Raw genomic sequence first — 55,448 nt, 5'->3', positions numbered from 1 at the left:
TGACCACCCACCTGCCGCTGCTACCCGGCCTCGAACTGCGCGCCACGGCGGTGGCTGTCAGCGAGCCGGGAGTTCGGTCATGAGCGAGGTATCGCCCGCCCGACTTCGGGCCGATGCGGGCTCGGCCACGGTCACCGCCGCCTGGGCATTGGCTGCGCTGCTGACCGTGACGCTGCTGCTCGCGCAGCTCGGTGTGGCCGTGGTGGCGCGACATCAGGCCCAATCGGCGGCGGACCTGGCCGCACTGGCCGCGGCGGGCGGGCTGGACCGTGGCACGGACGCGGGCTGTGCCGAGGCGAACCGAGTCGGGCAGCGCATGGGGGTACGGATTCGGGGGTGTGTGGTCGCGGGCTGGGATGTGACGGTCACCGTGGAGTCGGGGATAACCCTCGGCCCGCTGGGTACGCGGGTGGTGCGGGCCTCGGCTCGTGCGGGTCCGGTCGTGGACCCGGGTTAGCTCGGCGACCGCCCGGCGGTCGCAATACCGGGAGGTTGGTCTACAAATACCGAACGGTTGGTGATGGAAAATTGATGATCACCATCACATCCGGCGCTGTTGTGCGCGACACAAGCTCATGATCAATCTCTAATTCCGGTCCGGCCGTGCCGTTCATTAATGCTGGAAATGATCAGAACGCATTACATGCGCAAACCGCGATTCGAATAAATGCACAGGTGAATACCCGTCTACATTCGAGACCGAGAGCAACGGGTCAGTTAACAGGATCGCATCCCTTTTTATTCACATGTGGGCTGCGCTGTGCATGACTCGCGGCGAACCGTCCGGATCGTCCGCCCCGGCCCCGACTCGCCGCCACGACACGCCGAGGCGCGCAGGTGGCGAAACGATCTCACCCCGACGACGGCCGTGTCACGATTCGGCGTGACCGTCGTCACCATCGCGCAGCTGTGCCAGCACCGCCGCCAACAGCCGCTCGGCCCCCGCCTTGTCCAGCGGGTTGTTGCCGTTTCCGCACTTCGGAGACTGAACGCAAGACGGGCATCCGCTCGCGCATCCGCAGGACCGGATGACCTCCAGCGTCGCCGTCAGCCAGTACCGCAGCCGCGCGAACCCGCGCTCGGCGAAGCCCGCCCCACCCGGGTGACCGTCGTAGACGAAGACCGTCGGCAGTCCGGTATCGGGATGCTCCGCGGTCGACACGCCGCCGATATCCCACCTGTCGCACGTCGCGACCAGCGGCAGCATGCCGATCGCCGCATGTTCGGCGGCATGCAGCGCCCCCGCGACACGCCCGGCGTCGATCCCAGCGCGTTCCAGTAGTTCCGGGGTGACCGTGTAGAGCACCGCCCGTGTCGGCAGCGGCTGCGCGGGCATGTCCAGCGGCACCATGTCGAGCACCTCGCCGCTGGGCAGCCGCCGCAGATAGCCCACCACCTGCCGGGTGACCAGCACGCGTGCCAGCGCGGCCGTCACCGAACCGTGAATCCGCTGGTCGTCGACCGCTTCGACCTCGACGGTCGTGACCGCGCGGGCACTGGTGGTCCAACTCGGCGTCTCGGCGTGCACCAGTGCCACCCCGCCGTCGAGATCCAGTTCGTCCACCACGTAGCTCTCGCCCTGGTGCAGGTGAACGGCCCCTTCGTGCAGGGTGGCGGGGGCGCGCCCGGCATCGGTGGTGCCGAGCAGCCGCCCGCTCTCCCCGTCCACGACCGCCACCGTGGTGCCGATACCGCCCCGGACGTCGACCGCGTCGTGCGGATGCGCGTCGGCGGTCACGAACCAGCGTGCGCCGCCGTCGCGCGCCGCCCGGGCGCGCCGCCGGATCAGCCCCTGTTCGGCCAGGTCGGACAGCAGTTCCCAGGCGTCGAAGGCGTGGACTTCCGCATCGCTGAGCGGCTGTTCCATGGCCGCGCACAGCAGATGCGGCCCGAGTACGTAGGGATTGTGCGGGTCGGTGATGGTGGCCTCGATGGGCTTGCCCAGCAGCGCCTCGGGATTGTGGACCAGATACGTGTCGAGGGGGTCGTCCCGGGCGATGAGCAGCACCAATGCCCCCTGTGTGCGTCGTCCCGCCCGCCCGGCCTGCTGCCAGAAGGAGGCCACCGTGCCCGGATAGCCGGTGACCACCACGGCGTCCAGCCCGGCGATGTCGACGCCCAGTTCCAGGGCATTGGTGGTCGCCACGCCGAGTAGCGAGCCGTCGGAGAGGGCGGCCTCCAGTGCCCGCCGGTCCTCGGCCAGGTATCCGGCCCGATAGGCGGCGACACGCGAGGTGAGCTGGGGATCGACCTCCGAGAGCAGGTGCCGGGCGTCCATGGCGACCAGTTCCGCGGACCGCCGCGACCGCACGAAGGCGAGCGTGCTCGCCCCCTCGGCCACGAGTTCGGCCATCACCCGCGCCGCCTCCGCACCCGCCGAGCGGCGCACCGCGGCCCCGTTCTCCCCGGTCACGCCCTCGAGCAGCGGTGGCTCCCACAGCGCCACGGTGCGGGCGCCCTGCGGCGAGCCGTCCGCGGTGACCGCCGTGCACGGTGCGCCGATCAGCCGCTCCGCCGTCGCGGCCGGCTCCGCGGCGGTGGCCGAGCACAGGATGAAGACCGGATCGGACCCGTACCGCTGGGCGAGTCGCCGCAGCCGCCGCAGCACCAGCGCCACGTGGGAACCGAATACGCCCCGGTAGGTGTGGCATTCATCGATCACCACGTACCGCAGATTGCGCAGCAGCCGGGCCCAGCGCTGATGTCCGCGCAGGATGCCGACGTGCAGCATGTCGGGATTGGTGAAGACCCAGCGGCTGTGCGCCCGCACCCACTGTCGGATCTCGCTCGGCGTGTCGCCGTCGTAGGAGGCGGGGTGGATGTGACGGAGCGGACCGTCGGTCAACTCGGTGGCACAGCGCAGTTGATCGGCTCCGAGAGCCTTGGTGGGGGACAGGTACAGGGCCGTCGCCTTGGGGTCCGCGTGCAGCGCGGTCAGGACGGGCAGCTGGTATCCGACCGACTTGCCGGAGGCGGTGCCGGTGCTGACGACCACGTTTCGACCGGAAAAGGCCAGCTCGGCGGTATCGGCCTGATGGGTCCACGGCGTGTCGACACCGGACGCCTGTAGCGCTTCGACCACGTCCGGCGATGACCATTGCGGCCATTCCGTGACCTGTGCCGCACGGGACGGTAGCTCGCTGATATGGGTGAGTCTGTCGTCACCGTTTTCGAAGCCGATCAGGACACGATTCAGCAACGATCTACCGTAGCTCGTACTGTCGATGTGCACTGCTCGAGCTGCCGGTTTCATCGGACATGCCCCGCGACACGCGGGCGGGGTGCGAACGGTGTGTACGTCTGTGGGTCTACCTGCCATTTCACTACAGAGTAGCGACCCGCGTCACAGCCCGTTTGCCGGATGCTCGCTCGGTTATCACGAAGCAAACCTACTTCAAGTACGGATTTGGGCATTATGCCCCTCACCTGCGCATTCGCAAGATCAACTTTTTTGCAAATTGTGGGTAACTCCGCTGTCGAATTCACCGAAGACATGGTTCACTGGTTCCTGGTCGCAAGCTTCTGTGTTCGAGGGACGGATCCAAAGTCCAAACCATCAGCAGGATCGATGTTGCGAACGGTGTGCTTGGTGCTTTCCTGCAGGGGGAACAAGAGTACAGCGCTCGGAACGGACCCGGTGGACGAACCTCGTTGTCCGCCGTTCCGGTATGGAAAGAGAAGGAACAGAATGGCACAGGGAACTGTGAAGTGGTTCAACGCGGAGAAGGGGTTCGGCTTCATCGCGCCCGAGGACGGGTCCGCTGACGTCTTCGTCCACTACTCCGAGATCCAGGGTTCGGGCTTCCGCACCCTCGAGGAGAACCAGAAGGTCGAGTTCGAGGTCGGCCAGGGCACCAAGGGCCCGCAGGCCACTGGTGTTCGCGCGCTCTGATCTGAGCGGGCCTACCCAACAGGTATCCGTCCCCCACCGCCACCCGGCGGTGGGGGACGACCCATATCCGGACCCATTACACTCGATCACAACCCGGGGCCACATCGCCGCTGCGCCCGAGACGCAGCGCTTCAACACGGTATAAACGTTGCTGGCAGCGATATATGTAGTCGCAGCCGCTTGCCCCAGCCGCGTATCGCGCGCACCAGCGCCACGCGGATCGACAGGAAAGGTGTGTTCGCCGGTGGCAACACGAGACCGCGGTGCAGCGCCGAACTCCAACGCAGCGCCCGACCGGGGGCGCCCCCTGCGTCGTCTCGTGATCGTCGAGTCGCCGACGAAGGCCCGCAAGATCGCCCCCTACCTCGGCCGCAACTATGTCGTGGAGGCGTCGGTCGGTCACATTCGAGACCTGCCGCGCGGCGCGGCGGATGTGCCCGCCAAATACAAAGGACAGGACTGGGCGCGCCTGGGCGTCGACGTCAACAACGACTTCGAGCCCATCTATGTGATCAGCCCGGATAAGAAGGCCAAGGTCAGCGAGCTCAAGAGCCTGCTCGCCGACGCCGACGAGCTCTACCTCGCCACCGACCCCGACCGCGAGGGCGAGGCCATCGCGTGGCATCTGCTGGAAACCCTCAAGCCGAAGGTTCCGGTCCGGCGCATGGTGTTCCACGAGATCACCGAGCCCGCCATCCGCGCGGCCGCCGCCGACACCCGGGATCTGGACCAGGATCTGGTCGACGCGCAGGAGACGCGGCGCATCCTGGACCGCCTCTACGGCTACGAGGTCAGCCCCGTGCTGTGGAAGAAGGTCATGCCGAAGCTGTCGGCGGGCCGGGTGCAGTCGGTGGCGACCCGCGTGATCGTGCAGCGCGAGCGGGAGCGCATGGCGTTCCGCTCCGCGGAGTACTGGGATATCGCGGCCAAACTGGACGCCGGCGGCGAGAGCGAGACCGGGAATCCCCGGGTATTCGGTGCGCGGTTGGTGAATGTGGACGGAGCGCGGGTGGCGTCCGGCCGCGACTTCGGCCCGGACGGTCTGCTCAAGACCGCCTCCGGGGTAATCGTGCTCGATGCCGATCACGCGCGTCGCCTGGCGGAGGGGTTGCAGGGGGTGGACCTGGCGGTCACCTCCGTCGAGTCCAAGCCCTACACGCGCAAGCCCTACGCGCCGTTCATGACCTCGACCCTGCAGCAGGAGGCGGCGCGCAAGCTGCGCTTCGGCTCCGAGCGCACCATGCGGGTGGCGCAGCGGCTGTACGAGAACGGTTACATCACCTATATGCGTACCGACTCGACGACCTTGTCGGAGTCGGCGATCACCGCGGCGCGGGCGCAGGCCACGCAGTTGTACGGCGCGGAATTCGTGAGTCCTACTCCGCGCCAGTACAACCGGAAGGTCAAGAACGCGCAGGAGGCGCACGAGGCCATCCGCCCGTCGGGCGACACCTTCGCCACGCCGGGGCAGCTGCATTCGCGGCTCGACAATGACGAATTCCGTTTGTACGAACTGATTTGGCAGCGGACCGTGGCCTCTCAGATGGCGGACGCACGCGGTACCACGCTGACGGTCCGCATCACCGGTGTCGCGAATACCGGTGAGGAATGCGTGTTTTCGGCGTCGGGCCGCACCATCACCTTCCCGGGCTTCCTGAAGGCGTATGTCGAGAGCGTCGACGAGGAGGCGGGCGGTCAGTCCGACGACGCCGAGTCGCGGTTGCCCGCGCTGTCCGAGGGGCAGGGCGTCACGGCCGTGGAGCTCAACCCCGACGGGCACACCACCAATCCGCCACCGCGATTCACCGAAGCCTCGCTGATCAAGGCACTCGAAGAGCTCGGCATCGGTCGCCCGTCGACCTATTCGTCGATCATCAAGACCATTCTCGATCGCGGGTACGTGTACAAGCGCGGCAGTGCTCTGGTGCCGTCCTGGGTGGCGTTCGCGGTGGTCGGCCTGTTGGAGGCGTACTTCGGCCGACTGGTCGACTTCGACTTCACCGCGGCCATGGAGGACGATCTCGACGCCATCGCAGGTGGACGGGAGCAGCGCGGAAACTGGTTGTCCAGCTTCTATTTCGGCGGTGATCACGGCGTCGAGGGTTCGGTCGCGCGCAGCGGCGGGCTCAAGAAGATGGTGGGCGAGCAGCTCGACGACATCGACGCGCGACTCATCAACTCCATCAAGCTGTTCAGCGATGCCGAGGGCCGCGACGTGGTGGTCCGGGTCGGCCGGTACGGGCCGTACCTCGAGCGCATGGTCGTCAATCCCGATGACCCGCAAGGGGATCCGGTCTCGCAGCGGGCCAACCTGCCCGACGAACTGCCGCCGGACGAGCTGACCCCCGAGGTCGCGGAGAAGCTGTTCGCCACTCCGCAGGAGGGTCGCCGCCTCGGCAAGGATCCGGAGACCGGGCACGAAATCGTCGCCAAGGAAGGACGTTTCGGACCGTACGTCACCGAGATCCTTCCTGAACCCGAAGCGGATATCGACACCGGCGGCAAGAAGCCCGCCAAAAAGGCGGCCGCGCCGAAGCCGCGCACCGGGTCGCTGTTCAAGTCGATGGATCTGAGCACGATCACGCTCGACGACGCGCTCAAGCTGCTGTCGCTGCCCCGGGTGGTGGGCGTCGATCCGGCCTCCGGCGAGGAGATCACCGCGCAGAACGGGCGCTACGGGCCATACCTGAAGAAGGGCACGGATTCACGGTCGCTGGCGGGTGAGGAGCAGATCTTCACCGTGACGCTGGAGGAGGCGCTGAAGATCTACGCCGAGCCCAAGCGGCGCGGCGGGCAGGCGGCGAGCGCGGCGCCGCTGCGTGAGCTCGGTGTCGATCCGGCGTCGCAGAAGCCCATGGTGATCAAGGACGGTCGGTTCGGACCGTATGTCACCGACGGCGAGACCAATGCCAGCCTGCGCAAGGGCGACGAGGTCGAGTCCATCACCGATGAGCGCGCCTCCGAACTGCTCGCGGATCGGCGGGCGCGCGGGCCGGTGAAGAAGGCCGCGAAGAAGACGGCCAAGAAGGCCGCGGCGAAGAAGACCACCGCCAAGAAGACCACCGCGAAGAAGGCCGCGGCCACGACGGGCGAGGGTGCGGCGGCCAAGAAGACGGCCGCGAAGAAGACCGCCGCCAAGAAGGCTCCGGCGAAGAAGGCGGCGGCTGCCACGAAGTCGTGACCGGTCCGTCCCGACCCCTCGTTTCGGGGGTTCTCGCTGTCGGTTCGTTCCCGTAGCGTGTGAGCACGCCGAAGCGCACCACCGGAAGGACTCTCGATGACCGTCGACCGCGAGCGTGAAGACCTCATCGCCAATCTCGCCGAGCAGCGGCGGCTGTTCGGCATCACCCTGCGCGGTATCGACGACGACCAGGCGCGGCAGCGCACCACGGTCAGCGAGCTCACCCTGGGCGGCCTGCTACATCACCTCGTCGACACCGAACGACATTGGGTCACGGTCGCCGTCGAGCGCGACGAGAACGCGAAATTCGATCTGTCCGACATGGATTCGCGGTACCGGCTGGGGCCGGACGAGACGGTGGCCGGGCTGCTCGCCGAATGGGATGTGGTCGCCCAGCGCACCGAGAAGCTGATTCGCGAGGTGGACAGCTTCGACACCCCGATCCCGATTCCGACCGCGCCCTGGGCGCCGGAGCGGGAGTACTGGCCGGTGCGCAATATCCTGTTCAACATCTTCCGCGAGATCGCCCAGCACAGCGGGCACGCCGACATCATCCGTGAGGCGCTGGACGGGGCGAATACGACGTATCAGCGGGTCTGACCGCCGTCTGCCGCGATGACGGCGAAGGCTGTCGGCACCAGCCGCTAGGGTGTACGACGTGGCGGGTGTCTTCGATCGACTGGTGGGCCAGGATGCGGTCGAGTCCGAGCTGACGGCCGCGGCCGTGGCAGCACGGAACGGGACCGGATCGTCCTCGGCCATGACGCACTCCTGGTTGTTCACCGGGCCCCCCGGTTCGGGCCGGTCGGTGGCGGCCCTGGCGTTCGCGGCCGCCCTGCAATGCACCGATCCGGAGCGTCCCGGCTGCGGGAGGTGCCATGCCTGCACCACGACCATGGCCGGAACCCACGGTGACGTGCGGCGCGTGGTGCCGGAGGGTTTGAGTATCGGCACCAAGGAGATGCGCGCGATCGTGCAGGTCGCCTCGCGGCGGCCGAGTACCGGGCGCTGGCAGGTCGTGGTGGTGGAGGACGCCGACCGCCTGACCGAGGCCGCCGGAAACGTCCTGCTCAAGGTGGTGGAAGAGCCGCCGGAGCGGACCGTCTTCCTGCTCTGCGCGCCCTCGGTGGATCCGGAGGACATCTCGGTGACGCTGCGTTCGCGCTGCCGCCACGTGCATCTGGTCACCCCGTCGGTGGACGCCATCGCCCGGGTCCTGGTGGAACGCGACGGGCTCGATGCCAAGACGGCCGGCTGGGCGGCGTCCATCAGCGGCGGTCACGTGGGCCGGGCACGTCGGCTGGCGACCGACGACGACGCGCGCAGCCGACGCAAACGGGCACTGGCGCTGGTCGGCGCGACCGCGCGACCCGGTGCCGCCTACGCGGCGGCCGATGCCCTGGTGAAGTCCGCCGACGAGGAAGCCAAGCAGGTCAGCGCCGAACGCGACGGCAAGGAACGCGAGGAACTGGCCACCGCCATGGGCGCGGGCGGCACCGGCAAGGGCACCGCCTCGGCCACCCGGGGTTCCGCCGGAGCCCTCAAAGACCTCGAACGCCGCCAGAAGTCCCGCGCCACCCGCACCGGCCGCGACGCCCTCGACCGCGCCCTCATCGACGTCGCCGGTCTCTACCGCGACGCCCTCGCCGTCCGCCTGCGCGCCACCACCCCCGACGCCCAAGGCGTCGCCCTCACCCACCCCGACATGTCCGACCAGATCCGCGAACTGGCCTCCGACGTCCGCCCCGAGGGCCTACTCCGCTCCATCCAAGCCGTCCTCGAATGCCGCGAAGCCCTCGACACCAACGTCAAACCCCGCTTCGCCGTCGCCGCCATGGTCGCCACCCTCATAGCCGCCCGCACCACCTAGCCCCCGACCACCGGTTTTCGCGATCCAGCCGCGAGACGATAGACTCGCACCGCCGAAAGGCACGCCGCCTTAGCTCAGTCGGTAGAGCGCTTCACTCGTAATGAAAAGGTCGGGGGTTCGATTCCCCCAGGCGGCTCCAGAACAGCAGGTGGCGAGTAGGTTTCTCTCGCCACCTGCTGGCGTTTCGGGGTTCGAATCCCACCTATATCCCAACAAAGTCACTCGACGTGCACCGCCTTGTGCAGTGCTTCGGCTGCTGCGGGGTGCACTCGGCCGCGGGCCATGTATCGGCGCTGAGTCATCGACGGGTCGGCATGACCGAGGACATCGGCGGTGACTCGCGCGGACAGGCCGGCGTCATCGAGGATGGTGGCGACCGCACCGCGGAAGCTGTGCGCGGTGATGTCGTCCGGGATCCCGAGCGCGTCGCGTACCCGCTGCCATTGGTGCTGGACATTGTTCGGGTCGCGCAGCGTCCAGTTCTCCGAGGGGAACACCAGGTCGTACTCGGGGGGGTTTGGCGGGCGGATGCGCCTTCTTCCGCAGCCACAAGGGCTGAACGTATCGAACCGCCGTCCTACAGTAATGACAAAGGTCGGCGGTTCGTGTCGAAGCCCGGTCAGGCGGCGGTGTCGAAGCGTTCGATGTCCTCGCCGGTGACGGCTTCGACTAGGGCACAGCCCAGGACTTCGGAGACCGGTGGGGTGACAGCGTTGCCGTAACCGCGGGCTTGGGTGCGTTTGTCGCCGAGGGCTTGGAACTCGTCGGGGAAGGCCATGCCGGCCCGGATTTCGCAGCATTCGAGCATCCGGAAGGTGCACTCGTCGACCAGGGCGTTGACTTCGTCGATGCCGAGCAGGCCGAAGCGGTCGCGGGTGGTGAGAGTGCCCATCGGTTCGGTAATCGGGTGGGCGCGGCCGGTGCGGTAGTAGGGCACCAACAGATGCCGCACGGCTTGAGCGGCGTCGGTATCGGGGTGTTGCACCAGGCCGTGGTGGAAGCCGGACGCGGCGAAGGTCGCCAACGGCTGGGCGACACCGCGCGCGGACTTCTTGGAGCCTCCACCGCGCAGTTCGGCGATGAACGGGGGTACTGCGACGGCAAGTTCGCGGCGGGTGGTCTGGGTCGGTAGCGGTGCCGAGGCGGGGCGGGCTTGGCCGCTTCCGGCGCGGCCAGTGGTCGATAGCACCAGTGGCGGCATCACCAGAGCGTCGGTTTCGCGGGTGGTGCGGGTGGGCATTGGGTGGTCGATATCGACCGCAGCGGTGCGCCAGGTCCCGCCGACGGGCTGCAGGAAGGGTCGGTGGGCGTAGCGGGATAGGCCGATGCGGATGCGTTCGATGGTGTTGTCCTCCAGGGGTTTGGCACGGTTACCGATCTTGTCCCCGGGAGGGAGTGTCCAGTCGATGGCGGTGGCGGCCGGGGCGGTGAACGGGTCGACCACGCTGTTGCGGCAGCGGATGGACGGGCAGCGGTACACGTACTGGCCGTGGCGGCCGTAGCGGCCCATGTCCTTGCGGGGGTCTTTGAACACCTGCACCGCGTCGACGGTTTGCTCGCAGGTCGGGCACCAGGCGTGCGGGCGCAGCCACTTGTCCCAATCGGGCTGGCGTACCAGGGATTTGAGCCAGTAGGCGACGTAGAGGCGGTCGCGGGACTGCGGGGCGCGGCGGCACCGGCGCGGCATGACGTGCATGGAGTTGAACGCGATCACCTTGGTCTCGTAGCCGGGGCCGATGTCCTGGATCTCGCGCAGCCAGCGGTTCCAGTCGTCCCAGCGGCGGCACTGGATGACGTTTTCCATCACCCCGGCCAGCACCGGCCAGTTTCGCGCGGCCATGGCCCGCAGGTACCGGGGGATCTGCTCCACCAGCGCCCGTGAGCGCGCTGCGGCGGGATCTTCCACCGTGCCCAGCTCCTCGTCGAACATGGTCAGCTGGTTGGAGCGGTCGAAGTAGCGTTTGACCCCTTTGGCGTCGGTCCATTCCGGGCACGCCGGCGAGGCCCAGAACAGCTCGGTCGGCGGCAGCTTCTCCAGCTCCAGCCCCTCCACGTCCCCCGGCGGCAGATGCTCGGCATCGGGGAAGTTCAGCTCGTGTACCGCCACGGCGACCGGATTGTGGTTGGCCGCGATCCGCAGCGAGATCCCGGGAACCTGCTCCCAGCCCAGCGAGTCCCCGCCCCATCCGGCGCAGAAGACCGTCGATTCGAGTGTCACAACACCCTCCAATGTGAACAAAGTTCGCGAATGAAGTTCACGCTACGGAGGGGGTGGGATCATGTCAACTTTGTTCGCGAACATTGTTGGGTAGGGTGATGGGCATGACCGACGACACCGGCCACGGACCCGCGCTGCGCGCCAAACGCGAGGCTTACGACACCGCCCGCGCTGAGCTGCTTGCCGAGATCAAAGCCGCCCTTGACGACGGTGAAGGCCCCAGCGCCATCGCCCGCGACACCAAATTCACCCGCGAGTACATCGCCAAGATCCGCGACGGCAAAGGACCCCGCTCCTGACCAGGGTCCAGGCAGTAATCGTGCGACCGGTGGATTCTCGCGGTCCGGAGCGCGCTCCATAGAGTGAGGTCGTGGCAGGGGAGCGGCTGACCTATTTGCGGGCGGAGCTGGCGCGCATCGGCGAGCAGATCGAGGCCGCCCTCGCGACCGACCCGGACGCCGACACCACGGACCTCGAAGACGAGGCCGGGGTCGTCCAGGACGAGATCGACGCCATCCTCGAAATCATGAGTGCCGAAGCTCAGCAGCAGATTCGGGCTCGCTCATCCAGGACACCGCCGTCGGAGCGGCTGTTCTGATCAGTTGAGTTGAGCGCGGGCCTCATGCAGGTAATGGGCGCGCCACCACTGGTCTTCCAGGTCGTTGCCGGGCATCCCGCTTTTGCGGGCTTCAGCGGCTACCTCGCGGATCTCGCGGGTCAGCTCGTGGTGGGTCTTGCCGTGGTGAGGGTTGGTGTGGAAGTAGGTACTCAGCCAGTTGCGCGGAGTCGCGACGACGCCTTCGGCATCCAGGTATCCGTGCATGTGTCCTCGTCCTTCGGCGGCGGCGGAACAGGCCGCCTGATCACGGTAGACCGGCAGTCGGGCACTGTGCGGGTGCGGTGGATTCCGCCTGCCCCGTTTGTCAGCAGACGCGTAAGTGCGGTCGAGTCGAACGGATGCCGCCGTGGCTAGGAGACTGATCGTTCGCGCCAGGGATGGTTCATCGGGCCAGCCCCTTTCGGTGCTCCCGCTACGGCGGCTTGGTGTTCGGGTCAGTCCACGATGATGAGCCTTTCGATCTCGTCACCGTCCTTGAACAGGACCTTCTTGCCTTCTTGGTCTGCCTGAAAGACGGTGTTGCCGTAGGCCACCAGCCGTCGGACCGCCTCGGTGACGGTCACCCCCTTCGCCTTCGCGAAGTCGCGCAAGATCGTGGCCGTAGCGTGGTTCACGTTGATACTCAGACGCGGCTGCGGCTCAGGGCCCGCATCGCCCTGCTGCTGAGTGGAATCGTGGTCAGCTAGCGGACCCTTCGCCCGCTTCGACTTTGGGGGAGTCATACTCCGTTCCTTCCATTCGGTTGCGTTTCAGGACCGATCGCGCAGGTCGACGCCGTGCTCGGATGCCTGATGATCGGACTCCATAGTTACTTTCGTACAATTAACTGTTGCAAAATATCAGAGAAATTTGCATCAACATTGCGATCTTCTTACTGATGGAAACGGTCAGGGGTGCGGTGATATGCCCGATCGGCGGTGTGTAGGTTGGGTGTGTGGTGCAGCACAACCCCTCCCTGTCCTGGGGATTTCAGAGCGACGACAGGCCGTCGGAGTCTCCGACACATCTGATCACGCCGTATTACGAGTCGAGCCTCCCCGATCTGGCGGTTCTTGGGGCGGGGGCCGTGTTGGGCTTCGTCGCGGCAGCCGTGATCCTGGCTGTGCGGTCCGAGCTGGCGCGCAGGTTCCCCGCGGGCGCGCTCGGGACACGGCGGTAGACCGGCGTCCGAACTCCAGGAACGGACGTCGGTCTGCGTCGCTGTCATTACCTGCACAGGATCGCGGCGATCGCTACTGTGCGACGATCACCTGGTCCGTCCTGCCTTCTGCGTGTAGCAGTACCTTCCTGCCGGCTTTGTGTGCCTGATAGACGATGTCGCCATAGGCGATGAGTCGTCGGACGGCCTCGGTGAGGGTTACCCCCTCGGCGTCCATGAGATCGCGTAGACAGCGAGCCGTAGCGCTGTTCACGTAGGTGCTCAACCGGGCCTGCGGGGACTCCTCCTGCGCCTCGGCCTCGGGTTCGGATTCAAAGTCTGGGACCGCGACTAGACCCCGCTGCGGCGGGTCGCCTCCCTCGGGAGTGCGCGCTCCCTGCTGACGCCAGAGTTCAAGCATGATGATCGTCCCTTCGTCCCGAACCGATGTCGCGCGACGAGTGGAGGTTGTTCGACCAACCCCTGGCGTTTCCGTGCTTTCGCAGGACGCACACCCCGCGACCACCCTTCGGGGATCCTCTCGTTTGGATAGGTGCCTACGATTATCGCATACTTTGATCGGTTCCTGAGTAATATCTGAGTGTGAAAACCAATCAAACTACATTCAAAAATGCTTAAGAGCACAGTAAGATGTGAGGGAAACTCAGGTCTAGCCCTGATGTTGCTGGCGTCGCTACCGCGCCAGCCCGATCCAGCTGGGAAGGGATAAGCAGTGAGTGATCAGCCTGAACTGCCCTCAGGTGACGATGCGGAGAGGCCGCCACCTGAGGGCGACGACCACCTAGTCTCCTTCGACCGGGCCAAGGAGACTCCCACCCATGTGGTGGTGCCCTACAGGGAGCGTCGACTGGGGTACACCGCGGCCATCGTGATCATCGTCGGAGTGTTCTCGACGATGCTGGGGATCGCGATCGTCGCACCGGAGTTGCTCGAGCCGTGGATCGTGGGAGGAGTGCTCATCCCGCCCGCGACCGGCGCCGCGGGCATCCTGGCCTACTACAGCACGCGCCCCAGTCGCTGAAGGCCAACCAAGCTGGCCAAATTCCTCCCGACCGTGGTTGTGCCGCAACACCCTTGACGATCAGCCCCGACTCCCCGGTGGCGGCGCAGCCCAGGCAGGCTCAGCACGAAGCCTCCCTGTCCGCCGAAGGCGGTGACCCTGGACGCTATGGAATCTCTGTGGCGGAGGTCAGCGGTTGATCAGTATTGCGCGCCGGCGGCAGCGGACGATACGCGGTGACGGTGGACGATACGCGGTGACAGTGGACGATACGCGGTGACAGTGGAAGAGGTGCGCGGATAGATGGGGAACCCTCCGGGAGGAAGTAGCCCCTACGGCAGCGGGAAGGAGGGAAAGTTCACCGTCATGAGCGGTCTAGGGGCCGTGGTCGGCGCGGTGGCAACCATTATCGGAGTCGTCCTTGGCATGACGGCTCAGTGTTCGCGATCTTCTTCTCTCCCCTCGCCGTCCACCAGCGCCTCAATGTCGACGACCACGATGCCCAGATCGATCAGCACCTACCCAACGACATTGGTGACCGTCAGGTCCACACCCGCGAGCAGCAGTCTCCGTGTCACGCCGACAACTTCGGAGCCAGCGCCACCGGAGATACTTTCAATCGCCATCGAGACCGAGAAACGATGCTGTGTAGGCGAACGAGTCGGCCCGGACCTGTTTCAATCGAGATCATCCAATCCAGGAGTAGACATGTCCCTCCGGTGGCGCGCCCGCGGCACCGACGGGGATCTCCAGTCGTCGAACTGCACCGTGATCATCACCATCACCGGCCCCGACGGATACGACGAGCAGCGCCGCAGCGCCGAATGCACAGGACGGCCGGGCTCGGTGCGACTGTTCCCGAAGGCGCTGGGTACCTACACCATCTCAGTCTCGATCGTGCCCCCTAGCGGTGGTCCGCCAATGCTCGCCGACAAGACCTTCGAACTCGTCGGTTGAGGTTTCCTCCTGACGTACACGCCCTTCGTTGTCACTGATCGGTACGTCGAGTTCAGTGCGGTCCGCGTTGTCGACGCGCGGTGCGGATCTCGTTGTCGGCGACCTTGTCCGCGAGCAGGGTGTAGATGAGGGTGGTTTCGGTGGAGGCGTGGCCGAGGCGGCGGCGTACCACCTCGATGCTGACGCCGGAGTTGATGAGTTCGGTGGCGTGGGAGTGGCGCAGCTGGTGGATGCCGATCTCGGCTCCGGCTGTGGTGCAGTACTTCTGCCAGCGGTGGTGGGCGGCGGAGTAGGACAGTGGGCCGCCGCGGCCGTTGATGGAGGCGCGGAACATCGGCCCGGCGGTGTAGCTCGCGCGCTTGAGGTACAGGCGCACGAGGGCGACGTAGCCGCGGTCGTCCAGGAGGACCGAGCGGACCTTGCCGCCCTTGCCGTGGATGCGGACGTGTTCGTCGTCGAGGGTCAGGTCGAAGTCCTCGACATAGAGCCCGCACACCTCGTCGGCGCGGGCCCCGCACACGTAGACGGTTTCGAACAGCACCCGATCGCGCAGCACATCCAGGGGGATCTCCTTGTGCGGGCGGCGTGAGCAGATCGCGTCGAGCACCCGCACGACCTCGGTGCGGGCGGCGGGGCGGGGCAGGGTCTTGGGCACGGTGATGGTGTCGACGCGGTCCATGGGGTTGGCGTCCAGGAGGTCGTGGCGGACCGCCCACCCGCAGAACGCGGCCACCGAGGCGCGTTTGCGTTTGCGGGTGGCCGGGGCCTGGTCGGCGATCTCGGCCAGGAACGTGCGCACCGCCGCGACCCCGACCGCGGTGATATCGCCGTCGACGTGGTCGGCGAAGGCCAGCAGATCCCCGCGGTAGGCGCGGATGGTGTTGGCCGGCCGGTTCGCATTGCCCAGATCCCGCAGGAAGTCCTCGATGTGCACCGCCAGCGGAACTCCATCGGCGTCCTCGTTCGCGTCGAGTTCGTGTGCGCTCACAGCCACCATCCTCGAAGTTGCCCGATAACCAGGAACCGAACGCTCGCGGGCGGTCCGGTGCCGCGCAGGTCGATCACGCCCACTCTAGCCGATATTGCCCGATAACCTTGGTTATCTGGCAACAAGCTGAACGACCGAGCGTCGGCTCGCGAGTAGTCGGAGCTCAACTTTCGACGAGGAAAGAACTACAAATCTCGCAAAGTGCTCTGCCGGGACAGATTCGAAGCGCCATGCGCTGATCACCCGAAGCACACCTATCCCTGGGCCCGTTGAGGGAGTTCCGGTAGAACTCCCTCAACCTGCGGTCGTCGCTGCGGGCTGCGTCGATACCAGCAGATCAAGATCTGCCACCGAAAGGCCACATCCGACGTCTCTGTCGGCGATCGACAAACAGAGCATCGAGCCTGCTCGCCGCGTCCTGGTGGCCAGCCTCGGCGGCGCGGCGGAACCAGGTCTTCGCTTGGAGGGTCTCGCCGCGTTCCGCGAGCAGGACACCGACGCGGTAACTCGCGTCCGGATGTCGGCTGTGCGGGTAGGGGTAATAGTTGCCCGTAGCCTTGCGGAGCCACGACTCAGCCTCAGCAAGTTTGCCTCGCTCAGTGAGCAGGACACCGAGGCGGTACCGGGCGTCGTTATGACCGTCAGCCGCAGCTTTGCGGAGCCACGACTCAGCCTCAGCGAGCTCACCACGCTCAGTGAGCAGGACACCGTGATCGAATTTGACGGTACGCAAGTGATACTTCGCGCCGTGGTGACCGGAGTCGGCCGCCGTGCGGAGCCAGGACTCTGCCTTTTCGATCTCGCCACGGTTGGCGAGCACGACACCGAGACGGTACATCGCGTCACAGCGGTACCAAATGTGACGGTCGAGCCGCGTGGCCGCCCCGTAATAGCTCGGCGCGAGCGTGCTGAAGACGTCCCCAGAGATCCCAAAAGGGAAAGGACTCGCAAAGGGGGAAGGATCCACAACGGGGGGAGGATAGGCATCGTCAGCCGTGCTGAACAAGGATTCGGCTTTAGCGGTCTCGCCGCGCTCTGCAAGCGAGATGCCGAGGTCGTACATCTTTCTGGCCAGCTCAAATTTCGCGTCAGGGTGGCCCGCGGCGGCGGCCTTGCGGAGCCAGGACTCCGCCTCGGCTGCCTGGCCATGCTTGGCGAACTGGATTCCGACGGAGTACATCGAGTCACGGTCACCGACCTCGGCGGCCTTGTGCAGCCAGGACTCCCCTTCAGCGATCTCGCTACGGTCGGCGAGCGAGACACCGAGGTGGTACATCGCCTTCGAGTGGCCGGCGTCGGCTGCCTGGCGTAGCCATGTCTCTGCTTCAGCGATCTCGCCACGGTCGCCGAGCATGTCAACAAGGCGGTACATCGCATCCATGTGGCCGACGGCGGCAGCGCCGCGGAAACAGGACTCCGCGTCGATCAAATGATCAGTGCCGATCACCATCCTGTTCGTGGTGATCTCGATGCCGAGGCGGTATATCAGGTCGGCATGACCGGCGGCGGACTGGCGGTAGGCCCAGTTCGGGTCTTCCCGGGGCCTCTGACTTGTATTGAAAGAGAGACTATCTCGCTGCCGTTCGGTGAGTTTCGGTCCACCGCCGAGGAGCTCGCCCAATCCATAGTTGTCGAAATGCATACTGGGGTATCTGCCTTTGGCAGCGATCTGCTCGTCGGGATCCTCACCGGTGGACATCAGGCCGATGATCAGGGCCTGCTCGAACAGCAGACGAATGTCGCGCCGCAGTTCCCTCTCACCACGCAGGTGGTCTAGCTTCTCCGAACGCAGCGTCGCCACGACCACGGTGCGGCCGGGCCGAGCGGTCAGCTGCGCCAGCACCCCCGGAGTGAGCGGATCGGGGGCGTTTACGTATTCGTGCAGATCATCGAGCCACACCACGAGCGGGTCTGTGGTGTCGGTGAGTCGCGGATGATTTGCCAATTCGCGCAAATGGTTCTGGGTCGGCACCAGCACCCGCGCCGACCGACCGTAGTTGCGGACGGCTTCGAACAGCGTGCGGGTTTTGCCCACCTTCGGCGGCCCGACCACCAACACCATCTCGGACCCGGACAGCGCGGTCCCCAACCGGGAATCGACCCGGTTGGCGGTCCGCGCCACATACGGGTCGGACCGTCCGTGATCATGAACATTGCCAACTACCGACGCGGTCGTTCCTAAAACGTACGGGTTCACCTCCGAGTTCAGGGGTAGATCGTCGCTTCCGAACAGCGTGACGAGTTCGCGCACCGGCCGTGGCGTTTTGGCCGGCGAGTGGTTGAAGAAGAAGTCGCCACCAACACGGTTACCAGTGAAGGTGTTGACAAGAACGCCCGGCGGATCCGAACGCACGGTGGTGCCGGGAGTCAGGACCGCGCGTTCCGGGGGTCCGGCGGCTCCGAAATCCCTGCCTGCACACCGTGGATCCGCACGTCACCCCCGATCGTGCCGTCCTCCACTCGCACACCATCACCAGTGGATCTCACGTCCGCCACCTCCAGCGCGGCGGCCACAAGATTCTTCACATCCACACCGACCACCACCCGCGGAGCATGTTGTTGCACCGCTTCCAGCACCGCGACGGCAGCCTCAGCCAACTCTGAATCACCCCCGACACCAGCATCTTCGAGATCCTCGGCCAACGATTCCCGTTTGGCTGCCGAGTTCGGTTTGCGTTCCACCGCGGTCACGTCCACGTCGCGGTACTTGCCCGAGAGCAGATTCTTCAACCCGGTATACGCGTCCTTCACAGCCTGGGATGCGGTCTCTGATACTCCCGCCACCGCACCCGCCGCGATCGCCGAAACCACTACTGCCGTCACAGGATCCATTTCACAATCGTTCCCGCTTGCTCTCGCCCGGTCAACGCCCGGAATTACCTGCGCTTACCGCGCGACCTCGGCACCGCCCTTCGCGACTCGGGGTTAGGGAGTATCGCCCGATAACTGTAGTTATCTGGCAATCATCCGCCTTCCAGCGGGTCTGAGAGACTAGGACTACGCCCTGCAACAAGTAGGTGAGCGCGACAGTCCGCAGAGCCTTTGGAGGAACGATGAATCCGACCGCCAGACCAGCGGTTCGATCACTGCCTGCCGAAGTCCGCCCGCCGATGGCGGATGCGCTCGATCAGATTGCGAGCGAAGGCTGTGGAGGTGTGACGGTCATCTGTGGATTCCCTGCCTCCGGCAAATCCACGGCTGCCAAGTATCTCGCTGCCATCATCGATGCGGTCATCATTGACAAAGACTCATTCGCGCCAGACCTCGAGGAATCGGTGATGACCGAGCTGACGGGCAACCCACACGACAAGGACAGTGCCACGTACATGCGCGTCGTCAACCCGCACATCTACGCGGCCTTCGTCCACCAAGCGCTCATGGTCGGACACCGAGTGCCGGTGGTCGTCGACGCGCCGTTCCTCGGCCACGTCCAAACCGCCGCAGCTCGCGGCCTCTCGCTCTCCGAGCAGATCACTTCGAGCACCTCGCTACCCGCACCGCCGGTGCGTACGGTCTGGGTCTCTGCTCATCCCCTTCAGATTCGAGAGCGCATGACCCATCGCGGCGCGCACAGAGATTCCGGGAAGCTGGCGAACTGGGACGATTACCGCGCGAACGTACTTGAGTCCGGAGTCGAAGACGCTGCACGAACGGTTGTCGACTACGTCGCCCGGAACTACTGAGCCAGGTCGCTCACCCGTCGGCACCCGCCGGGCGCTGAGCCAATCTCCTCCTTGTGGTCCTCTGTTTCGGCGACGTCGACGGCAAGCTGGACCACCGCGCTGAGCGCGTCCTGACGCGCGAACACGACGCCGTAGGCGTCGGACATCCCAACGCACCCACCTGCTCTACGCAAGGTCGGCACCCAACCCTCCTTCCTTGTGGTCCTCATTCCTCTCCACCCCCATACCTCTTCACGCTGTCTCCACCTGCGAGAAGCCTGCGCCAAAGGCGCAGTTCAGGGCCCATTCGCATCAGAGTCCGATCGGAATCCCACTCCGATCCATTCTGAAGCTGTTCCGCATCGATTCCGCATTGGTTCCGCATCGAGAATCGCCCGGAGGGGTGCTCATGGCCTACAGCGTGGGCGGCAGAGGTTGACAACGTCCGTCTACCGGCAGCCTGGAGGCATGTTGCCGCCTCGCTGGGCGCGATGGGGCAAACCGGGCACGCGCCGTCACTGTCGTGGCACTGAGCGTCATCCTGTTTGCCAACAGAAATGGAGCGAGTTCAGTATTCTCCGTGGGTCGGGCCAGGGTGGTATGGGCCCGCAGGGGTGGCAGGAGGCCCACGGTGGCACGTGAATGGTCCTACTGGACGAGCAACAAGCTCAATATCCTTGGCGACTACGTGCCGGCATTCAACACGGCATCAAAGAGTTGTTCGGAGCGGCTGTATCTCGATCTGATGGCGGGACGGCCCGAGAACGTCGAGCGGCTGACCGGTTCGGTGATCGATGGCTCACCGCGGCGGGTGCTGTCTGCGGACCCGGGTTTCACCCGGCATGTGTTCTTCGAGCTTCCATCTAATGCGGACAAGCTGGAGGTTGCGCTGCGCAACGAGTTCCCGCAGGCGGACTTCCGGGTGGTCCGGGGTGACTGCAATAGAACAATCGATACTGTTCTCGCCGATCTGCAACCCTTGAACTGGGCACCGACGTTTGTCTTCATCGACCAGCAGGCCGCAGAGGTGGAGTGGGAGACGCTGGTCAAGCTGTCCAAGTTCAAGAATCCTAGATCGAAGACGAAGGCGGAGCTGTGGCTACTGGTTTCGCCAGCATCCGTCGCTCGCGGTGTTGGCGGTCAGAAATCGAAGACCCGAGCGTTCCGCGAGAAGATCAGCCGCTTCTACGGCACCTGGAACTGGTTGAACATTCAGGACGCGCGAGATGCTCGGATCATTACCGGGCCCGAGTATCGGGACGAGATGGTCAATCTCATCCGGTTCCGGTTGACCGAACACCTCGGGTACCTGCACACCGAGCGGATTCCCATGCGGATGACCAACGGGCACACGATCTATGACATGGTATTTGCCTCCGATCACGACGTGGGCGCCAAGATCATGCGGGACCTGTATCGCAAGGCAGCCGAACGCGAGCCCAGAATGATCGATGAGGCTCGGCGGCTAGCCATCACGAAGCGGGAAGAAGAGCTGGGGAAGTTGTCCCTGATCGCCCTGTCCGAACTGCCTGCCACTGAACCTCTGCCAGTCATGGATCCGGAGGGGAAAAGAGAAGTGCTCTGGAGGTCAACGCCCTACTGGAGGCCTTCGAGCCGAGCGTGGTGGACCGATCGCCACCGGCCACCGACCGATCACGATTTCGGGAGCGGCGATTAGTTGGCCAAGGCCGGCATCTCGCCCCACACCCTGCCATCGAGCTCGCGACCCATCGCCTTCGGTGTCCGCCCACCCCATTGTTTGAAGAAGAACGGGACGTCAGCGACCTTGCATGCGTCGCGGATGTTGCGCACCCACGCCGGATCCATCGGTCGGTGGCGCACGCCGGATTCGCCACCAGCGATCACCCAGCTGATGCCGTCGAGTTCCAAGTCGTCGAGCGGGCCCAGTAGCGGCTCACACGACAGGAATCGGACGGCCGCCGGGACGTTCCGCAAATGGTCGACCCGGGTTAGGTAACCGGCGTTCTCGACCGACACACCCATCCAGATGTTGCTCGGCCAGTCCAGTTGGTCTGCAACGCGTTTCAGTCGTAGCGATCGTTTGGTGAGTATCTGGTAGGTGTGTTGAGGGGTTTCCCTCATCACGTCGAAGACATCCCGGATGAAGCCGATCGGTACTTTTGCGTGGAAGAGGTCGGACATGCTGTTGACGAACACCACGCGGGGCTGTCGCCAGTGCAGTGGAATCTCAAGTGCTGATGGGTGAATCGTTACTCCGAACCCGGGCCCTGACGTACGCGGGTCGCCATCGTGCTGGTATTTCTCCGCGCCCATCGCCTTGAGTCGTTTCGCCAGGGTCATCGCGTAGCAGTGGTCGCAGCCGGGTGACACGCGGTCGCATCCCGTGACGGGGTTCCATGTCGCTTCGGTCCATTCGATGCTCGACTTGTCCGCCATGACACCTCCCCTCTCGAATTGGTCTTGACAGTACCTTCGTAACGACATCGTGTAGTGGTTGGCTGCGCAGTCTGTTTGCCGGCTTGTGCCGATGTTTGAGCCCCAATGAAGTCCCAACGAAATGGTCGCTCGTGCGCGTCGTACGAATGTGCATTCGATTGTCGAGAGTAGTCTCTTGTGAGACCTTTTCGCAGGTACTCACGGTCTCGCAGTAGCGTTCGACATCACGTGGTTGTGGCGGGTCGCCATGGTCGGCCGTAATGAAAAGGTCGGGGGTTCGATTCCCCCAGGCGGCTCCGGAACAGCAGGTGGCGAGTAGGTTTCTCTCGCCACCTGCTGGCGTTTACGGGGGCGGCGCGGCTAGGCCGGTGTCATCGAGGATGGTTCACGCTTGGTGTTGGGCGCGAACGGGATCACGGTGCGGGATGGTCGACATGGTCGCCGACGCTGTGGTGCGAGGCCAGGTCCAGGCGTACCGCAGAATGAGGGCGAGCAGGACCAATTCCAGTACGACGCCGAGGCCGTAGAAGTACAGCCAGGACTCACCCAGCGCGTTGAATGCGGTGACGGGGGCGTAGAGCGCGGCCACGATGAGGTTTGCGATGCGATTCACCCTGGCGGGCAGCGTCATCGACAGCATGACCATGAGGATCGGGACGGCCATGAGGGTCAGTGCCGTGGTCGAAAAGGTCTGGGAGAGGTCGAACTCGAAGACCTTGCCGTCGAGGATGTCTTGGACGACGCCGGGTGTGAAGAAGTTGAGAATGTCCACGTATGCGTACAGGAACATGAAGCTTGTCCACGTTGCGGCGAGCTTGGCTCGCACCGGCATCGGCTGTTCTTCCAGGGTGGTAGCGGGTTGACGTGTTCTCATCGTGGGCTCCGTTGTGGTGTGGATCGATAGGTCCACGATCACCGAGCCCAGCGGCGGACACACCGGCCCGGAGGCCGGAGTTGACCTGGCCGATGGCAGGAGCCTTATCTCGTACTTTCGGCTGGTACGCCGAGGCGCGCCGATCCCTAGGATGAAGCCGTGGTCACTGCCCGGCGCTCCATCTGGCATGAGCCGCGGCCTGCCGACGTCCCACCCATCGGTCGGCTCGACTGGCTGCTGGTGGGCGTGTTCGCGGCCGCAGTCTCGGTAGAGGGCATCGTGCGGCCGGGCTTGGCCTGGCGACCCCTGGTGGTGGTGCTCGCGCTGGCGCTGCTGCCCGCCCTGCTCTGGCGGCGGGGTCGCCCCCTGACGGCCGCCCTGGTCGGGTGGGGTGTCGCCGGGCTGCTCTCGGTCCTCCAGCTGACCGCGCACCCCGGGGACCTCGGCCTTTACGCCATGATGGCCGTCCTGATCCTGCTCTACTCCCTGGTGCGGTGGGGCTCGGGGCGGGAGATGGCCTTGGGGGCGGCGTTCGTGACAGTTGTTGTCGCGCTGGGGATGTACGCCGCCGCCGCGGGCTGGGCCGATGTTTTCGGCGGAAGCGTCCTGCTGCTGTTGCTCGTCGCCCTCGCGGCGGTGTTCCGCTACCGCGCGGACCTCTGGCATCGCCAACGGCGCGAGATCCGCAACCAGGAGCGGGTGGCGCTGGCGCGCGAGCTGCACGACACCGTGGCCCACCATGTCTCGGCCATCGCGGTGCAGGCGCAGGCCGGTGGCGCGGTCGCCGGCATTCAGCCCGAGAAGGCTGCGGAGGTCCTGGCCGCGATCGAGTCCGAAGCGTCGCGAACCTTGGCGGAGATGAGATCCATGGTGCGGGTGCTGCGTGCGGAGGAGTTCGTCGCCTACTCACCGCAGCGGGGTGTCGCGGACCTGCCTGCGCTGGCGCGCGCCGACGCGACGCCCACCGTCGAGGTCTCGCTGGACGGTTCGTTGACCCGGCTGGCACGACCCGTGGACGCCGCGCTCTACCGGCTCGCGCAGGAGTCGCTGACCAACGCCGTCCGGCACGCCCGGCGCGCGACCCGCGTCGGAATCGACGTATGCCGGGAGGGCGACGCCGTCAGGCTGCGGGTCAGCGACGATGGACAGATCGAGCCGGGGCCGGTCCCGGAGCCCGGGTTCGGTCTGCTGGGCATGGCCGAACGCGCCCAACTCCTCGGGGGGTCGCTCTCCGCAGGGCCCGGACCCGAGGGCGGCTGGGTGGTCGAGGCCGTGCTGCCGGTGCGGGCGCTGCCATGAGCATCCGTGTTGTCGTCGCCGACGACCAGGATTTGGTCCGGACCGGTCTGGTGATGATCCTCGGTGCGCAACCCGGCATCGAGGTCGTGGGGGAGGCGGCGGACGGGCTCGCGGCGCTCGACCTGGCGACCCGGCTGCGTCCCGATGTCCTCCTCGTCGACATCCGGATGCCCGGGCTCGATGGCGTCGAGGTGACCCGGCGCCTGGCCGGGCCGGACGTGACCGACCCGATGGCGGTCGTCGTGATCACCACCTTCGACCTCGACGAGTACATCCTCGGTGCCCTACGCGCCGGTGCCAGCGGCTTCCTGCTCAAGGACGCCGGGCCGCAGCTCCTGGTGCAGGCTGTTCACGCGGCGGCCAACGGGGACGCGCTGATCGCACCCAACGTCACTCGTCGGCTGCTGGCGACCTTCGCCGATCAGGCGCCGGCGGTACCGGTCCAGCCCATCGACCCGCTCACCGAGCGCGAGCAGGAGGTGCTCGCGCTGGTGGCACGGGGCCGGACCAACGCCGAGATCGCCGCCGAACTCTTCGTCGGCTTGAGCACGGTCAAGACCCACGTCGCATCGTTGATGACCAAGCTCGGCGCCCGCAACCGCGTCGAAATCGCGATATGGGCATACGACACCAGACGCGCGAGAGCCGATTAGCGGGTACGGATCGCAGCGTGGGTTCGATCCCTCCCCGCGGTTCCGAGATCGAAGGCCCAACCCGCAACGCCGGGACGGACCTCGTCGTTCCGCCCTCGGGCGATCCTGCGTCACCCGCATCGTGTGCCATGCTGCTGGAATGGCGCGCGCGGGGACGTGGACGGTGGGGATGGCATTCGCGCCGATTGGGTTCGGGGTCGGTGTGGTGGTGGCCACCGCCATCCTCAATGAGGTGGCCGATCGGTCGGTGGCCACCGATATCGCCGGTAACTGGATGGTCGTCATGGTGTTCGGCGCCGTGTTGTTCCTACCGGGGATCGTGTTCGCGCTGTTCGGCGCTTCGATGCTGTGGAGTCGCACCGGCACGGTGACGGCGATGCTCGGACTCGTCCTGCTGTCCCTGCCGCCGTTGCTGTTCGCCGCGGCCGGAATCGAGGAAGCGGTTGGGCCGCCGCGTGATCCGTACTCGCCGAGTTGGACCGCGCGCTTGTCCCTGTCCGCCGCGTTGGTCTACGCGCTCCCGTTCGTCGCGTTGGTGCTCGGCAATGCATTCGCGACCTGGATGGTCTGGTCGGGGCGGGCGGCTGGGCGATGATCGTCACTGGTCGGTGCGACGCCCTCGCAGTACCGGCTGGGTGTCAGGGGTGAGGCCAGTCGGTCTCCGATGCGCCGGGCGGGCAATCCCAGCGTGCGTCGGGTAGGCAGGCCGCCCAGGCTTCGTAGGCTGCCTGAGGAGGGCATGCGATGTATGCGCCGGTGTCGAAGGTGAGGGTCAGTTCCCAGTTCCGGATCTGTGCGGCGGTGACCCGATGGTTCAGCACGCCGAGAACTGGGCCGGCGGTGGCCGGATCGTCCTCGACTCGGACGTCCCAGGTGTTTTTCGCCGCGTCTATGTATCGAAAGTCGGTCAGGTCGACGAAGATACCGGACCGATCGCGTGCGCCGAGCTCGAAGACCAAGCGCAGGTACGATTTCCACACCCAGATCTGTTCGACCTCGAGTCCGGTCAGTGTGGTGAACTCGCCGATGGCCACGACCAGAGCGTAACGAACGTCCCCGGCAGGTTTACTCAGCGCGGATCGCTCACCGGCCGGAGATCCGGCCGCAGGTGGGTCCGCCGGGGCGCATGGCCTCGCGTTCGGCGAGGATCTGCCAGAACAGCTCGCGCTGGGCGGGGAACAGGTCGAAGCACTTGCCGAGGTCGACACCGTTCTCTGTGGGCGGCATGGGCAGGTCGCACACTGCGAAAACGGTTGCGACGCCGTCGATGATCGCCCAGCGTGCGGTGCCGCTCGCGTGCGTGGTGATGTACATCGTCGGTGTGGGCGGCGCGCTCACTCCGGCCATCCCCCCGGTACCAGCTTGCCGTCGCCGACGAGCTTCTTGTACGCGATCGTCTTCGTAAGACATTGGCCGACACGGCATTCGAGGTGTGCCTGCATGGCCTCATGTGGATGCTCAGCCGCCCATCGGGAACTCGCGTGGCTGATGATCGCGGCGATGGTCGCGGCGTCGATGCCTGCGGGAAGATGAATCGTCATGACGACCCCCGCAGCGGAACGAGCGGGCGCGCGGCCTCGGCGTCGAGGCGTGCCTGGATCTCCGCGACGGTGGGGCCGCGGTGGTGACGGGCGTGGGGCGCATGGTCGAGTGCGGCGGCTGTGGTGACCACGAGGAGTAGCGCGGTGACCACGATTGCGAGGATGATTTCCATGTCGGGTGCCTCCAGGTCCCTGGAACGGTTGGAGTGCACCCGACGCCGGGGGAGACGGGGCTATCGACCCGGCGCCGGGGCTGACATGAAGAGTGGCAGGATTCACACGGCGTTCTGTCCCGCTGCGGGACACACGGCTAGCATGGTGCTTTGCCGACGCCACCGAGGGGCAGACTATGGGCGAATTCCGGATCGACGAAAGCCGCTACATCGGTCAGCGTGTGCGGGCCATTCGTGCCCGCCGTGGCATCTCTCAGCAAGTACTCGCCGATCGCACCGGCATTCTGAGTCGAGGGGCTATCGCGAAGTACGAGGCGGGAGAACGGCCGGTCGACTCGCGCCGTGTCTTGTTGGCGCTGGCCGAAGCCCTCGGCGTGTCCATCGGCGACCTCACCGGGCATGAAGGGGACCGCTTCGACCCGTCCGCCGCAGGATTCCACATGTCGGTGCCTGCGATCGAGACCGTGCTGTGGACGCGGGGAAACATCACCGATGCGCGCCCGCCCCGAACTCTCGATGAGCTGGCAGCCTTGGCGCAGAGCGCCACACGTATGCGTCATGATTGCGACTACGCCACTCTCGGGCCGATGCTCGCACCGATGCTGACCGACTGCTATCGGCATCTTCGAGATGCGAAGGGCAGCGAGCAAGAGCGAGCGTGGGACGTGTTCGCCTCGATCGTCTACGGTGTCGCTTCGGCTCTCAAGGCGCGTGGCTACCAGGCTCTAGCCTGGACGGCGGCGCAGGAGGCCGAGCGCGCCGCGCCACACACCGGAAGCACGGCCGCGCTCGCGGCTACCGCGTTCGTGCGCAGTCAGGTTCTGCTGTCCCGGCCCGATGGCCTGCCTGCGGCTTTGGACATCGCCAAGAGTACGGCCGACCGTATCGACGCGGACGTGCGCACGGTCGGCGATGTCGAAACGTGCGGGATGCTGCACCTGCAATCATCGCTCGTCACCGCGGCATTGGGCGGCGATCCCGGCCCGCACCTCGACGCGGCGGCCGAGCAAGCCGACAGGCTGAGTGACGCCGCACCTTCGGCCTCGGTGGTCCGCAACAAGACGTTCGCGGCATCGAATGTCCAGCTGTGGAGGATGTCCGCTGCCATGGAACAACGCGAACCCGGTCGTGTTCTCGCCCTTGCGCCGACCCTCTCGCCCGACGACCTGCCCGTCCAGGGCCGTCGAGCACAGTATTTCGTGGAGATCGGCCGAGCCCACGCGATGCAGCGGAACTACCGCGAGTCGCTGCACTCGCTATTGCGCGCCGAACACACAGCGCCGCAGCATGTTCGGAGTATGACGCATGTGCGCGAACTGGTCGGCCACATGATGCGCTCGGCGCGTAGGGACCTCACTTCCGGGGAGCTCGGCCGACTCGCGCAGCGGGTCGGGGTGGTACCTGTATAGGGCGGTTTCGGGTCCGGTTTAACGACTCAGGACACCAGTCCGCGACCGGTCGTGAGCGGCAAATCGAGGGCGGTGAGCAGGCCCGGCCGCGCTTCTACCACCGCGGGGACGGCGCTGACCAGGCGGGCAGCGGTGCCGATTACGCCGGCCAAGGCGTGGTCGCCGTCGCTGTAGAGCTGGAGGTCGAGACGGTAGTCGGGGTCGCCGTCGATTTCGACTCGGTAGCAACCCTTTCCGGCCGGTTGGGGCCAGTCGGGGGCGAGGTCGGGGTGTAGACGGGTGACGTGTTCGAGGGTGAGGATCTCGCGGCCCGCACGCACGCCGTGCACCTGGAAACGCAGTGCTGCGGCCGTTCCGGGGGCTACCGCGCGGTCGCCGACGACGAGTTTCTCCGTCGCCGGGAGCCGCTCGAAATGTTGTGTCACGGCATCGAGTTCGACGCCCAGGCCGGCGGCCAGCTGCCGGACGACGCTGCCCCAGGCGAGGGTGAGTACACCGGGCTGCAGCAGCATGGGCAGGTCGTCGAGGGCGCTGCCGAAGCCCATGATGTCGAAGACGACCTTGGGATTGTCGTAGGTGGAGTAGTCCATGATCTCCGAGCAGACGACGTGGTCGATGCGCTCGGAGCCGCTGGACAGCACCAGCGGCAGCCAGTCGTTGGCCCAGCCGGGGTCGATCCCGTTGACCCACAGCGAAGCTCCGCCCTCCTCGGCCGCGGCGACGATCGGCGCGATGGCCTCGTCGGGGAGGACGCCGTAGGGGTACTGCAAGAAGACGGGGCTGCTGGACACCACGTTGATGCCCGCGCGCAGGAAACCCTTCAGCTCTTCGACGGCCTCCATGAGCCGGTCGTCGGCCATGGCGGTGTGGACGATGCAGTCCGGTCGCAGGGCGAGCAGCGCCGCCGCGTCTTCGGTGGCGGTGACGCCGATCTCGCGGTCGAGACCGGCGAGTTCGCCGGCGTCACGGCCCGCCTTCTCCGGGCCGGACACCCAGACGCCGACCAGTTCCAGTTCGGGCCGGGCGATGATGGATCGCAGTGCGCGCCGTCCCACATTGCCGGTGCTCCACTGCACTACGCGATAGGTCATATCGAATGTCCTTGTGCTGTAGGTGATCACAGGTCGGGCAGGCCGAGGTCGAGGTTGGGCCGTTCGATACCGCCGTCCACCTCGAGCACCTTGCCGGTGATGTAGCCGCCGGCGCGGGAGCTGAGATAGACGATGGCGGCGGCGATCTCCCAGGGCTCGCCGAGCCGCCCGAGCGGGGTGGCCGACTCCATGGCCGATTTGATCTCCGGTTGCCGTGCGACGACATCCAGCGCGGAGGTGAGAACCGACCCGACCGCGATGGCGTTGACTCGGATCTTCGGGGATAGGTCGGTCGCGGCCAGCCGGGTCCAGTGTGCGAGTGCGGCTTTGGCCGTGCCGTAGGCGAGGAAGCCGCGTCCGGCGGTGCGCCCCATCATCGAGCTGATGTTCACCACGGACCCGCCGCCCGCGCGCAGCAGGTGCGGGACCGCGGCCTGGGTCAGCGCATGCGCGGTGGAGACGTTGAAACGGAATGCCTCTTCGAGGAAGTCGGTGCCGGTGGTCATGAACGTGTTGGGCATGGTGCCGCCGACATTGTTGACCACGATGTCGAGGTGGCCGAGTTCCGCGGCCGCGGTGTCGGCGAAGGCCCGCACCGCGTCCAGGTCGGACAGGTCGCAGGGGACGGTGAGGGCGCGGCGGCCGAGGGTGCGGATCTGTTCGGCGACCTCGTCGAGTTGTTCTTTGGTGCGGGCGGCGATGGCGACGTCCGCGCCCGCTTCGGCGAGCGCGAGGGCGGTGGCTGCGCCGATGCCGCGGCCCGCACCGGTGACGACGGCGACGCGGCCGTCCAGGCGGAAGGTGTCCAGGATCATCGAGAAAGTCCCTCTCCGAGCTGACCGTTGTGACTGTAGTCACCAGCAGCTTTAAGAAATAGTACTTAACTGTCAAGAAGAACTTCTTTATCCCCTGGTGGGGCGCTACTGTGCTGGCAGGCGAGTACGGAGGGCGGAGGATGGCGGCGACGGATGCGCGGAAACGGATCATTCTCGCGGCGGAACGGCTGATCGCGGAGCGCGGGCAGGCGGTGCCGCTGCGGGATATCGCGGCGGCCGCGGGCCAGCGGAACAACTCGGCGATCCAATACCATTTCGGATCCCGCGACGGTCTCATCGCGGCCGTGGTCGAGCTGCGACTGGCCACGTTGGAGGCGCGGCGGCTGGAACTACTTGCCGAACAAGCGGGTTCGGGCACACCGCCCGGTGTGCACGGGTTGCTCGAAGCGCTGGTGATCCCCATGTTCGAACTCGGTGAGCGGCACGGCGTCCACCACTACGCCCGGTTCCTCGCGCAGATTCACACCCATCCGGCGGTGACGGACGCGGCCAATCTCGACAGCGCCGAGCGGACCTCGGTGCGGGTCATCATGCGGGGCCTGGACCGAGAGCTCGCCGACCTGCCGCCGCGGCTACGGGTGCGCAGACTGCGCGCGGTGACCACGATGCTCTTCGCGCTGCTGGCCGACTTCGAGCACGCGGTCGAGGCCGGAAAGGTGCGCTCCGGGGATGTGGACGCCTGGGGAGAGATCATCGACATGCTCGCCGGATCGCTCACCGCGCCGGTCACCGATCCAGCCGGTGTCCGGGTCCGCGGCTACCGCTGATGGTTGAGAACCGGCCTAGGCTTGCCGCTGCCAGGACCCGGTACTAGATCGTCGTCGGCCATCAGCCGGGCCATTCGTCCATGTGTCCGTGGAAGGTGGAGCGGTCCGGTGCCGGGTCGGTGGGGTGTATCTCTTCCAGGTAGATGCGCATGCCCTCGGCGATCTTGCCGGCGGCGTGTTCGAGCTGTTCGGGGGTGATGTATTTGCCGAAGGCCGCCGCGTCGAGGAGTTGTCTGCGGACCTGGTCGAGGTTCATGCGAGCCCAATCGAGGCGGGACAGTTCCGGCATGGATGGGGAGATTACCTCGAGTCGAACAAACTTTCGATAGTAGGGGAGGGCTACGACATGTTCGTGAGGATCGGGAGCGGCTGGGTTTCGGTGGCGGGGGCCAGGGCGTCGATGACGGCGGTGAGGCGGATGGCGGCCGCGCCGAGGGTGGTGGAGTAGGAGCGGCGGCCCTCGGCGGCTTCGCCGGGGGTGGTGGTGTCGACCATGTCGAGGGCTCGCGCCCACTGGGACAGGTGCGCGTTCGCCTCGGCGGCGGACAGGTCGGGGTGGATGGTGCCGCGGAACTCCGGCTGCCGCGCGGCCGTGAAGCGGGCGCAGCAGTCCCATAGCCAAGTCGCCGGGGGTAGCGGTGTGCCCGCGGTGGCGGCGGCGCGGGCGTTCACCAGGTCGGAGACGGCGTCGATGGCGTCCATCATCAGCGAATCGGTCACGGCGACAGCGTGTCACCTGCGGTGATTGGTTGCCGGTAACCGATGCGGGCGTGTCGACGCCGACTCCGCCCGGGCGTCGGAGATCCGGAATGCCCAGACCCGGATCGGGTGCGATGAGGCCGTGTCTGGCGCACCCGGTGCCACGCCACTACCGTTGAGCGCGTGGACGCCACCCTCGCGCATACGCCCGAATCCCCGCCCCGCTCCCGGTGGCGGGCCATGGGGCTGCCGTTGCTCGCTGGTGGCGCGGTCGCGGGAATCGCCGCCGCCGTGCACTTCCGGGACCCGCATCAGGAGGGGTCGTGGGGGATCTGCCCCTTCTACGAGCTGACCGGTTTCTGGTGCCCCGGCTGCGGTGGCCTGCGCGGACTGCACAATCTCACCGACGGGCGGGTGCTGGACGCGGTGCAGAGCAATCTGCTGCTGTTCCCGCTGTTGCTGGGATTCGTTGCGTGGTGGGGGTATTGGATGGTGCGCAGCTGGCGCGGGCAACCGGCGCAACTGCTGCCGCGGGGGCTGCCGCGCCCCCTGCTCTGGGTGACGCTCGCCTTCCTGGTGGCCTATACGGTGTTTCGCAATACGCCGTGGGGGAGCTGGCTGGTTCCGGTGTGACCGGCGGCGTGGCCGAACGGGTGGACGTCGCCGATCGGGGCATGCTGTCGGTATGGGTGATTCGCTGAAGAAACGAGTGCGCGAGAAGCTGCTGCGGCAGCTGAACGAGGACGGTGCGCCCGATCCGGACCAGGACGATACCCGGCAGGTGTCGGTTCTCACGGATCTGGAACTGCTGGACGCGGTGGCCGAGGACGACCCCGTGGTCGAGGAACTCGCCGCCCGGTACTACGTGCCGTGAACCCGAAACTCCGTCCCCCGAGCCCGGCTCGGGGGACGGAGTCGTCCGGATGCTCAGACGCAGGGCGCTGCCCCGGCCGTGTCACCGTCGAACGGGCGCGTCTCCGGCACCGGGTTCCAGTGCCCGTCGGTGCAGGCGTACTCCCAGCCCGGCCCCCGCTCGACCAGGGCGGCGACGGCGTCGACGAGCCGGTCCACATCGGCGGACGTGGTGCCGAGGCCGATGCTGGCGCGCAGCGCGCTGTCCACCCCGAGCTTGGCCAGGAGCGGGTGCGCGCAGAAGCGGCCGTCGCGCACCCCGATGCCGTGTTCGGCGGAGAGGTAGGCGGCCACCCGCCCGGGTTCGAAGCCGTCCAGGGTGAAGGCCACGATACCGACGGCGTCGGTGCTGTCCCGCCAGATGCGCAGGAACCGCACGCCCGGAACGGTTTTCAACCCGTAGCGCAGCCGGTGCGCGAGGTAGAGCTCGTGTTCGGTGACCGTGGTCTCGTCGAGCGCGGCCAGTGCGTCGCAGGCGGCGGCCAGGGCGGCCACGCCGAGGACGTTGGGGGAACCGGCCTCGTGCCGCTGCGGTGCGCACGCCCACTCGGCGTCGGCGTCGGTGACCTCCCGGACCGCGCCGCCGCCCGCCAGATACGGGTCGGCGGCATCCAGCCAATCCCGGCGTCCGACAAGCACGCCCGCGCCGAAGGGGGCGTAGAGCTTGTGGCCGGAGAAGGCTACATAGTCGATATCGCTGGCGCACAGGTCGATCCGCCGGTGCGGGGCCAGTTGGGCGGCGTCCACCAGGATGCGGGTGCCGCACTGGTGCGCGATCCAGGCCAGTCGCTCGATCGGCAGCAGCTCCCCGGTCACATTGGACGCACCCGTAATGGCAAGCAACGCAGCGGGTTTGCTGCACAGTTCGGCGACGACGCGCTGAATGGTCTCCTCGATGGTGTCGGCGGCCCGCACCACGCGCCGCCCGTGCCGGGTCCACGGCAGGAAGTTGGCGTGATGTTCGATATCCAGCACCACGGTGTCGCCGGGGACGCAGGCGGCCAGCAGATTCAGCGAGTCGGTGGTGTTGCGGGTGAAGATCACGCACTGGTCGTCGGCGGCATTCACGAAGCGCGCCACCGTCTTTCGCGCGGATTCGTAGCAGTCGGTGGAGATGCGGGAGGCGTAGCCCGCGCCGCGGTGCACGCTGGCGTAGTAGGGCAGCAGATCCCGCACCCGCTCGGTGACCCGCTCGAGCGCGGGCGCGCTGGCGGCGTAGTCGAAGTTGGCGTAGGCGGCGGTGCCGCCCTGTACGAGCGGCACCCGCAGATCGCATCCGGAGACGGTGGCGAGGGCGGCGCAGCTCTGGTCGGCGAAAGCAGTCATGACGAAATCCCGTCGGCTCAGGGACTCGTGATCGTGAGGTGATCGGAGTCCGCGCTTGCCGTGTTCGTGTGAATCACGGCCCGGTCGTCACCCGGAGCACCCCACCGCGGAGGAGGGTTGCCGACCAGCTAGCCGGGGCTTAGCGCTGGTACTCATGACCTGATTGCAGAGGTTGGCAGACGGGCGCGGAACTTGTCAACCCCGCGCCGAGAATCATCCGAAAGTTGGATCGGGTGGGCCGCAAAGTAGGAACCGGGGGTTCGCCGGGGCCGGTAATCTCGACTGTGAAGTTAGGGTAGCCAAAGTATGGGCGGCCCAGGATCGACAACGAGGGAGCACGACCATGCTGGACACCGCGACGCCGTTTTCGACCCTGATCCGCACCGCGACCGAGCAGCAGCACACCGAGGCCGAACACTCCTCGTTCATGCGCGACATGCTCACCGGCACCCTCGGCGTGCGGGCGTTCTACCGCTACACCGCCCAGCTGTGGTTCGTCTACGAGGCGCTGGAGCGGCATTCCGCCGACCTCGCCGCCGACCCCGTCGCCGGACCGTTCGTGCGCCCGGAACTCGCCCGCCTCGCCGCCCTGGAAACCGACCTCGCCCATCTCGGCGGCCCGGACTGGCGCGACGACCTGCGCCCCCTGCCCTCGACCCACGCCTATGCCGACCGCATCGCCGAATGCGCCCGGGACTGGTCGGCCGGATACGTCGTCCACCACTACACCCGCTATCTGGGCGACCTCTCCGGCGGCCAGGTCATCCGCGGCACCGCCGAAAAGCTGTGGGACCTGCCCAAGAAGGGCGACGGCGTGCGCTTCTACGTCTTCGACCGGATCGGCAACCCGGCCGCCTTCAAACGCGAATACCGCGAACTCCTCGACGCCCTGCCCATCGGCGGCGACGACACCGAGCGCGTACTCGACGAGGCTCGCCGCGCCTTCGCCATGAACACCGACATGTTCGGGGAACTGGCCGAGGAATTCGCCCGCCCCTGACCGCCGGCCTGAGTCAGCGCAGCGGTTCGGGGCGGTGGTAGCCGCCGTTGTAGTAGAGCAGGGGTGCGGCGCTGGGTTCTTCCTCGGCGTCGTCGTGGACGCGGGTGACCAGGCTGACCACCAGGGTGTGGTCGCCGATGGGGATGAGGCGGTGGATGGCGGCGCGGACCCAGATGGGGGTGCCGTGCAGGACCGGTTCGCCGGTGTCGAGGGTGGTCCACAGGGAGCGGTCGGTGAAGCGCTGGGCGGCGGCGCGGCTGAAGCGCTGGGCGATGTGGCGCTGGTGTTCGCCGAGGAAGTGCACGACGACGGATTCGGCGTGCAGCAGGGCGTCGATGCTGGAGGAGGTCTCGGCGATATTGAAGGTGATCAGGGGCGGGTCCAGCGATACGGAGGCGAATGAGGTGGCGGTGAAGCCGACCGGCCCGTTGTCGGACATGAGCGTGACGACCGTGACGCCCGCCGGATAGTGACGCATGGCGGCGCGATACTGGTGAGCTGCGATACCGCTCAGATCATCGGGGACCCGTAGCTCGGATGGAGAATCGGTCACATAGGCAAGGTACGCCCCGAGCGCCCGAGGTATTCCGGTTGCGCTCGAGTCGAACGGAACACCGGTCGCGCGCGGGACGGCCGAGCCGAGCCGGAGCGCGGGGCCGCCGGATTCAGTCGACGTCGATGGCCAGTCCCGCCGTGATCCGCACCAGTTCCCCGAATGTGGTGCGGAACAACGTATTCGGATGCCCGCCCGCCGCCCACAGCTCCGGATGCCCGGCGAGCGCGTTGTCGATGTAGGTGGGGAGATTGACGGGATGGCCCACCGGAGCCACCCCGCCGATCGGCTGGCCGGTGACCTCCCGCACCATGGCGGCGGGAGCCCGGGTCAGCGCGCCCTCCAGCCGCTTGCCGGTGCGATCCAGATGCACCTGGTGCGCGCCGGAGACCAGCAGCAGCACCGGATCCTCGTCGAGCAGGAACACCAGCGATGTGGTGATGGCGCCCACCGGCACCCCGAGCGATGCGGCGGCGGCCTGCGCGGTGTGGGTCGGTTCGGCCTGGGTGATGATCACGCCGTGATGGCCGCGCGCGATCAGCGTGTCGGAGACCTTGGCAGCGACGGGCGGTAGGGACCTGCGCATGGCACCAGGGTAGAGCGGTTGCGGTGAATGTGCGGGGGGATCGGAAACGGGTGCGGCGCATCGGATTCAGTCCCGCCGCGACGCTGCCCTGTCGGCCCGCCGCCGCCCCCCGATACGCTGGGCGAATGACTGAATGGAAGGCTTTCACAGTCGAGAGCAAGGACCGGGTGGCTCAGGTCACCCTGACCGGACCCGGCAAGGGCAATGCCATGGGACCGGACTTCTGGCACGAGCTACCGCAGATCTTCGGTCAGCTGGACGCCGACCCGGAGGTGCGGGCCATCGTCCTCACCGGTTCCGGCAAGCACTTCTCCTACGGCCTGGACCTGCCCGCCATGAGCCCGCTGTTCGGTCCGCTGCTCGGCGAGCGCGCGTTGGCCGCGCCGCGCACCAACTTCATGAGGCACATCCGCGAGATGCAGGCCGCGGTGACCGCGGTCGCGGACTGCCGCAAGCCCGTCATCGCCGCCGTCTCCGGTTGGTGCATCGGCGGTGGGCTGGATCTCATCGCCGCCGTGGACGTGCGGCTAGCCAGCGCCGAGGCCAAGTTCAGCCTGCGCGAGGCCAAGGTCGCCATCGTCGCCGACATCGGCTCGCTGCACCGCCTGCCCGGCATCATCGGGGAGGGCCACGTGCGCGAGCTGGCGCTCACCGGCAAGGACATCGACGCCGCCCGCGCCGAGAAGATCGGCTTGGTCAACGACGTGTACCCCGACCAGGACGCGGTGCTGGAGGCGGCACATGCCATGGCTCGCGAGATCGCCACCAATCCACCGCTGGTGGTACAGGGCATCAAGGATGTGCTGGACCAGCCCAAGGCGGGCCGCGTGGCCGACGGCCTGCGCTACGTCTCCGCCTGGAACGCCGCCTTCCTGCCCTCGGAGGACCTCACCGAGGCCATCCAGTCGGTGTTCGAGAAGCGCGAGCCCGAATTCCGGGGCAGGTGATCGGCTGACCTGCGGAGCGAGACCGCCTGTCCGGCAGCTGGTCTCGGCCGGTAAAGTCGGCAGCCGACGCGCGAAGCGGGTGGCACGGAATACCGTGCCACCCGCTTCGTCATGTCGGCGACGCCGAACCGGAACCTCAGTGTCCGCCCTGCTCCTTCAGGCGGGCGTACGCCTCGGTCACCAGCGACTCGGCCTTCTCACGGCCCTCCCAGCCTTCGACCTTGACCCACTTGCCGGGCTCCAGGTCCTTGTAGCGCTCGAAGAAGTGCGCGATCTCCTTGCGCTGGAACTCCGGGATGTCCTCGACGTCCTGGATGTGATCCCAGCGCTTGTCACCGGCGGGCACCGCCACGACCTTCTCGTCCCCGCCCGCCTCATCGCTCATGAGCAGCACGCCGACCGGACGGGCCTCCACGATGACGCCCGGGAACACCGGCTCGGGCAGCAGCACCATGCAATCGAGCGGATCGCCGTCGGAGCCGAGGGTGTCCTCGATGAAGCCGTAGTCGGCCGGGTACATCATCGGGGTGTACAGGTAGCGGTCCAGCTTCACGCGGCCGGTCTTGTGATCGACCTCGTACTTGTTCCGCTGACCCCGGGGGATCTCGATGGTGACGTCGAACTCCACGTCATCTCCTCTTTTCTGGTGCCTATGGCTGCCGACTCGCCAGCTCGTTCGAAGGAACGACTGCGCAACGAGGATAGTGTGGTGCGCGAGCGTGTGGGTGCGGCAGGGACGCCGGACGATCCCACCACTGGTACCAGGGAGACAGCGGCACGTGGTCGGTGCGGACAAGAAGAACATCGGTGGATTGGCCGCCAAGCGGCGTCGCAGAAACTGGATCGTCGTGGCATCCGTGCTGGTCATGGTGCTGGTCGCGGTGACCTCGGTGGCGTTGATCCTGAAGCCGTGGACCGAGGAGTTCCGGCACGGGGGCTTGACCATCGCCGCCGCGCCCGCCCCCGCCACGGTGTCGCCGCGGGTGGCGCCCGCCCCCGCCGATGCGCCCGCACCCTCGAAGGCCGGTCTGGCGGCGGCGCTGGGGCCGGTGGTGAACAACCCCGACCTGGGTGTGTTCGCCGCGGTGGTCTCCGACGGCGATACCGGTGAGGTGCTGTTCAGCCTGGACCCGGACAAGCCGCAGATCCCGGCCTCCAATGCCAAGATCCTGCTGGCCGCCGCCGCACTGCTGGCGCTGCCGCAGGACCAGCGGGTGACGACCGAGGTGGTCACCGGGGCCACGCCGAACGAACTGGTGCTGGTGGGCGGCGGCGATCCGACGCTGACCGCGCAGCCCGACGGCAAGGGCTACTACCAGGACGGGCCGAAGCTGTCGGATCTGGTGGCGCAGATCAAGACGTCCGGGCGGACGGCGGACACCATCGTGGTGGACACCTCGCGCTACACCGGGCCGAGCATGGCCCCGGGCTGGCTGACCGAGGACATCGCGGGCGGCTCCATCGCGCCCATCGACCCGGTCATGCTCGACGGCGGTCGCCTGGAACCGCTGCGCGCGTACTCGCCGCGCACCCCGACGCCCGCGCTGGACGCCGGGCGGCGACTGGCCGTGGAATTGGGCCTGGATCCGGCGCGGGTCCGGCTGGGAACCGCTCCCACCGGGGCGACACGGGTCGCGGCCGTCCAGTCCGCACCGCTGCGCGACCGGCTGCGGGACATGATGGTCGACTCCGACGACGTGCTGGCCGAGACCATCGCCCGCGAGATCGCCGCCGCCACCGGTGCGGAACAGTCCTTTACGGGTGCGGTGACCGGTCTCACCACCACCCTGCGCGCCGCCGGATTCGACCTGACCGGCGTCACCCTGGCCGACGGCGGCAGCGGACTCTCGGTCGACGACCGCATTCCGGCGAGCGTGCTCGACCGGATCATCACCGTCGCGACACTCCCGAACAGCTCGGGGAGCCAAGACGATTCGAGTGTGAAGGGGGCGGCTTCGGTCACCGCCTCACCGCTGTCGGCGCTGCTGGACTACCTGCCGGTGGCCGGTGCGACGGGGACGCTCACCGACCGCTACACGGTGCGCGATCGCGCCGGCGCGGGCTGGGTACGTGCCAAAACCGGAACTCTGGACGTGGCAAGCTCGTTGGTGGGGTATGTGCTGGATCGCGATGGGCGCGTACTCACCTTCGCGTTGATGTCGAACGAGCGGCTGCCGGGAGCGAGCCGCCCCGCGTTGGACGCCATCGCGGCGACACTGCGTAATTGTGGATGCTCCTGACGGGTGGATGACTATGACCGGACCCGAACACCATTCGGCCGATGCCGCCAACCCGGGTACCGGTGAGTCCCGTGCCCAACTGGTGATCGACCCGAAGACCGGGGAATTGAGCCGTAAATCCAAGCCGGGGCTGACCGGCGCCGTGGACTGGCAGCTGGCCGCCCGCACCGGAGCCCTGCTGGTCCCGGCCGGGCCGCGGACCACGCGGTACTCGGCGGAGCAGGCGGTGGCCGAACTGGCCGACGCCTCGGTGCGCGCCGAAGCGCCCGTGCGCGAGGTGAGCCGACTGCAGGACGGTTCGGTGGTGCCCGCGGCGCGGGTCGTGGACCGGCCCGGTTGGATTCAGGCCGCGGCCGCGTCCATGGCGGCGCTCACCGGCAACGAGCCGGGTGCCGACGATCGCGGGCGGTTCGTCGGCAAGCCCGCCGGGGTGCAGGCCGGGGCCATGCTGGCGTTCCTGTCCACGGCGATTCTGGGACAGTACGACCCGTTCAGCGGGCCGAACGGCACGCTGCTGCTGGTCGCGCCCAACATCATGGGCGTGGAGCGGGCGCTCGGCGTTCCGGCCAGCGACTTCCGGCTCTGGGTGTGCCTGCACGAGGTCACGCACCGGGTGCAGTTCTCCTCCGCGCCCTGGCTGGCCGACTACATGAAGCGCAATGTGGAACTGCTCGGCGAGGTCGGCGACGAGCCTCTCGCCGATGTGCTGGCCCGGCTGGTGGAGGCGGTGAAGGAGCGCCGCCGCGGTGTCGAGGACCCGTCGTCCGGCGGCGTCATCGGCCTGCTGCGCGCCACCCAGGCCGCACCGCAGCGCGAGGCGCTGGACCGCCTGCTCATGCTCGGCACCCTGCTCGAGGGGCACGCCGACCATGTCATGGACGCCGTCGGCCCGGCGGTGGTGCCCTCGGTGACCCGGATCCGCTCGGCCTTCGATCAGCGTCGCCGTCGCCCCGGCAATCCGATCCAGCGGCTGCTGCGCGCCCTGCTCGGCATGGATGCCAAGGTGGCGCAGTACGTGCGTGGCAAGAAGTTCGTGGACGAGGTGGTGGCCACCGTCGGCATCGACGAGTTCAACGCGATCTGGACCGACGGTGACACGCTGCCGCGCACCGACGAGATCGGCGAACCGCGCCGGTGGGTGGAGCGCGTTCTGGGGTGATGGCTCGTCCGCCGCTCCGCGATCGGCGCGACCTCTCCGAAGGAGGCGTCAGCGGGAGGCGGGGTGACGTGCGACGATCAGGGCATGAATCGTCCCAGGCTGCCCGAGACGTCGGCGGCGCTGGAAATGCGCCGTGCGGTACGGGACTGGGTGGGGGAGTACGCGGTCGACGGGGTGGTCGCGGTCGGATTGTCGGGCGGGGCGGATTCGCTGGCATTGACCGCGGCGGCGGTGTCGGAGGCCGATGTCGTCGACGCGCTGGTCGTGGATCACGGTTTGCAGGAGGGGTCGGCGCGGGTGGCGGCGGAGGCGGCGGCCGTGGCGATGCGGCTCGGATGCCGGTCGGCTCGGGTGCTGACGGTCGAGGTGTCCGGCGGCGGGGGAATGGAGGCGGCGGCGCGCCGGGCTCGGTACGCCGCGCTGGACGAGGCGCGGGGCGCGGCCCCGGTGCTGCTCGGGCACACCCTCGACGATCAGGCCGAAACCGTGCTGCTCGGGTTGGCGCGCGGGTCGGGGGCGCGGTCCATCCAGGGCATGGCGGCCTTCGCCGAGCCGTGGGGGCGGCCGCTGCTGGGGGTGCGGCGGGAGGTGACCCGGCGGCTGTGCGCGGAGCTGGGGCTGACCCCGCACGAGGATCCGCACAACAGTTCCCCGGAGTTCACCCGGGTGCGGCTGCGCACCGAGGTGCTGCCGCTGCTGGAGGAGGTGCTCGGCGGCGGGGTGGCGACCGCACTGGCCAGAACAGCGGCTCAGCTTCGTGAGGACGGCACGGCCCTGGACGGCATAGCCGAGAAGTTGCTGAACTCCGCTCGCGATGGCGAGGGCCTGTCGGTCGAGACGCTCGCCACTGCCCCGCCCGCACTGCGGCGGCGGGCGATCCGGGCATGGTTGCTCGCCGGTGGCGCGAAAGCGTTGACCGACAAGCATTTACGGGCGGTCGACGCGCTGGTCACGGATTGGCACGGGCAGGGGGCGATCGCGGTCGGCGGCGGAGTCGCCGGGACCAGGTTGGTTGCCGGGCGCGAGCATGGCAGGCTGATACTGAGCTTGGCCGAATACGAGCCCAGGTGATTCGGGATACACATCACTGAAGGGAAACCAGCGCACGTGTACGGGGATGACATCGCGTCGGTGCTGATCAGCGAGGAAGAGATCGCGGCCAAGGTCGACGAACTGGCCGATCTCGTAGCCAAGCGTTATCCGGCCGACGCCCCGGAGGGCGATCTGCTGCTGGTGGGCGTGCTCAAGGGTGCGATCTTCTTCATGACCGATCTGGCCAAGAAACTCTCCATCCCTACCCAGATGGAGTTCATGGCCGTCTCGTCCTACGGTTCCTCGACCTCGTCCTCGGGTGTCGTGCGGATCATGAAGGACCTGGACAAGGACATCGCCGGGCGCAATGTGCTGATCGTCGAGGACATCATCGACTCCGGCCTGACGCTGTCCTGGCTGCTGCGCAACCTGTCCAGCCGCAATCCCGCCTCGCTGGAGGTGGTGACGCTGCTGCGCAAGCCCGACGCGCTGCGCACCCAGGTGGACGTCATGCACGTGGGCTTCGACATTCCGAACGAGTTCGTGGTCGGCTACGGCCTGGACTACGCCGAGCGCTACCGCGATCTGCCCTACATCGGCACCCTGCATCCGAAGGTGTACGGCGGAGCCTGATCCGGGCCCCCTCGTCCTGGGGTCTGTCCGAATTGCTTCCGGCGGGCGGCTTTCAGTCGACTGTGAGGAAAATCACCAACTCTCTTCGGTGGCCGATCGACCTGGGAGAGTCGGTTGTTGCTGCCGTGTGCGGGTGGCTGCGCGCCGCCCGGTCGGCGGTGGGGCGTGCTCTGAATTACTGCTGGTCGATTGACCTTATAGATCTTGGTCGGCCGACCACTTCAGCGGTCGCCGGGCGTTCGCGGAGCCGGTTACCGCGCGGTTCGCCGCGCGTCATATGCTGTCTGTAACAAACCTGATGGCTGTTTTCGTCGTGGATTTCAAACTCCGGGGTTGAATACGGCTGGAAATCCAAGACCGATTCTGATAGCAAGGGGCTATGGACCCGCATTTGCGCGACCTGCGGTATTTCGTCGCTGTCGCTGAGGAACTGCACTTCACCAACGCCGCCCAGCGGCTGCACATCGCGCAGCCCACCCTGTCACGGCAGATCCGTCAGCTCGAACGCCAGCTCGACGTGGTCCTGTTCGACCGCAACCAGCGCAGCGTCGCCCTGACCGTGGCGGGCAAGGAACTGCTCGAGGGCGCACGCAAGATCCTCGAACTCTGGGAGGTCACCAACGTGGCGCTCCAGGAGGCGGGCGAGGTGCTGCGCGTCGGCATCCAGTCCTCCATCGGGCGCGGCCTGATCACCGACCTGGAGTCCGCCAGCGGCCACCGGCTGGCCCTGCACTCGGCGTCCTGGACCGACCCCTCCAGCGGCCTCGCCGGCCGCCAGGCCGATCTGGCGCTCATGTGGCTGCCCGTCCCCGACACCGCCCGCTACCGCTGGCAGGTGCTGCGCACCGAGCCGCGCTGGGTGCTGCTGCCGGAGAACCACGCCCTCGCCAATCGCGAGACCATCGACTTCGCCGATCTGCTCGACGAGCCGTTCATCGCCATGCCCGCCGAAGCCGGCGCCGCCCGCGAGTTCTGGCTCGGCGCGGACGCCCGCGGCGGCCGCCAGGCCCGCATCGGCGCGGAGGCCGCCACCGCCGAGGAGCGGCTCGAAGCCGTCAGCCTCGGACTCGGTGTCTGCCTGCTCGCCGAGAACAACGTCCCCATGTACCGCTGGCCCGGCCTCACCGCCCGCCCGGTCAACGGCCTGCCCCCGTGCGAACTCGCGGTGGCCTGGCGCGCCGACGACGACCGCCCCACCATCCTCGAATTCGCCACCCGCGTCCTCGAGGGCGGCTTCCATGTCCGCCTCCCCGCGACTTCAGCGCCCAGCTGAGAGCCGTAGACGGTTGAGCACGCGTGCCTGCGCCCAACGGCGTGCCGATTGCGGGCGTGCCCGACGAGTTACCCGAACGTCACCAGATCAGTGGTCTCGTCTCGATCGGGAGTTCGGGGCGGTGCGGCGGCAGCGGATCGGAGGCACTGCCGCCGGATGAACGCGTGAGCTTTCCAGTGGTGCGCCGCGGATTCGCTCAGTAGCTGGAATCCGACCCGCTGTGTTGGAGTCAGCGGGCCGTGCGACGCCAGGGGTGGGCCGATTCGAGTTGTCCCGCCAGGCGGAGCAGGGTGGCCTCGCTGCCCGGTTGGCCGATCAGGTGGGCCGCCACCGGGGTGCCGGTGCGGGGGTGGATGCCCATCGGGATGCTGAGGGCGGGCCAGCCGACCAGGTTCCACAGCGGCGTGAACGGCGAATAGCGCACATTGGCAACGACATTGGCCAGCCACGGGAGTTTGTGCCAGCGGCGGGCGCGTGGCGGCGCGGTCGCCAGGGTCGGGGTGATGACCACGTCGTAGCGTTCGAAGTGGTCGAGCAGCCGGGCCTCGATGCGATCCACCTGGGCGGGGCGCAGCAGCCCCGAGCGCAGCGCCAGCTTGCCCAGCGCGATGTGAGCGCGGGTGCGTGCTTGCAGGCGGTCCGGATACGCGACGGTCGCGGCCTCGCGGGCGGCATTGGCCACCCAGCGCAGCATGAGCGCGAAAGTCGCGCCCTGGTACGGCAATTCCGCCGATTCGACGTGATGGCCCGCCGTCGCGGCGGCGGCGGCGGCCTTGCGGGCGGCGGCGTCCCAGTGCCGGTCCACGCGGCCCAGCGGCAGCGGGGGCGCGGTGGCCAGGCCGATCCGCAACGACGGCGGCGACTCCAGGTCGGCCAGGTCCGGACGGTCGGCGAGCACCGAGAGCATGAGCGCGGCATCGGCGACAGTCGTTGCCAGCACGCCGTTCTCGGTCATCCCGCCCCACGAGTCCACGCCGATCTCGGCGGGCACCAGCCCACGCCCCGGCTTGACCCCCACCACACCGCAGCAGGCCGCCGGAATCCGCACCGAGCCGAGTCCGTCGTTGCCGTGCGCGACCGCCACCATGCCGGAACCCACCGCCGCGCCCGACCCGCCGGACGAACCGCCCGCGCTGAACTTCGGGTTCCAGGGATTGCACGTGACACCCGCGGGCGAATCGGTGGTACCCCACAGGCCGAACTCCGGAACAGCGGTGAGGCCGACGACCACCGCGCCGGCCGACCGTAGTCGCCGCACCACCGGATGATCGGTCTCGGCCGCCCGATCCCGGCCCGCCAGCGACCCGGCCCGGGTCACCTCCCCGGCGACATCGACATTGTTCTTCACCGCGATCGGCACCCCGGCCAGCGGCAGCACATCCAGATCCGCCCGCTCGGCCACCGCCCGCGCCTCCGCCCGCGCGGCCTCGGCCCGAACCACGCTGAACGCGTTCATATTCCGATCCCGGGCGTGAATGCGCGCCAACGCCTCCTCCGCCAGCAGCAGCGGCGACAACACCCCGTCCCGCACCGCTGCCGCGATCGCTCCCGCGGTGCTGGTGTCGACTCGCGCCGTGCCGGGCGTACCCGTGCTCGTCGCGGCGGGGACCTTATCCGCTGCGACCATCGCTCCCGGGGTGCTGGTGTCGGCCGTATTCGTGCTCGTCGCGGCGGAGATCTTGTCCGCGGGGTCCGCGGCCGCCCGGCTCACCTCCGCTCTCGGGGCGGCGGCGCTTGCCGTGTCGGCGGTGCGGTCATCGCGTGCGTTCCCGTGTGTGCCGCCCTCGGTGTGGGAAGCGTGCGCCTCGGTTCCTGCCGTACTCGGGCCGTCGTCCGTCCGTGGTGTGCTGTCCGCCCTCACCTCGGTCCGGTGGGCGCGAGCGTCGGTCGGTGCGGTGGTGTCGAGCTGTGCCGTGGTGGGCGCACTCGTGTTCGTTGCGGCCGGTGCCCCGCCGACGGGATCCGTGACGGCCGGGCTCACGTCGCCCTGCGCCGTGGCCGCGCCCGCCGCAGTACCGGTCGGGGTGTCGGCGTGTGCTGTGTGGGGCGGGTCGTCGTCACCGCGTGGCGAGCTGTCCGCGGCCACCTCGTTCTGGTCGGCGTCGGTCGTTGCTCGGGCGGTCGGGGGTGGTGTGCTCGGCGCGGGGTGGTCGGTGCCGTCCGCCGAGGTGTTCGCGGCCACGGGTTTCTCCTGACCGGGCGTGGCGGGGGACGGCGGGGTGGACCGGTTCGGGGTGGTGTGCTCGGCGGTTGCCGGGGTGGTGGGATTCGGGGCCGGGGCGGGGTCGCGCCCGGGCGCGGGTTCGGGCCGGTGGGTCGGGGTGGCTTCCGGCCGGTCGGAATCGGTTTCCACAGGTGAGATGCCGTCCGCTAGCGCGGTGCCCTCGTTGTACATGCTGGTGTTCCCCCGTCGCCTGGTCGTCGAAATCGGGTGATCCGCTGTGCAGCCGCAAGTTATCATTTCCGGCAGTTGCTCGGGGGATGATGGTGTCGGGTGTGGCGGATTCTATCCGCCGCTCCCGCCAACCGACCAGTGCGGATTCGATGGGTATCCGTGCCGAGCCAGGCAGGTGCGGGCATGACTTCTGATTCCGATCACCGTTCCGGCCAGCGTACGGCCGGAACGGAATTCACGGCGGTCGCCGCCTTCGCCGCGGCCTGGGACGCGGCCGCCGAGCCGCCGCGGATCGCCGACTTCCTCCCGGACGCCACCACCCTGCGCCGCGGGGCCCTGATCGAACTGATCCGGGTAGACATGCGGCACCGCTGGCTGCGCCGCCCGGGCCCCGACCCGCGTCGTCACCTGCGCAAACGACTCACCGAATACTGTTCCGACTTCCCCGAACTCACCCCCCGCGACCTGCCCGCGGGCCTGGTCTACGAGGAGTTCGTCATCCGCCGCCACAGCGGTGAGCGCATCGACCCCCGGGACTGCCTGCGCGAATACCCCCACCAGGCGACCGAGCTGCGCAAGCTGCTCAATGCCGACGACGAGGATCAGAGCACCCGCCGCTCGGCCTTCGAGGACTCCCGCCGCACCGCGGCCGATCCGGAAGCCACCGCTGCCGATACGGAGACCACTGCTGGTACGGAGACGGCCGCTGGTACGGAGACGGCCGCTGGGGATTCGGAGCCGACCGCCGCCGATCCGGATATGACCGCCGCCGATCCGGCTGCCGCGCCTGCCCCGGCGGGATCGGCGGCGCGCCCGGCCCCGGATCGCGCCCGCCTCGAGGAGGCGACGGCACCCGCCGCGACACATGTGGACGACACACGGTCGGGGGGAGGGTGGGATGACTCGGTCGAGACCGTCTCGGCGCGGCCGACATCCGAAGGCACCGGTCGGGATCGGCCGGAAAGTGGGCTGGACGAATCCACACGCGGCGGCGTGGATCTCGGCGAGAGCACCCGGCGACCGGAGGAGCCGACCCGGCCGCCCGATGCGACCGGTCTATTCGGTTTCGACGACGAAACCCGCACCACCGCACCCGGCACCAGCACCCGGTTCGATCCCGCCGCGGCCCCCGATACCGGCGAGTTGCTCGACCGCATCGAGATCGGCCAGCGCATCGACGAGTTCGACCTGCTGACCGGGCTCGGCTCGGGCGCGTTCGCGCGGGTGTTCCTGGCCCGGCAGCGCTCCCTGCAACGACTGGTGGCGGTGAAGATCTCCGCCGATCACGGCACCGAACCGCAAACCCTGGCCCAGCTGGATCACGACTACATCGTGCGGGTCTTCGACCAGCGCCTGATGTCGGGGCTGATGACCGAGTCGGGCCGTCGGCTGCGGCTGCTGTACATGCAGTTCCTCCCCGGCGGCACCCTGCTCGGCGTGCTGCGCTGGGTGCGCGCCACCCCGCCCGCGGAACGCTCCGGCCAACTGCTGCTCGACGCCGTCGACGCCGCCATGGAGGAGAAGGGCGAGATCCGCCCCACCGATTCCAGCGTGCGCGCCGAGATCGCCGAGCTGAGCTGGCCGGAAACGGTGGCGTGGCTGGGCCGCAGACTCGCCGAGGCGCTCGATTACGCCGACGGCCACGGTGTCCTGCACCGGGACGTCAAGCCCGCCAATGTGCTGCTCACCGCCGAGGCGGTGCCGAAGCTGGCCGATTTCAATATCAGCTTCAGCCGCAATCTGGACGGCGCGAGCCCGGTCTCCTACTTCGGCGGCTCCCTGTCCTACATGTCCCCCGAACAGCTCGAGGCGTGCCACCCCGGCCGCGCCCGCAGCGCCGCCGACCTGGACACCCGCGCCGACATCTTCTCCCTGGGAGTGGTGCTGTGGGAGCTGCTCACCGGTGCGAAGCCGTTCGACGACACCACGGCCGGGCCCGACCACCACGGCGACCGCACCACCCTGGAGGCCATGCTGGACCGCAGACGCGGCGGAGTGGAGGCCGCCGCCCTGGATCAGGTGCCGCCCGACTGCCCGGCCGCGCTGCGCCGCGTCCTGCTCACCTGCCTGGCCCCGGACCGCGACCAGCGCTGGAGCAGCGGCAGCGTGCTGGCAAAACAGCTGGACATGTGCCTGGACGAGCGGGCCCGCGACCTGGTGGACCCACCGCCGCACAGTTGGCGGCTGCGGCTGCGCTCCTGGCGCATCCTGGTGATCACGCTGGCCATCGGCATCCCGAATGTGCTTGCCTCCCTGTACAACATCGGCCACAACGACATGCTGATCGTGAGCCGCCTGACCGACGCCGCCCAACGCACCTTCACCCTGGTCACCGCCACCGTGAACGGGCTGTTCTACCCGATCGGCATCGTGGTGATCTGCTATCTGGGCCGCCATGTGATCACCGTGCCGCACGGGCTCAAACGCGGCCGGGCCTTCGACGCCGAGACGCTGCGGGCGGCCCGCAAGGATGTGCTGCTGCTGGGCGAGCGCGCCTCCTTCGTGGTGTTCACGCTGTGGGTGCTGGCGGGCATCACCTTCCCGATCTCGCTGCGCCTGGCCACCGGTGAGATTCCCGCGCGCGGCATGGTGCACTTCCTGGTATCGCTGGTGGTGTGCGGGGCGATCGCGGTCGCGTACCCGTTCTTCCTGGTCACCTTCTACCTGGTGCGCTGCATCTATCCGATGTTCCTGCGCCACGGCGACATCAGCGCCGACGACGCGGTGTGGCTGCACCGGCTGGGCAGCCGCTGCACCGGGTATCTGGCGGTGGCCGCCTCGGTGCCGCTGCTGGCGGTGGCGGGCGTGACCTTCCTGCGGCCCTCCGACATTCCGGAGATCATTGTCGCCGTGCGGGTGCTGTGTGTCGGCGGGATCGTCGCGTTCGTCGGGGTGTACTGGCTTTTCCGGGCGCTGGAGGCGGATCTGCGCGCGCTGGAGCGGGTGGTCGACCCGGACCGGAGCATGTACGCCGACCAGTCACCCGCTCGGGGCGCGGCGGCACCGTGACCGTGGACGATTTCCATGCGGAGGCGGTTGCCCGGTTCGCCACCGACTGGGAGGCCGTGTTGCGCGGTGGCGGCGTCGAACCCCCACCGCTGCACCGCTACGTACCCGACGGCACCGAGGTGCGCCTGGCGGTGCTGGCGGATCTGGTGCGCATCGATATGCGGCAGCGCTGGCGGCGCACCGGGACGGGTAAGCGAATCGCCGAGTACGGCACCGAATTTCCCGAGGTGGCCGACAGCCCGCACTTCGTGGAGCTGGTGTGCGAGGAGTACCTGGTGCGCCGCCGCTACCGGCAGGTGGACCTGGAGACCTTCAGCGCCGAATATCCGGAGCTGGCCGGGGAGATCCGGGCGCGGTTCGCCGATCGGAGCGCCTACGCCCCGCCGAGCCTCCCGGCGCACATCGACATCGGGCATCGGCTGGACGATTTCGACCTGCTCACCGATCTCGGCGGCGACGAGCGCAGCCGGGTGTTCCTGGCCCGCCAGCTGTCCATGCAGCGCCTGGTCGCCGTCCGGGTGGACACCGGAGCCGACGCGGATGCCGCGACCGTCGCCCGCCTGGACCACCAGTACATCGTCCGGGTCTTCGACGAGCGTCACCTCGAGGACGGCGGAAAGCCGTTGCGGCTGTTGTACATGCAGTACCTGCCGGGCGGCACCGTGGCGGATCTGCTGGCGCGGCTGCGCCGGAACGGGCAGCGACCCGCGAGCGGGACCGCACTGCTGGGCTCGGTGGACGCCGTCATGGAGGCCAGGGGCGAGATCCGGCCCGCCGATTCCAGCGTGCGCACCGCACTGGCCGCCCTCAGCTGGCCGGAAACCGTTGCGTGGGTGGGGCGTCGGCTCGCCGTGGCGCTCGACTACGCCGATCGGCACGGGGTGCCGCACCACGACATCCGGCCCGGCACCGTGCTGTTCACCGCCGAGGGCGTGCCGAAACTGGCCGATTTCGGCCTGGCGTCGCGGTATGTCGATGCCGACGACACCGGGCAGGCGGCTCGGCTGCGATACCACGCACCGGAACACCTCACCGCGCTGCTGGATCCGGCGGTTCCGATGCCCGACACCCGCGCGGACATCTATTCGCTCGGGCTGCTGCTCTGGGAAATGCTCACCGGCACACTGCCGTTCGCCGACCCTGATCTCGATGAGCGGTCGCCGTCGCCCGAGTCGCTGTCCGGGGAGCTTCCGCCACCGGCGCGGTCGTCGCTTCGGCCACTGCCGGAAGGCCGGCGCGACGGTCCACCGGGTCCCATTCGCGAGGCGGAGCCCGTCGGCGACACACACACTCCCACGCCCTCCGGCTCCCCCCGGGCGTGCCTGCTCGCCGCCATGCTGCGCGGGCGGCGGGCGGGCGTGCCTCCCGCCGCACTGGACACGCTGCCCGCCGACACTCCCGCCACCCTGCGCCGGGTGCTGCTGGAGTGCCTGCACCCCGATCCGGACCGGCGCTGGCGCAGCGGCGCGGAACTCGCGGGGCAACTCGATCTGACCCTGGACGCCCGCGCCCGCGATCTGGTCGATCCGCCGCCCACCAGCCTCCGGCACCGGGCACGCGGCTGGGCGCTGCCCATCGCCGCGCTCTGCGTGGGCGTTCCGAACGCATTCGCCAGCGTGTACAACATTCGGCTCAACCAGCGGCTCATCGTGGACCGGCTCGCCGAGGCCGACCAGCAGCGGTTCGAGACGGTGGCGCTGGTGAACAACTCCATCGCCTTCCCGCTGGCCGCCCTGCTGCTGATCTGGCTGTGCCGCCGCCCGCTCACCGTCCCGTTCCGGCTGGCGCGCGGACACGAGTACAGCGCCGCCGAACTCGCCCGCGCTCGCGCGGATACGCTCACCGTCGGCGACCGCGCGGTGCTGGTGCCCTTCGCCATGTGGCTGCTCGCCGGAATCATCTGGCCGCTGGCCCTGGCCGGATCGGGGGTACCGCTGGCCCCCGGCCAGTTCGCGCACTTCTTCGCCGCGCAGGTGGTGTGCGCGACCATCGCACTGGCGTATCCGTTCTTCCTGATCACGCTGTTCGCGGTGCGGTCGCTGTATCCGCGGCTGCTGGTGCGCGGCGGCATCGGCCCCACCGACGGGGCACAGCTGTGGGCGCTGGCGCGGCGCAGCAACATCTATCTGGCGGCGGCCGCCTCGGTGCCGCTGTTGGGGGCCGCCAGCGCCACCTTCGTATCCGCCACCGACCTGGAATCGGTGATCGTCCCGGTCCGCTGGCTCAGCGTCGGTGGCATTCTGGCGTTCGTGATCACCTACTGGCTGTTCCGGCTCCTGGAAGCGGATCTGCGCGCCCTGGTACGCGCCATCCCGCGAGGCGTGCGGTGAGGCCGCCGTTCGGTCGGCTCGTGAATCTCTCCCACGTGCACGATCCGGCGCGGACACCGCTGTACCCGGGCGATCCGGCCTTCACCGTCGAAACCGTGGCCACCGTGGCCGCGGACGGGTATCTGCTGCGCTACGTCCATCAGGCCGAGCACACCGGAACTCATTGGGGCGCACCCGTGCACTTCGATCCGCGGGGGCTCGCCGCCGACGAACTCGATACGGCGGATCTGCTGCTGCCCGCCGTGAAGATCGACGTGCGGGAGCAGTGCGCCGCCGACCGCGACTACGCCCTCGGCGTCGACGATCTCCGGGCGTGGGAGCAGCGGTACGGCCGCATTCCCGACCAGGCCGCCGTGATCGCCTGGACCGGTTGGGACGCCAAATGGGGCGGGCCGGACTTCCTCGGCGAGGGCGAAGCGCACGGCCGCCAACCCGGATTCGCGGTCGATACCGTCGCATGGCTGCTGGAGACCGGCCGCCTCGGGCGGCGCGGTGCGCTCGGCATCGACACCTTCGGCCCCGATCGCGGCATCGACGACACCTACGCGGTATCGAAACTGCTCTACCGCGAACACCGCATCAGTCTCGAATGCCTCGCCAATCTGTCCGAACTGCCGACCACCGGCGCGTGGGTGCTGGCGGGCGGACCGATTTATCGCGGCGGGTCGGGCGCGCCCGCAACGATTTTCGGCATCCTGCCGCAGTAGGGTGCTGGGATGGCCCGCACCGGCGTCGAAACGTCCCTGGCGGAGCTCGCGGTGCGGGTGGCCGCCAGTGTCGACCGCCGCGCCGATCGGCGGTTCGTCCTCGGTATCGCCGGACCGCCGGGAGCCGGGAAATCGACCCTGGCGCGCGGCGTCCGCGACGAGTTGAACGGCTACGCCGCCAGCCGTATCGCCGAGGTCGCGCCCATGGACGGCTTTCACTTCAGCAATGCCCGGCTGCGCGCCGACGGCGCATTGGCGCGCAAGGGTGAACCCGACACCTTCGATGTCGAGGGCTATGTGAACCTGCTGCGCACCGTGCGGGAGACACCGCCGGGACGGGCGATAGCGTGGCCCACCTATTCCCGGGAACTGCACGAACCGGTACCCGGCGGGGTGGTGTTCGACGAACAGCGAATAGTCGTCACCGAGGGCAATTACCTGCTGCTCGATACCGGCTCCTGGGCGGCCGTCCGGCCGCTGCTGGACCAGAGCTGGTATCTGGACGTGCCGCGCCCGATCATCGAAAAGCGATTGGTGCGCCGCCATATTCGCGGCGGTCGCAGCGCGGCGGACGCGAAGCTCAAAGTGCAGCACAGCGATCTGGCCAATGCGCGGCTGGTGGAGCGCACCCGCTCCACCGCCGATCTGGTGCTGCGCAAATCCGGGCGCGGTTATCGCATGGACTGAGCGGGCAGGTGGCGTAGCCATTCCCGAGTGCCCGGATATCGGCAGGACAGCGTCGCGATATCGGCGGCGCGACGCAGCGCGGTGACGAAATCCGATTCCACGGCATGGAAATGGCAGAACGCGCCGTGCAGGATATCGCCCGCGCCGAGCGTGTCCACGGCCCGTTCGGCGCGAACCGGGATCTCCCCGCGGCCGTCGGCGGTGGCATAGCGGATGGGCCGCGCCCCGCGCGATACCGCGACCGCTCGCGGCCCCAGCGCCAGGAGCCGATCCAGCACCGCGTCGGTGTCGGGCGCAGTATCCGGAGGGGCGAAGGATGCCGCGCAGATGGCGATATCCACCAGCGGCAGCAGCTCGTGGTGTACATCGCGCCAGCGGCCCGCGTCCAGCACCACCGGTATGCCGTGCCGCCGGGCCGACGCGGCGGTGTGCAGGGCGAGTTCCGGATAGTGGCCGTCCACGAGCACCACGGCCGCATCGGCCCAGTGCGCCGCGTCCGGTGCGGGCAGCGGGTCGCGCTGCTCCGAACCGTCCATGGAGACGATCGTGCGGCTGCCCGCACCCGTGGCGACCACGATCGACGACACCGGCGGGCGCTGCGCGCGCTCCGGGGCGGTATCCACCACCGTCACCCCGTGCGCTCGCAGATCCGCGCGGATCGGCTCGGCCAGAACGTGTTTCCCCAGCGCGGTGATCAGGCTCGAAAGCTGCCCCGAGAGCCCGGCGTAGGCCACCGCCGCATTGGCCGCCGGACCGCCCGCCCCCAGGAACATGCCGTCCGCCCGCACCTTGGTGTCCTCCTCCGGATACCGCTGCACGGCATAGGCGATATCCAGCGTGGACAGGCCGACGAAGGCCGCACCGCTACCCATATGTCGACCTTACCCACGGCCGGAGCGAATCCTGCCGCCGTGGCGTGCGCGACGACTGCCCGGCCGCTACTCGGAGCCGCCGCGCACCCGATCCTCGTATGCCTTGCGCGCCTGGGCGTCGACATCGCCCAGGAAGGCATCCGATGCGCCCAGCGACCGCGCGATGAAATCACCCACCGCCTCCGGCAGCAGCCCGACCACCTGGGAGATGGCACCCGCCACCGCCGTCACCCGGACCTTGGACCGTGGCTCCACGATCAGCTCGGCGATGGCGTCCGCGATCTCCTCCGGCTCGGCCGGGCGCAGGATGCGCGGTGCCGAAACACCCGAGCCCAGTTCGGTTTTCGTCAGCGTCGGCAGTACCGAGGAGAAGCGCACGCCGCTGCCGCGATACTCCTCGCGCAGCGTGTCGGTGAAGCCGAGCACCGCGTGCTTGCTGGCGTTGTAGGTGGCCAGGCCCGGAATATGGGTCTCACCCGCCAGCGAGGCGATATTGATGACGTGCCCGCGCCCGCGCGGCAGCATGCGCGCGATCGCCAGCTTGGAGCCGAGAATCACGCCGTACACATTGATGTCGAGAATCCGACGGGTGATCTGGTCCGGCTCGTCCACCAGCCTGCCGGTGGGCATGATCCCGGCATTGTTGATCAGCACGTCGATCGGGCCGAGTCGCCGTTCCACCTCGTCGAGGAAGTGCTCGAACGACGCCTGATCGGTGACGTCCACCCGGTCGTAGAGGTCGAAACCCCGTGCCGCGCCGGACTCTTTCACGGTGACCTCGTCGATGTCACCGATGGCGATCCGCGCGCCGAGTGCCTGCAGCGCGGTGGCGGTGGCCAGGCCGATACCGCGCGCGCCGCCCGTGATGACGACGATTTTGCCTGCGACAGAACTGAAGTCGGTCATCTACTTCTTTCCCGAGAAGGTGTTGAACACGGCCTGGACGCTCAGCCGCCGCATACCGCGTGAGCCGGCCGCACGCATGGCGGACATGGCGATGGCGAGCTTGGTGGGCGAATACGGGAACCAGAGCAGTTCCTTGGTCTGGGTGGGCAGCAGCGGTTTGGTGATCGCCTGCTGCCGGCAGTACTTGCGCACCCCGTTGGGGCCGCCCCAGCGCGCACCGACGCCCGACAGCCCCCAGCCGCCCATGGGCAGCGCGAAGCTGAACATGTTCGAGAAGACGTCGTTGATATTCACCGCGCCCGCGTTGAGCTGGCGGGCCACGCGTTCGGCCCGCGCCTTGTCGCCGCTCCACACCGACGCCGACAGGCCGTAGATCGAATCATTGGCCAGCCGAACGGCTTCCGCCTCGTCGGATACCTTCATGACCGGCAGCGTGGGGCCGAACGTCTCCTCGGTCATACAGGTCATGGAGTGATCGACATCGGCCAGCACGGTCGGTTCGAACAGCGTGCCGACACCGGTGCGCTTGCCGCCGGTCAGCACCCGGGCGCCGGCGTCGACGGCCTGCTGCACATGCCGCTGCACGATCTGCGCCTGATTCTCGTTCGCGAGCGCGCCCATGTCGTATTCGGGTACGCGGCCGTCGACGCCCTGGCGGATCTCCTTGACGGCGGCGGTCAGCTTGGCCAGGAACTCGTCGTACACCGGCGCTTCCACGTACACCCGCTCCACCGAGATGCACACCTGACCGGCATTGAACAGGCCGCCGAAGGCGATGCCGTGCGCGGCGCGGTCCAGATCGGCGTCGGCCAGCACGATGGCCGGATCCTTGCCGCCGAGTTCCAGACTGAACGGGATCATCCGTTCGGTGCAGGCGGCGGCGATCTTGCGGCCGGTACCGGTGGAACCGGTGAACTGCACGTAGTCCACGTTGTCCACCACCGCCTTGCCGGTCTCGCCCGCACCGGTGACGATGGCGAACACCGGGGGCGCGCCGATCGCCTCCCAGCCGCGCGCCAGCTCCAGCGCCGACAGCGGTGTCACCTCGGACGGCTTGAGCAGGACCGCGGCCCCGGCCGCCAGCGCCGGAATGACGTCGATGGCGGGCATGGCGAGCGGGAAGTTCCAGGGCGTGATCACGCCGACCACCGGGTAGGGGCGGAACACCGTCGTCAGCGTCTTCACCCGGGCCAGCGGGCTGTGCGGCGACGGATGCTCGTCGGCGAGGAATTTGGCGGCGCGGCGGGCGTAGTAGCCGGTGAGGTCGACGGCGAAGGCCGGGTCGATGAGGGAGTCGATGCGCGCCTTGCCGGTTTCGGACTGCAGGACGTCGGCGAGGTGATCGGTATTGTCCACCAGCCAGTCCTGGAGTTTGAGCAACCACTCCTTGCGGCCCTCCGGGCCGATGGCCTCCCACTCCGGCTGGAACAGGCGCAGCTCGCGCACCTTGGCGGCGACCTCGTCGGCCGAGTGGATCGGCACGACGCCCGCCCGCTCACCGGTCGCGGGATTGCGCACCTCGAATTCGGTGGCGGCGGTGGCGGTCAGGGCCGTGGCGGTGGCGGCGGGGCGGTC

57 protein-coding genes, 1 tRNA gene, 1 pseudogene and 1 riboswitch (1 of these 60 running past the window's edge) are annotated in these 55,448 nt (G+C 68.0%); of the genes and pseudogenes, 31 read left to right on the top strand and 28 right to left on the bottom strand.

Annotated features, from left to right (window positions below; genetic code table 11):
- Together QJS31_RS19540 and QJS31_RS19535 are read left to right on the top strand one after the other, a co-directional pair.
- Positions 1-83, top strand: the 3' portion of a protein-coding gene (locus QJS31_RS19540) for a TadE family type IV pilus minor pilin (RefSeq protein ID WP_282784689.1). 235 nt of this gene lie to the left of the window's left edge; only the last 83 of its 318 coding nucleotides appear in the window; its start codon lies off the left edge, out of view; the stop codon is at positions 81-83.
- A complete protein-coding gene (locus QJS31_RS19535) occupies positions 80-457 on the top strand; it encodes an Rv3654c family TadE-like protein (protein WP_282784687.1) in 378 nt (125 codons plus the stop codon). Before QJS31_RS19540 ends, QJS31_RS19535 begins: the two co-directional genes overlap by 4 nt.
- A gap of 414 nt (positions 458-871) precedes the next feature.
- Here QJS31_RS19535 and QJS31_RS19530 read toward each other — a convergent pair whose 3' ends face one another.
- Positions 872-3,253: a DEAD/DEAH box helicase gene (locus tag QJS31_RS19530; RefSeq protein WP_306357335.1), complete on the bottom strand. Its 2,382-nt coding sequence runs from the start codon at positions 3,251-3,253 to the stop codon at positions 872-874.
- Between the two features lie 435 nt (positions 3,254-3,688).
- On the opposite strand from QJS31_RS19530, the gene QJS31_RS19525 reads away from it, so the two are divergent.
- The 5 genes from QJS31_RS19525 (at position 3,689) to QJS31_RS19505 (ending at position 9,082) form a co-directional block, all read left to right on the top strand.
- Positions 3,689-3,892, top strand: a complete 204-nt coding sequence (locus QJS31_RS19525) for a cold-shock protein (protein ID WP_029925108.1) — start codon at positions 3,689-3,691, stop codon at positions 3,890-3,892.
- A gap of 244 nt (positions 3,893-4,136) precedes the next feature.
- Positions 4,137-7,073, top strand: coding sequence for a type I DNA topoisomerase (gene topA, locus QJS31_RS19520; protein ID WP_372341766.1), 2,937 nt, complete (start codon positions 4,137-4,139; stop codon positions 7,071-7,073).
- Between the two features lie 96 nt (positions 7,074-7,169).
- Positions 7,170-7,673, top strand: a complete 504-nt coding sequence (locus tag QJS31_RS19515; protein WP_143983139.1) for a DUF664 domain-containing protein — start codon at positions 7,170-7,172, stop codon at positions 7,671-7,673.
- A gap of 58 nt (positions 7,674-7,731) precedes the next feature.
- The gene (locus tag QJS31_RS19510) at positions 7,732-8,943 is read left to right on the top strand and encodes a DNA polymerase III subunit delta' (RefSeq protein ID WP_306357334.1); all 1,212 of its coding nucleotides are present in this window, start codon (positions 7,732-7,734) and stop codon (positions 8,941-8,943) included.
- Positions 8,944-9,006: 63 nt separating this feature from the next.
- Positions 9,007-9,082, top strand: a tRNA-Thr gene (locus QJS31_RS19505).
- A 79-nt stretch (positions 9,083-9,161) separates the two neighbouring features.
- Here QJS31_RS19505 and QJS31_RS19500 read toward each other — a convergent pair.
- A pseudogene (locus QJS31_RS19500) lies at positions 9,162-9,449 on the bottom strand (tyrosine-type recombinase/integrase); the annotation flags it as partial.
- 113 nt (positions 9,450-9,562) lie between these two features.
- Positions 9,563-11,161: a DNA methyltransferase gene (locus tag QJS31_RS19495; RefSeq protein WP_306357333.1), complete on the bottom strand. Its 1,599-nt coding sequence runs from the start codon at positions 11,159-11,161 to the stop codon at positions 9,563-9,565.
- 104 nt (positions 11,162-11,265) lie between these two features.
- Here QJS31_RS19495 and QJS31_RS19490 point away from each other — a divergent pair, with 104 nt between their 5' ends.
- Together QJS31_RS19490 and QJS31_RS19485 are read left to right on the top strand one after the other, a co-directional pair.
- A complete protein-coding gene (locus tag QJS31_RS19490) occupies positions 11,266-11,460 on the top strand; it encodes a hypothetical protein (protein WP_282779133.1) in 195 nt (64 codons plus the stop codon).
- A gap of 71 nt (positions 11,461-11,531) precedes the next feature.
- Positions 11,532-11,759 (top strand): hypothetical protein, encoded by a 228-nt coding sequence (locus tag QJS31_RS19485; RefSeq protein ID WP_282779134.1) that lies wholly within the window; start codon positions 11,532-11,534, stop codon positions 11,757-11,759.
- Here QJS31_RS19485 and QJS31_RS19480 read toward each other — a convergent pair whose 3' ends face one another.
- From QJS31_RS19480 to QJS31_RS19470, 3 genes are all read right to left on the bottom strand, one after another.
- On the bottom strand, positions 11,760-11,984 hold the full coding sequence (locus tag QJS31_RS19480; protein ID WP_282779135.1) for a hypothetical protein: 225 nt from the start codon (positions 11,982-11,984) through the stop codon (positions 11,760-11,762).
- Between the two features lie 230 nt (positions 11,985-12,214).
- Entirely contained in the window at positions 12,215-12,370 is a 156-nt protein-coding gene (locus tag QJS31_RS19475; RefSeq protein ID WP_282779137.1) for a hypothetical protein, read from the bottom strand.
- A 642-nt stretch (positions 12,371-13,012) separates the two neighbouring features.
- The gene (locus QJS31_RS19470; RefSeq protein WP_282779139.1) at positions 13,013-13,339 is read right to left on the bottom strand and encodes a hypothetical protein; all 327 of its coding nucleotides are present in this window, start codon (positions 13,337-13,339) and stop codon (positions 13,013-13,015) included.
- A 312-nt stretch (positions 13,340-13,651) separates the two neighbouring features.
- On the opposite strand from QJS31_RS19470, the gene QJS31_RS19465 reads away from it, so the two are divergent.
- Together QJS31_RS19465 and QJS31_RS19460 are read left to right on the top strand one after the other, a co-directional pair.
- Positions 13,652-13,960, top strand: a complete 309-nt coding sequence (locus QJS31_RS19465; protein ID WP_282779141.1) for a hypothetical protein — start codon at positions 13,652-13,654, stop codon at positions 13,958-13,960.
- Positions 13,961-14,647: 687 nt separating this feature from the next.
- Positions 14,648-14,896, top strand: coding sequence for a hypothetical protein (locus QJS31_RS19460; protein ID WP_282779143.1), 249 nt, complete (start codon positions 14,648-14,650; stop codon positions 14,894-14,896).
- A gap of 52 nt (positions 14,897-14,948) precedes the next feature.
- Here the strand turns inward: QJS31_RS19460 and QJS31_RS19455 are convergent, their stop codons facing one another.
- The 3 genes from QJS31_RS19455 to QJS31_RS19445 form a co-directional block, all read right to left on the bottom strand.
- Positions 14,949-15,884, bottom strand: a complete 936-nt coding sequence (locus tag QJS31_RS19455) for a tyrosine-type recombinase/integrase (RefSeq protein ID WP_282779145.1) — start codon at positions 15,882-15,884, stop codon at positions 14,949-14,951.
- A gap of 337 nt (positions 15,885-16,221) precedes the next feature.
- Complete coding sequence (locus QJS31_RS19450) at positions 16,222-18,237, bottom strand: tetratricopeptide repeat protein (protein ID WP_282779146.1); 2,016 nt, start codon at positions 18,235-18,237, stop codon at positions 16,222-16,224.
- Positions 18,238-18,251: 14 nt separating this feature from the next.
- On the bottom strand, positions 18,252-18,716 hold the full coding sequence (locus QJS31_RS19445; protein WP_282779147.1) for a hypothetical protein: 465 nt from the start codon (positions 18,714-18,716) through the stop codon (positions 18,252-18,254).
- 221 nt (positions 18,717-18,937) lie between these two features.
- Here QJS31_RS19445 and QJS31_RS19440 point away from each other — a divergent pair, with 221 nt between their 5' ends.
- Complete coding sequence (locus QJS31_RS19440; RefSeq protein WP_282779148.1) at positions 18,938-19,567, top strand: AAA family ATPase; 630 nt, start codon at positions 18,938-18,940, stop codon at positions 19,565-19,567.
- On the opposite strand, the gene QJS31_RS19435 is transcribed toward QJS31_RS19440, so the two are convergent.
- Entirely contained in the window at positions 19,561-19,713 is a 153-nt protein-coding gene (locus QJS31_RS19435; protein WP_282779149.1) for a hypothetical protein, read from the bottom strand. The genes QJS31_RS19440 and QJS31_RS19435 overlap by 7 nt on opposite strands.
- A gap of 464 nt (positions 19,714-20,177) precedes the next feature.
- Between QJS31_RS19435 and tcmP the strand changes: the two genes are divergently transcribed.
- Positions 20,178-21,224, top strand: coding sequence for a three-Cys-motif partner protein TcmP (tcmP, locus tag QJS31_RS19430; protein ID WP_282779151.1), 1,047 nt, complete (start codon positions 20,178-20,180; stop codon positions 21,222-21,224).
- On the opposite strand, the gene QJS31_RS19425 is transcribed toward tcmP, so the two are convergent.
- Positions 21,221-21,964, bottom strand: a complete 744-nt coding sequence (locus QJS31_RS19425) for a DUF5131 family protein (RefSeq protein WP_282779152.1) — start codon at positions 21,962-21,964, stop codon at positions 21,221-21,223. The two genes, tcmP and QJS31_RS19425, sit on opposite strands and share 4 nt — an antisense overlap.
- 385 nt (positions 21,965-22,349) lie before the next feature.
- Positions 22,350-22,838, bottom strand: coding sequence for a DUF6326 family protein (locus QJS31_RS19420; RefSeq protein WP_306357332.1), 489 nt, complete (start codon positions 22,836-22,838; stop codon positions 22,350-22,352).
- A 159-nt stretch (positions 22,839-22,997) separates the two neighbouring features.
- Between QJS31_RS19420 and QJS31_RS19415 the strand changes: the two genes are divergently transcribed.
- From QJS31_RS19415 to QJS31_RS19405, 3 genes are all read left to right on the top strand, one after another.
- Positions 22,998-24,137 carry a sensor histidine kinase gene (locus tag QJS31_RS19415; RefSeq protein WP_282779156.1) on the top strand — a complete coding sequence of 380 codons (1,140 nt, stop codon included), beginning with the start codon at positions 22,998-23,000 and terminating at the stop codon, positions 24,135-24,137.
- On the top strand, positions 24,134-24,790 hold the full coding sequence (locus tag QJS31_RS19410; RefSeq protein WP_282779158.1) for a response regulator transcription factor: 657 nt from the start codon (positions 24,134-24,136) through the stop codon (positions 24,788-24,790). Before QJS31_RS19415 ends, QJS31_RS19410 begins: the two co-directional genes overlap by 4 nt.
- Before the next feature lie 139 nt (positions 24,791-24,929).
- Complete coding sequence (locus QJS31_RS19405; protein ID WP_306357331.1) at positions 24,930-25,385, top strand: hypothetical protein; 456 nt, start codon at positions 24,930-24,932, stop codon at positions 25,383-25,385.
- Positions 25,386-25,428: 43 nt separating this feature from the next.
- Here QJS31_RS19405 and QJS31_RS19400 read toward each other — a convergent pair whose 3' ends face one another.
- Genes QJS31_RS19400 through QJS31_RS19385 form a run of 4 tightly spaced genes read right to left on the bottom strand, consistent with a single transcriptional unit; the run spans position 25,429 to position 26,504 of the window.
- Positions 25,429-25,824, bottom strand: coding sequence for a DUF6188 family protein (locus QJS31_RS19400; RefSeq protein ID WP_282779161.1), 396 nt, complete (start codon positions 25,822-25,824; stop codon positions 25,429-25,431).
- Between the two features lie 49 nt (positions 25,825-25,873).
- Positions 25,874-26,128: a hypothetical protein gene (locus QJS31_RS19395; protein ID WP_282779162.1), complete on the bottom strand. Its 255-nt coding sequence runs from the start codon at positions 26,126-26,128 to the stop codon at positions 25,874-25,876.
- Complete coding sequence (locus QJS31_RS19390; RefSeq protein WP_282779163.1) at positions 26,125-26,331, bottom strand: hypothetical protein; 207 nt, start codon at positions 26,329-26,331, stop codon at positions 26,125-26,127. The genes QJS31_RS19395 and QJS31_RS19390 overlap by 4 nt, the downstream gene beginning before the upstream one ends.
- Entirely contained in the window at positions 26,328-26,504 is a 177-nt protein-coding gene (locus QJS31_RS19385; protein WP_306357330.1) for a hypothetical protein, read from the bottom strand. Before QJS31_RS19385 ends, QJS31_RS19390 begins: the two co-directional genes overlap by 4 nt.
- A gap of 176 nt (positions 26,505-26,680) precedes the next feature.
- On the opposite strand from QJS31_RS19385, the gene QJS31_RS19380 reads away from it, so the two are divergent.
- The gene (locus QJS31_RS19380) at positions 26,681-27,913 is read left to right on the top strand and encodes a helix-turn-helix domain-containing protein (RefSeq protein WP_282779166.1); all 1,233 of its coding nucleotides are present in this window, start codon (positions 26,681-26,683) and stop codon (positions 27,911-27,913) included.
- A 26-nt stretch (positions 27,914-27,939) separates the two neighbouring features.
- Here the strand turns inward: QJS31_RS19380 and QJS31_RS19375 are convergent, their stop codons facing one another.
- Together QJS31_RS19375 and QJS31_RS19370 are read right to left on the bottom strand one after the other, a co-directional pair.
- Complete coding sequence (locus QJS31_RS19375) at positions 27,940-29,004, bottom strand: diacylglycerol kinase (RefSeq protein WP_282779168.1); 1,065 nt, start codon at positions 29,002-29,004, stop codon at positions 27,940-27,942.
- Positions 29,005-29,030: 26 nt separating this feature from the next.
- Complete coding sequence (locus QJS31_RS19370; protein ID WP_306357329.1) at positions 29,031-29,819, bottom strand: SDR family oxidoreductase; 789 nt, start codon at positions 29,817-29,819, stop codon at positions 29,031-29,033.
- 140 nt (positions 29,820-29,959) lie between these two features.
- Here QJS31_RS19370 and QJS31_RS19365 point away from each other — a divergent pair, with 140 nt between their 5' ends.
- On the top strand, positions 29,960-30,607 hold the full coding sequence (locus tag QJS31_RS19365; RefSeq protein WP_306357328.1) for a TetR/AcrR family transcriptional regulator: 648 nt from the start codon (positions 29,960-29,962) through the stop codon (positions 30,605-30,607).
- A gap of 61 nt (positions 30,608-30,668) precedes the next feature.
- Here the strand turns inward: QJS31_RS19365 and QJS31_RS19360 are convergent, their stop codons facing one another.
- The gene (locus tag QJS31_RS19360; RefSeq protein WP_282779172.1) at positions 30,669-30,896 is read right to left on the bottom strand and encodes a DUF6374 family protein; all 228 of its coding nucleotides are present in this window, start codon (positions 30,894-30,896) and stop codon (positions 30,669-30,671) included.
- A 50-nt stretch (positions 30,897-30,946) separates the two neighbouring features.
- Positions 30,947-31,327, bottom strand: coding sequence for a hypothetical protein (locus QJS31_RS19355; protein ID WP_306357327.1), 381 nt, complete (start codon positions 31,325-31,327; stop codon positions 30,947-30,949).
- A gap of 162 nt (positions 31,328-31,489) precedes the next feature.
- On the opposite strand from QJS31_RS19355, the gene QJS31_RS19350 reads away from it, so the two are divergent.
- Positions 31,490-31,939 carry a DUF2752 domain-containing protein gene (locus tag QJS31_RS19350; RefSeq protein ID WP_306357326.1) on the top strand — a complete coding sequence of 150 codons (450 nt, stop codon included), beginning with the start codon at positions 31,490-31,492 and terminating at the stop codon, positions 31,937-31,939.
- A gap of 52 nt (positions 31,940-31,991) precedes the next feature.
- Positions 31,992-32,180 carry a hypothetical protein gene (locus QJS31_RS19345; RefSeq protein WP_029925138.1) on the top strand — a complete coding sequence of 63 codons (189 nt, stop codon included), beginning with the start codon at positions 31,992-31,994 and terminating at the stop codon, positions 32,178-32,180.
- Between the two features lie 53 nt (positions 32,181-32,233).
- On the opposite strand, the gene QJS31_RS19340 is transcribed toward QJS31_RS19345, so the two are convergent.
- Positions 32,234-33,544, bottom strand: a complete 1,311-nt coding sequence (locus QJS31_RS19340; RefSeq protein ID WP_306357325.1) for an aminotransferase class V-fold PLP-dependent enzyme — start codon at positions 33,542-33,544, stop codon at positions 32,234-32,236.
- Between the two features lie 46 nt (positions 33,545-33,590).
- A riboswitch (SAM riboswitch) is annotated at positions 33,591-33,704 on the bottom strand.
- Between the two features lie 183 nt (positions 33,705-33,887).
- On the opposite strand from QJS31_RS19340, the gene QJS31_RS19335 reads away from it, so the two are divergent.
- Complete coding sequence (locus QJS31_RS19335) at positions 33,888-34,544, top strand: heme oxygenase (biliverdin-producing) (protein WP_306357324.1); 657 nt, start codon at positions 33,888-33,890, stop codon at positions 34,542-34,544.
- A 13-nt stretch (positions 34,545-34,557) separates the two neighbouring features.
- On the opposite strand, the gene QJS31_RS19330 is transcribed toward QJS31_RS19335, so the two are convergent.
- Both QJS31_RS19330 and QJS31_RS19325 read right to left on the bottom strand, forming a co-directional pair.
- Positions 34,558-35,022, bottom strand: coding sequence for a flavin reductase family protein (locus tag QJS31_RS19330; RefSeq protein ID WP_372341769.1), 465 nt, complete (start codon positions 35,020-35,022; stop codon positions 34,558-34,560).
- 187 nt (positions 35,023-35,209) lie between these two features.
- Positions 35,210-35,683 carry a YbaK/EbsC family protein gene (locus tag QJS31_RS19325; protein ID WP_306357322.1) on the bottom strand — a complete coding sequence of 158 codons (474 nt, stop codon included), beginning with the start codon at positions 35,681-35,683 and terminating at the stop codon, positions 35,210-35,212.
- 125 nt (positions 35,684-35,808) lie between these two features.
- Here QJS31_RS19325 and QJS31_RS19320 point away from each other — a divergent pair, with 125 nt between their 5' ends.
- A complete protein-coding gene (locus tag QJS31_RS19320; protein ID WP_306357321.1) occupies positions 35,809-36,630 on the top strand; it encodes a crotonase/enoyl-CoA hydratase family protein in 822 nt (273 codons plus the stop codon).
- A gap of 136 nt (positions 36,631-36,766) precedes the next feature.
- On the opposite strand, the gene ppa is transcribed toward QJS31_RS19320, so the two are convergent.
- Entirely contained in the window at positions 36,767-37,258 is a 492-nt protein-coding gene (ppa, locus tag QJS31_RS19315) for an inorganic diphosphatase (RefSeq protein ID WP_029925158.1), read from the bottom strand.
- 151 nt (positions 37,259-37,409) lie between these two features.
- Here ppa and dacB point away from each other — a divergent pair, with 151 nt between their 5' ends.
- From dacB to QJS31_RS19290, 5 genes are all read left to right on the top strand, one after another.
- On the top strand, positions 37,410-38,870 hold the full coding sequence (gene dacB, locus QJS31_RS19310) for a D-alanyl-D-alanine carboxypeptidase/D-alanyl-D-alanine-endopeptidase (RefSeq protein ID WP_282784934.1): 1,461 nt from the start codon (positions 37,410-37,412) through the stop codon (positions 38,868-38,870).
- A 13-nt stretch (positions 38,871-38,883) separates the two neighbouring features.
- Positions 38,884-40,029: a zinc-dependent metalloprotease gene (locus QJS31_RS19305; RefSeq protein ID WP_282784936.1), complete on the top strand. Its 1,146-nt coding sequence runs from the start codon at positions 38,884-38,886 to the stop codon at positions 40,027-40,029.
- An 84-nt stretch (positions 40,030-40,113) separates the two neighbouring features.
- Complete coding sequence (tilS, locus tag QJS31_RS19300) at positions 40,114-41,100, top strand: tRNA lysidine(34) synthetase TilS (RefSeq protein WP_306357320.1); 987 nt, start codon at positions 40,114-40,116, stop codon at positions 41,098-41,100.
- A gap of 36 nt (positions 41,101-41,136) precedes the next feature.
- Positions 41,137-41,694: a hypoxanthine phosphoribosyltransferase gene (gene hpt, locus QJS31_RS19295; RefSeq protein WP_029925166.1), complete on the top strand. Its 558-nt coding sequence runs from the start codon at positions 41,137-41,139 to the stop codon at positions 41,692-41,694.
- Positions 41,695-42,073: 379 nt separating this feature from the next.
- Positions 42,074-42,967, top strand: a complete 894-nt coding sequence (locus QJS31_RS19290; RefSeq protein WP_195144897.1) for a LysR substrate-binding domain-containing protein — start codon at positions 42,074-42,076, stop codon at positions 42,965-42,967.
- A gap of 229 nt (positions 42,968-43,196) precedes the next feature.
- On the opposite strand, the gene QJS31_RS19285 is transcribed toward QJS31_RS19290, so the two are convergent.
- Positions 43,197-45,362, bottom strand: a complete 2,166-nt coding sequence (locus QJS31_RS19285; protein WP_306357319.1) for an amidase family protein — start codon at positions 45,360-45,362, stop codon at positions 43,197-43,199.
- A gap of 183 nt (positions 45,363-45,545) precedes the next feature.
- On the opposite strand from QJS31_RS19285, the gene QJS31_RS19280 reads away from it, so the two are divergent.
- Genes QJS31_RS19280 through QJS31_RS19265 form a run of 4 tightly spaced genes read left to right on the top strand, consistent with a single transcriptional unit; the run spans position 45,546 to position 52,095 of the window.
- On the top strand, positions 45,546-48,371 hold the full coding sequence (locus QJS31_RS19280; protein ID WP_372341765.1) for a serine/threonine-protein kinase: 2,826 nt from the start codon (positions 45,546-45,548) through the stop codon (positions 48,369-48,371).
- A complete protein-coding gene (locus QJS31_RS19275; protein WP_306357318.1) occupies positions 48,368-50,701 on the top strand; it encodes a protein kinase in 2,334 nt (777 codons plus the stop codon). The genes QJS31_RS19280 and QJS31_RS19275 overlap by 4 nt, the downstream gene beginning before the upstream one ends.
- 20 nt (positions 50,702-50,721) lie before the next feature.
- Positions 50,722-51,408, top strand: a complete 687-nt coding sequence (locus QJS31_RS19270) for a cyclase family protein (RefSeq protein WP_306357317.1) — start codon at positions 50,722-50,724, stop codon at positions 51,406-51,408.
- 9 nt (positions 51,409-51,417) lie between these two features.
- On the top strand, positions 51,418-52,095 hold the full coding sequence (locus QJS31_RS19265; RefSeq protein WP_306357316.1) for a nucleoside/nucleotide kinase family protein: 678 nt from the start codon (positions 51,418-51,420) through the stop codon (positions 52,093-52,095).
- Here the strand turns inward: QJS31_RS19265 and QJS31_RS19260 are convergent.
- The 3 genes from QJS31_RS19260 to QJS31_RS19250 all read right to left on the bottom strand — a co-directional run bounded on the left by QJS31_RS19260 (position 52,080) and on the right by QJS31_RS19250 (position 55,421).
- Positions 52,080-52,967, bottom strand: a complete 888-nt coding sequence (locus tag QJS31_RS19260) for a PfkB family carbohydrate kinase (protein ID WP_306357315.1) — start codon at positions 52,965-52,967, stop codon at positions 52,080-52,082. The genes QJS31_RS19265 and QJS31_RS19260 overlap by 16 nt on opposite strands.
- A 66-nt stretch (positions 52,968-53,033) precedes the next feature.
- Positions 53,034-53,873, bottom strand: coding sequence for an SDR family oxidoreductase (locus tag QJS31_RS19255; RefSeq protein WP_306357314.1), 840 nt, complete (start codon positions 53,871-53,873; stop codon positions 53,034-53,036).
- Positions 53,874-55,421: an aldehyde dehydrogenase family protein gene (locus tag QJS31_RS19250; protein WP_306357447.1), complete on the bottom strand. Its 1,548-nt coding sequence runs from the start codon at positions 55,419-55,421 to the stop codon at positions 53,874-53,876. It lies immediately after the preceding gene.
- Positions 55,422-55,448: the final 27 nt, after the last annotated feature.

The sequence above is a fragment of the Nocardia sp. CC213A genome (assembly GCF_030766805.1).
Classification (GTDB): domain Bacteria; phylum Actinomycetota; class Actinomycetes; order Mycobacteriales; family Mycobacteriaceae; genus Nocardia; species Nocardia otitidiscaviarum.
Note: the sequence above shows the minus strand (reverse complement) of the source record. Positions and strands in the feature narration are given on the sequence as shown.

Excerpts from the sequence above, each read along its gene's own strand:
- QJS31_RS19535 (WP_282784687.1), top strand. The coding sequence starts at position 80 with ATGAGCGAGGTATCGCCCGCCCGACTTCGGGCCGATGCGGGCTCGGCC.
- QJS31_RS19530 (WP_306357335.1), bottom strand. The coding sequence starts at position 3,253 with ATGAAACCGGCAGCTCGAGCAGTGCACATCGACAGTACGAGCTACGGT.
- QJS31_RS19525 (WP_029925108.1), top strand. The coding sequence starts at position 3,689 with ATGGCACAGGGAACTGTGAAGTGGTTCAACGCGGAGAAGGGGTTCGGC.
- QJS31_RS19515 (WP_143983139.1), top strand. The coding sequence starts at position 7,170 with ATGACCGTCGACCGCGAGCGTGAAGACCTCATCGCCAATCTCGCCGAG.
- QJS31_RS19490 (WP_282779133.1), top strand. The coding sequence starts at position 11,266 with ATGACCGACGACACCGGCCACGGACCCGCGCTGCGCGCCAAACGCGAG.
- QJS31_RS19480 (WP_282779135.1), bottom strand. The coding sequence starts at position 11,984 with ATGCACGGATACCTGGATGCCGAAGGCGTCGTCGCGACTCCGCGCAAC.
- QJS31_RS19470 (WP_282779139.1), bottom strand. The coding sequence starts at position 13,339 with ATGCTTGAACTCTGGCGTCAGCAGGGAGCGCGCACTCCCGAGGGAGGC.
- QJS31_RS19460 (WP_282779143.1), top strand. The coding sequence starts at position 14,648 with ATGTCCCTCCGGTGGCGCGCCCGCGGCACCGACGGGGATCTCCAGTCG.
- QJS31_RS19445 (WP_282779147.1), bottom strand. The coding sequence starts at position 18,716 with ATGGATCCTGTGACGGCAGTAGTGGTTTCGGCGATCGCGGCGGGTGCG.
- QJS31_RS19440 (WP_282779148.1), top strand. The coding sequence starts at position 18,938 with ATGAATCCGACCGCCAGACCAGCGGTTCGATCACTGCCTGCCGAAGTC.
- QJS31_RS19435 (WP_282779149.1), bottom strand. The coding sequence starts at position 19,713 with ATGTCCGACGCCTACGGCGTCGTGTTCGCGCGTCAGGACGCGCTCAGC.
- QJS31_RS19425 (WP_282779152.1), bottom strand. The coding sequence starts at position 21,964 with ATGGCGGACAAGTCGAGCATCGAATGGACCGAAGCGACATGGAACCCC.
- QJS31_RS19420 (WP_306357332.1), bottom strand. The coding sequence starts at position 22,838 with ATGAGAACACGTCAACCCGCTACCACCCTGGAAGAACAGCCGATGCCG.
- QJS31_RS19410 (WP_282779158.1), top strand. The coding sequence starts at position 24,134 with ATGAGCATCCGTGTTGTCGTCGCCGACGACCAGGATTTGGTCCGGACC.
- QJS31_RS19405 (WP_306357331.1), top strand. The coding sequence starts at position 24,930 with ATGGCGCGCGCGGGGACGTGGACGGTGGGGATGGCATTCGCGCCGATT.
- QJS31_RS19390 (WP_282779163.1), bottom strand. The coding sequence starts at position 26,331 with ATGACGATTCATCTTCCCGCAGGCATCGACGCCGCGACCATCGCCGCG.
- QJS31_RS19385 (WP_306357330.1), bottom strand. The coding sequence starts at position 26,504 with ATGGAAATCATCCTCGCAATCGTGGTCACCGCGCTACTCCTCGTGGTC.
- QJS31_RS19380 (WP_282779166.1), top strand. The coding sequence starts at position 26,681 with ATGGGCGAATTCCGGATCGACGAAAGCCGCTACATCGGTCAGCGTGTG.
- QJS31_RS19375 (WP_282779168.1), bottom strand. The coding sequence starts at position 29,004 with ATGACCTATCGCGTAGTGCAGTGGAGCACCGGCAATGTGGGACGGCGC.
- QJS31_RS19370 (WP_306357329.1), bottom strand. The coding sequence starts at position 29,819 with ATGATCCTGGACACCTTCCGCCTGGACGGCCGCGTCGCCGTCGTCACC.
- QJS31_RS19365 (WP_306357328.1), top strand. The coding sequence starts at position 29,960 with ATGGCGGCGACGGATGCGCGGAAACGGATCATTCTCGCGGCGGAACGG.
- QJS31_RS19360 (WP_282779172.1), bottom strand. The coding sequence starts at position 30,896 with ATGCCGGAACTGTCCCGCCTCGATTGGGCTCGCATGAACCTCGACCAG.
- QJS31_RS19345 (WP_029925138.1), top strand. The coding sequence starts at position 31,992 with ATGGGTGATTCGCTGAAGAAACGAGTGCGCGAGAAGCTGCTGCGGCAG.
- QJS31_RS19340 (WP_306357325.1), bottom strand. The coding sequence starts at position 33,544 with ATGACTGCTTTCGCCGACCAGAGCTGCGCCGCCCTCGCCACCGTCTCC.
- QJS31_RS19335 (WP_306357324.1), top strand. The coding sequence starts at position 33,888 with ATGCTGGACACCGCGACGCCGTTTTCGACCCTGATCCGCACCGCGACC.
- QJS31_RS19330 (WP_372341769.1), bottom strand. The coding sequence starts at position 35,022 with ATGCGTCACTATCCGGCGGGCGTCACGGTCGTCACGCTCATGTCCGAC.
- QJS31_RS19325 (WP_306357322.1), bottom strand. The coding sequence starts at position 35,683 with ATGCGCAGGTCCCTACCGCCCGTCGCTGCCAAGGTCTCCGACACGCTG.
- QJS31_RS19320 (WP_306357321.1), top strand. The coding sequence starts at position 35,809 with ATGACTGAATGGAAGGCTTTCACAGTCGAGAGCAAGGACCGGGTGGCT.
- QJS31_RS19305 (WP_282784936.1), top strand. The coding sequence starts at position 38,884 with ATGACCGGACCCGAACACCATTCGGCCGATGCCGCCAACCCGGGTACC.
- tilS (WP_306357320.1), top strand. The coding sequence starts at position 40,114 with ATGAATCGTCCCAGGCTGCCCGAGACGTCGGCGGCGCTGGAAATGCGC.
- QJS31_RS19290 (WP_195144897.1), top strand. The coding sequence starts at position 42,074 with ATGGACCCGCATTTGCGCGACCTGCGGTATTTCGTCGCTGTCGCTGAG.
- QJS31_RS19285 (WP_306357319.1), bottom strand. The coding sequence starts at position 45,362 with ATGTACAACGAGGGCACCGCGCTAGCGGACGGCATCTCACCTGTGGAA.
- QJS31_RS19280 (WP_372341765.1), top strand. The coding sequence starts at position 45,546 with ATGACTTCTGATTCCGATCACCGTTCCGGCCAGCGTACGGCCGGAACG.
- QJS31_RS19265 (WP_306357316.1), top strand. The coding sequence starts at position 51,418 with ATGGCCCGCACCGGCGTCGAAACGTCCCTGGCGGAGCTCGCGGTGCGG.
- QJS31_RS19260 (WP_306357315.1), bottom strand. The coding sequence starts at position 52,967 with ATGGGTAGCGGTGCGGCCTTCGTCGGCCTGTCCACGCTGGATATCGCC.
- QJS31_RS19255 (WP_306357314.1), bottom strand. The coding sequence starts at position 53,873 with ATGACCGACTTCAGTTCTGTCGCAGGCAAAATCGTCGTCATCACGGGC.